42 protein-coding genes and 2 pseudogenes (1 of these 44 cut by a window edge) are annotated in these 40,908 nt (G+C 62.2%); 14 read left to right on the top strand and 30 right to left on the bottom strand.

The genetic code is table 11. The features are described 5' to 3' along the window. From AC0L16_RS14005 to AC0L16_RS14020, 4 genes are all read right to left on the bottom strand, one after another. Positions 1–457, bottom strand: partial view of a CHASE2 domain-containing protein gene (locus AC0L16_RS14005; protein ID WP_473621414.1) — the 5' end (the start) only. Its footprint begins 1,409 nt before the window's first position; the window shows 457 of its 1,866 coding nt (coding positions 1–457); its start codon is at positions 455–457; its stop codon lies off the left edge, out of view. Between the two features lie 5 nt (positions 458–462). Next, on the bottom strand, positions 463–999 hold the full coding sequence (locus tag AC0L16_RS14010; RefSeq protein ID WP_473621416.1) for a FecR domain-containing protein: 537 nt from the start codon (positions 997–999) through the stop codon (positions 463–465). Positions 1,000–1,388: 389 nt separating this feature from the next. Continuing rightward, positions 1,389–2,363 (bottom strand): DUF2332 domain-containing protein, encoded by a 975-nt coding sequence (locus tag AC0L16_RS14015; protein ID WP_473621418.1) that lies wholly within the window; start codon positions 2,361–2,363, stop codon positions 1,389–1,391. Positions 2,364–2,494: 131 nt separating this feature from the next. Further along, positions 2,495–2,710 (bottom strand): cupin domain-containing protein, encoded by a 216-nt coding sequence (locus AC0L16_RS14020; RefSeq protein ID WP_473621467.1) that lies wholly within the window; start codon positions 2,708–2,710, stop codon positions 2,495–2,497. A 640-nt stretch (positions 2,711–3,350) separates the two neighbouring features. On the opposite strand from AC0L16_RS14020, the gene AC0L16_RS14025 reads away from it, so the two are divergent. Next, positions 3,351–3,773 carry a VOC family protein gene (locus tag AC0L16_RS14025; RefSeq protein ID WP_473621419.1) on the top strand — a complete coding sequence of 141 codons (423 nt, stop codon included), beginning with the start codon at positions 3,351–3,353 and terminating at the stop codon, positions 3,771–3,773. 274 nt (positions 3,774–4,047) lie between these two features. Here the strand turns inward: AC0L16_RS14025 and AC0L16_RS14030 are convergent, their stop codons facing one another. The 13 genes and pseudogenes from AC0L16_RS14030 to AC0L16_RS14090 form a co-directional block, all read right to left on the bottom strand. Beyond that, positions 4,048–4,437 carry a hypothetical protein gene (locus AC0L16_RS14030; protein WP_473621421.1) on the bottom strand — a complete coding sequence of 130 codons (390 nt, stop codon included), beginning with the start codon at positions 4,435–4,437 and terminating at the stop codon, positions 4,048–4,050. 103 nt (positions 4,438–4,540) lie between these two features. Then, positions 4,541–5,175, bottom strand: a pseudogene (locus AC0L16_RS14035) (class I SAM-dependent methyltransferase). Positions 5,176–5,595: 420 nt separating this feature from the next. Next, positions 5,596–6,744: a response regulator gene (locus AC0L16_RS14040; RefSeq protein WP_473621423.1), complete on the bottom strand. Its 1,149-nt coding sequence runs from the start codon at positions 6,742–6,744 to the stop codon at positions 5,596–5,598. A gap of 13 nt (positions 6,745–6,757) precedes the next feature. Next, complete coding sequence (locus AC0L16_RS14045; protein WP_123148693.1) at positions 6,758–7,123, bottom strand: response regulator; 366 nt, start codon at positions 7,121–7,123, stop codon at positions 6,758–6,760. Next, positions 7,120–9,774 (bottom strand): GAF domain-containing protein, encoded by a 2,655-nt coding sequence (locus AC0L16_RS14050; protein ID WP_473621424.1) that lies wholly within the window; start codon positions 9,772–9,774, stop codon positions 7,120–7,122. Before AC0L16_RS14050 ends, AC0L16_RS14045 begins: the two co-directional genes overlap by 4 nt. Next, a complete protein-coding gene (locus AC0L16_RS14055; protein WP_473621468.1) occupies positions 9,740–10,291 on the bottom strand; it encodes an SCO family protein in 552 nt (183 codons plus the stop codon). Before AC0L16_RS14055 ends, AC0L16_RS14050 begins: the two co-directional genes overlap by 35 nt. A 29-nt stretch (positions 10,292–10,320) precedes the next feature. Beyond that, positions 10,321–11,328 (bottom strand): ABC transporter substrate-binding protein, encoded by a 1,008-nt coding sequence (locus tag AC0L16_RS14060; RefSeq protein ID WP_473621426.1) that lies wholly within the window; start codon positions 11,326–11,328, stop codon positions 10,321–10,323. Between the two features lie 30 nt (positions 11,329–11,358). Continuing rightward, the gene (locus AC0L16_RS14065) at positions 11,359–12,366 is read right to left on the bottom strand and encodes an ABC transporter substrate-binding protein (protein ID WP_473621428.1); all 1,008 of its coding nucleotides are present in this window, start codon (positions 12,364–12,366) and stop codon (positions 11,359–11,361) included. Positions 12,367–12,412: 46 nt separating this feature from the next. Further along, positions 12,413–13,426, bottom strand: a complete 1,014-nt coding sequence (locus tag AC0L16_RS14070) for an ABC transporter substrate-binding protein (RefSeq protein WP_473621430.1) — start codon at positions 13,424–13,426, stop codon at positions 12,413–12,415. A gap of 42 nt (positions 13,427–13,468) precedes the next feature. Continuing rightward, positions 13,469–14,479: an ABC transporter substrate-binding protein gene (locus AC0L16_RS14075; RefSeq protein WP_473621432.1), complete on the bottom strand. Its 1,011-nt coding sequence runs from the start codon at positions 14,477–14,479 to the stop codon at positions 13,469–13,471. 29 nt (positions 14,480–14,508) lie between these two features. Beyond that, positions 14,509–14,613 carry a twin-arginine translocation signal domain-containing protein gene (locus AC0L16_RS14080; protein ID WP_143744420.1) on the bottom strand — a complete coding sequence of 35 codons (105 nt, stop codon included), beginning with the start codon at positions 14,611–14,613 and terminating at the stop codon, positions 14,509–14,511. 343 nt (positions 14,614–14,956) lie between these two features. Next, the gene (locus tag AC0L16_RS14085; RefSeq protein ID WP_473621434.1) at positions 14,957–15,964 is read right to left on the bottom strand and encodes an ABC transporter substrate-binding protein; all 1,008 of its coding nucleotides are present in this window, start codon (positions 15,962–15,964) and stop codon (positions 14,957–14,959) included. A gap of 433 nt (positions 15,965–16,397) precedes the next feature. Further along, positions 16,398–16,616: a DUF2842 domain-containing protein gene (locus AC0L16_RS14090; protein WP_023798362.1), complete on the bottom strand. Its 219-nt coding sequence runs from the start codon at positions 16,614–16,616 to the stop codon at positions 16,398–16,400. Positions 16,617–16,768: 152 nt separating this feature from the next. Between AC0L16_RS14090 and AC0L16_RS14095 the strand changes: the two genes are divergently transcribed. Then, on the top strand, positions 16,769–17,860 hold the full coding sequence (locus AC0L16_RS14095) for a COX15/CtaA family protein (RefSeq protein ID WP_473621436.1): 1,092 nt from the start codon (positions 16,769–16,771) through the stop codon (positions 17,858–17,860). Here the strand turns inward: AC0L16_RS14095 and AC0L16_RS14100 are convergent. From AC0L16_RS14100 to speB, 3 genes are read right to left on the bottom strand one after another with little or no spacing between them, the layout of a single operon-like run. Continuing rightward, entirely contained in the window at positions 17,850–18,689 is an 840-nt protein-coding gene (locus AC0L16_RS14100) for an aminoglycoside phosphotransferase family protein (RefSeq protein WP_473621437.1), read from the bottom strand. The two genes, AC0L16_RS14095 and AC0L16_RS14100, sit on opposite strands and share 11 nt — an antisense overlap. Beyond that, on the bottom strand, positions 18,690–19,622 hold the full coding sequence (argC, locus tag AC0L16_RS14105) for an N-acetyl-gamma-glutamyl-phosphate reductase (protein ID WP_473621439.1): 933 nt from the start codon (positions 19,620–19,622) through the stop codon (positions 18,690–18,692). It abuts the gene before it with no gap. A gap of 24 nt (positions 19,623–19,646) precedes the next feature. After that, positions 19,647–20,654: an agmatinase gene (gene speB / locus AC0L16_RS14110; protein ID WP_473621441.1), complete on the bottom strand. Its 1,008-nt coding sequence runs from the start codon at positions 20,652–20,654 to the stop codon at positions 19,647–19,649. Positions 20,655–21,073: 419 nt separating this feature from the next. On the opposite strand from speB, the gene AC0L16_RS14115 reads away from it, so the two are divergent. Next, positions 21,074–22,270 (top strand): glycerophosphodiester phosphodiesterase family protein, encoded by a 1,197-nt coding sequence (locus tag AC0L16_RS14115; protein ID WP_473621442.1) that lies wholly within the window; start codon positions 21,074–21,076, stop codon positions 22,268–22,270. Here AC0L16_RS14115 and AC0L16_RS14120 read toward each other — a convergent pair. Continuing rightward, positions 22,236–23,104, bottom strand: a pseudogene (locus AC0L16_RS14120) (aldo/keto reductase family oxidoreductase). The gene AC0L16_RS14115 and the pseudogene AC0L16_RS14120 sit on opposite strands and share 35 nt — an antisense overlap. A gap of 95 nt (positions 23,105–23,199) precedes the next feature. On the opposite strand from AC0L16_RS14120, the gene AC0L16_RS14125 reads away from it, so the two are divergent. Then, positions 23,200–24,102, top strand: coding sequence for a LysR family transcriptional regulator (locus AC0L16_RS14125; RefSeq protein ID WP_473621444.1), 903 nt, complete (start codon positions 23,200–23,202; stop codon positions 24,100–24,102). A gap of 258 nt (positions 24,103–24,360) precedes the next feature. On the opposite strand, the gene rpsI is transcribed toward AC0L16_RS14125, so the two are convergent. The 5 genes from rpsI to AC0L16_RS14150 all read right to left on the bottom strand — a co-directional run bounded on the left by rpsI (position 24,361) and on the right by AC0L16_RS14150 (position 26,696). Beyond that, the gene (gene rpsI, locus AC0L16_RS14130) at positions 24,361–24,843 is read right to left on the bottom strand and encodes a 30S ribosomal protein S9 (RefSeq protein WP_027155304.1); all 483 of its coding nucleotides are present in this window, start codon (positions 24,841–24,843) and stop codon (positions 24,361–24,363) included. Position 24,844: 1 nt separating this feature from the next. Further along, on the bottom strand, positions 24,845–25,309 hold the full coding sequence (gene rplM, locus AC0L16_RS14135) for a 50S ribosomal protein L13 (RefSeq protein ID WP_473621446.1): 465 nt from the start codon (positions 25,307–25,309) through the stop codon (positions 24,845–24,847). Between the two features lie 271 nt (positions 25,310–25,580). Beyond that, complete coding sequence (locus AC0L16_RS14140; RefSeq protein ID WP_473621447.1) at positions 25,581–25,979, bottom strand: type II toxin-antitoxin system HicB family antitoxin; 399 nt, start codon at positions 25,977–25,979, stop codon at positions 25,581–25,583. Positions 25,980–25,998: 19 nt separating this feature from the next. Further along, entirely contained in the window at positions 25,999–26,190 is a 192-nt protein-coding gene (locus AC0L16_RS14145) for a type II toxin-antitoxin system HicA family toxin (RefSeq protein WP_077372441.1), read from the bottom strand. Positions 26,191–26,240: 50 nt separating this feature from the next. Beyond that, positions 26,241–26,696 (bottom strand): PaaI family thioesterase, encoded by a 456-nt coding sequence (locus AC0L16_RS14150; RefSeq protein ID WP_473621448.1) that lies wholly within the window; start codon positions 26,694–26,696, stop codon positions 26,241–26,243. A gap of 131 nt (positions 26,697–26,827) precedes the next feature. Here AC0L16_RS14150 and AC0L16_RS14155 point away from each other — a divergent pair, with 131 nt between their 5' ends. The 5 genes from AC0L16_RS14155 to AC0L16_RS14175 all read left to right on the top strand — a co-directional run bounded on the left by AC0L16_RS14155 (position 26,828) and on the right by AC0L16_RS14175 (position 30,555). Further along, on the top strand, positions 26,828–27,649 hold the full coding sequence (locus tag AC0L16_RS14155) for an enoyl-CoA hydratase (protein ID WP_473621449.1): 822 nt from the start codon (positions 26,828–26,830) through the stop codon (positions 27,647–27,649). A 14-nt stretch (positions 27,650–27,663) separates the two neighbouring features. Continuing rightward, positions 27,664–28,086: a VOC family protein gene (locus tag AC0L16_RS14160; protein WP_473621450.1), complete on the top strand. Its 423-nt coding sequence runs from the start codon at positions 27,664–27,666 to the stop codon at positions 28,084–28,086. Positions 28,087–28,192: 106 nt separating this feature from the next. Beyond that, positions 28,193–28,714 carry a CoA-binding protein gene (locus tag AC0L16_RS14165; RefSeq protein WP_473621452.1) on the top strand — a complete coding sequence of 174 codons (522 nt, stop codon included), beginning with the start codon at positions 28,193–28,195 and terminating at the stop codon, positions 28,712–28,714. A 187-nt stretch (positions 28,715–28,901) separates the two neighbouring features. Next, positions 28,902–30,182, top strand: coding sequence for an O-acetylhomoserine aminocarboxypropyltransferase (locus AC0L16_RS14170; protein WP_473621453.1), 1,281 nt, complete (start codon positions 28,902–28,904; stop codon positions 30,180–30,182). A 22-nt stretch (positions 30,183–30,204) separates the two neighbouring features. Further along, positions 30,205–30,555: a cupin domain-containing protein gene (locus tag AC0L16_RS14175; protein ID WP_473621455.1), complete on the top strand. Its 351-nt coding sequence runs from the start codon at positions 30,205–30,207 to the stop codon at positions 30,553–30,555. On the opposite strand, the gene AC0L16_RS14180 is transcribed toward AC0L16_RS14175, so the two are convergent. Continuing rightward, positions 30,545–31,813 carry a cytochrome P450 gene (locus AC0L16_RS14180; RefSeq protein WP_473621456.1) on the bottom strand — a complete coding sequence of 423 codons (1,269 nt, stop codon included), beginning with the start codon at positions 31,811–31,813 and terminating at the stop codon, positions 30,545–30,547. The genes AC0L16_RS14175 and AC0L16_RS14180 overlap by 11 nt on opposite strands. Positions 31,814–32,084: 271 nt before the next feature. Between AC0L16_RS14180 and AC0L16_RS14185 the strand changes: the two genes are divergently transcribed. Beyond that, the gene (locus AC0L16_RS14185; protein ID WP_473621470.1) at positions 32,085–33,185 is read left to right on the top strand and encodes an NAD(P)/FAD-dependent oxidoreductase; all 1,101 of its coding nucleotides are present in this window, start codon (positions 32,085–32,087) and stop codon (positions 33,183–33,185) included. On the opposite strand, the gene AC0L16_RS14190 is transcribed toward AC0L16_RS14185, so the two are convergent. Further along, positions 33,182–33,775, bottom strand: coding sequence for a hypothetical protein (locus tag AC0L16_RS14190; protein ID WP_473621457.1), 594 nt, complete (start codon positions 33,773–33,775; stop codon positions 33,182–33,184). The two genes, AC0L16_RS14185 and AC0L16_RS14190, sit on opposite strands and share 4 nt — an antisense overlap. A 328-nt stretch (positions 33,776–34,103) precedes the next feature. Between AC0L16_RS14190 and clpP the strand changes: the two genes are divergently transcribed. The 4 genes from clpP (at position 34,104) to AC0L16_RS14210 (ending at position 39,607) form a co-directional block, all read left to right on the top strand. Next, on the top strand, positions 34,104–34,733 hold the full coding sequence (gene clpP / locus AC0L16_RS14195) for an ATP-dependent Clp endopeptidase proteolytic subunit ClpP (RefSeq protein WP_473621458.1): 630 nt from the start codon (positions 34,104–34,106) through the stop codon (positions 34,731–34,733). A 293-nt stretch (positions 34,734–35,026) separates the two neighbouring features. Next, a complete protein-coding gene (gene clpX, locus AC0L16_RS14200; protein ID WP_027155315.1) occupies positions 35,027–36,301 on the top strand; it encodes an ATP-dependent Clp protease ATP-binding subunit ClpX in 1,275 nt (424 codons plus the stop codon). A gap of 323 nt (positions 36,302–36,624) precedes the next feature. Continuing rightward, positions 36,625–39,036, top strand: coding sequence for an endopeptidase La (lon, locus tag AC0L16_RS14205; protein WP_473621459.1), 2,412 nt, complete (start codon positions 36,625–36,627; stop codon positions 39,034–39,036). Between the two features lie 298 nt (positions 39,037–39,334). After that, positions 39,335–39,607 carry an HU family DNA-binding protein gene (locus tag AC0L16_RS14210; RefSeq protein ID WP_023798342.1) on the top strand — a complete coding sequence of 91 codons (273 nt, stop codon included), beginning with the start codon at positions 39,335–39,337 and terminating at the stop codon, positions 39,605–39,607. 78 nt (positions 39,608–39,685) lie between these two features. On the opposite strand, the gene AC0L16_RS14215 is transcribed toward AC0L16_RS14210, so the two are convergent. Together AC0L16_RS14215 and AC0L16_RS14220 are read right to left on the bottom strand one after the other, a co-directional pair. Continuing rightward, positions 39,686–40,708, bottom strand: a complete 1,023-nt coding sequence (locus AC0L16_RS14215) for an aldo/keto reductase (RefSeq protein WP_473621461.1) — start codon at positions 40,706–40,708, stop codon at positions 39,686–39,688. Next, positions 40,705–40,908 (bottom strand): hypothetical protein (locus AC0L16_RS14220; protein ID WP_473621462.1); only part of this gene is annotated, 204 nt, incomplete at its 5' end. The genes AC0L16_RS14215 and AC0L16_RS14220, both read right to left, overlap by 4 nt.

Consider the following 40,908-nt stretch of genomic DNA (forward strand, 5'->3'; position numbering starts at 1 on the left):
TGGCATTCGGCACTCGGGCGAGAGGGCCATCGCCCTCGACTGCAATCGATTGTTTACCTCCCGAGTAGACCGCTGCAGCAGCGATTACGCTTGAAGTCCCACGCAGCGAGCGCGCGAGCGCCTCATCATCACCTTTTTTCCCGGGATCGACCAGCAGCAGGTCGACCGCAATGGCTTTCGGCCCAAAGCGAGCTATCGTATCGACAATCCGGGCAAGCGTGGCGCGGCTGAGGGGGTAGCGGCCGTCGTTTCGGACCGCTTCGTCGTCTATTGCGACAATGGTAATCAGCTCCGGCGGCTTTGCCGTTCCCCGAACAAGCGTTCGAAGATCCGTCATCGTTGCTTCGACGCGATCGAGGGACCACATGTTGCCGCGCCAGTGCGCAAAGCCAAGGCCGGCCCCCCAAAGACCCGCCAGAACGAGCGCGATCAGCGTCTGAAGCGCTCGCCCGCTCATTTAGCTTACTGACCGAAACGGGCCATCAAAGCCGAAACACGTGCGGCGGGCCAGCGCTTGACCGTCAGTGTTCCTGTTCCGGCTTCCACATCGACGCCTTCGCCCGGCCCGAGGACTACGCCAGCATTGGACGCCGGCCTTTGCACGGCGACGCGACCTTTGACGACGAAAACAGACGTCTTGCCACGGGCAACGTCGACTGCCCATTTTGTACCTCGCACGGCGGCGATCGCCTGCGGGGTGACGACAGCGAAGCCACCCCGGACCCTGCCGGCTGGAGCATCGAGCAACAGCGCCTTGCGCCGTAATCTGACCGCATCGGCACTACCATTTCGATCACGGTCCACCAGTGCAAAACGAGCGCCATCTTCCGCAATGATGGTAAGGCCTTCCCGGCATCTCAGAATTTGTCGGGACGTACCTGCTACCAGTCGGAACGTACAGCCGGCGTTATTCGACTGCGCTGAAGCGGTATCCACCCAGAAGACACAGGCAAGCATGCATGCAATCAGGCTCCGGAGATATCGGCCACTTGCGCTCATGAACGTCTCCTTGCTTTTGCGAAAATCTGCGGCAAGAAAATCTTTGCATTGTCATTTGCGGTCAGCTTGGCAGTATATTCATGCGTACGAACCGGCACTTGCAGCCGCGTTGCCCCTGAGGTAGCACGGTGCCGACCAGCGATCTTAACACGATAGCTTGCTCCAACACCAAATAAGGCGACATCAAGCCGTTTGGAGCGGCCGCGATGCGAATGTCGCGAACGTCACGCGGCGACGCTGCTGTTCGGCTCATCCGCCAGAACGAGCAGGTCGCGCCATAAGGCGACCTTCATGGCGCTCCCTCAAAGCTGCGCTTCGCGCAACGGCTTGAGTCGGACCTGTAGCTGACCTTTGGCGAGCGGTTTGGAGACGTTGTGACTGCCAGCCGCCTACGCCTCGTCCGCGATCCATTCGAGCGAGGCGCCATGCGGGTCGGTCCAAGCGACAGGGGAGCCGTTCACAGATAGGAGGAAGCGGCCTGGCGGCCGGCTTTTTCCGGCGCCTGTGGCGATGGACGGAAATACGCGAGGGAACTCGTTCGATACCCAATACGGAGAGAGACGCATCACCTGTTCTGCGAAAGCCTCTCGGTCTGCCGGGTCGGAGACATAGTCGAGGACGGCCGTGTGAAAGACAACGAGGGTAGCGTCCTTTGGCGCTTCGCTGCAGAGCCGCACGAGGTCGCTCCCGCGCAGGTCGCCCTTCACCACCCGAGGCTTGACTGTGGCAGCGATCTTTAGGGCGGCCCGCAGATTGGCAAGCCGCGCCGTCTGCTCCGGCCAGACCAGCGTCTCAAGCCATGCGACTTGCGAGGCGTCCGAAGCATCGATCGGGTTCAGGTCCAATCCCGCTCGCCAGACGACATGCGGCGGGGCCGTCGGCAATGGCGTTGTCTCGCTGGCGGAGCATCGGAAGACAGGCGGTTCCGAGGCCATGACGGGTGCGCGGAGCACCGTGCGCCCGTAGTCGTAGCCATAGAGGTCGGGCATAAGGCAGAGCCCTGCGGAAGTCCCGACCTCCAGGAGGGCCAATGGCTGCGGCAGGCGCGCCAGGACGGGCAGCAGTGTGGCGCACCTTCCCGGCTCGTTGGTTTGCGTCGAGCGCTCGAGCATGAGCGAGCGGACAAGCTCGGGGTGCGCCAGAACCGCCTGGCGAAACTCGGTCCACCCTGTCGGTGTGCCGAACAGGTGACGCACCACGGCAAGCAGAAGATTCGGTTGCCGCTTCACCTCCGGGAGGGTCGACAGGAAGCCGAGTGTCTCACGGTCCCCTGCGACAGCACGAGCCAACTCCTCATAGAGCGGTGAGCGACTGCGAGCTTCCGTATCAGCGAAGCGAATATACCGGGTTGAGATCTCTGCCAAGCCTTCCTCGCCCATATCCGCTGATCCCCGATCCCGACGTTCGTCGCAGTACACGATCCACGGATCACATTGGAGCCAGGCGCGGCATTTTTACACAAGTTCGACCCATTCCGTCGTCAAGATGGCGGGTCTTACGCCTTTGCGGTAGCCCAATGCCTCGTCACTTCCGGCTGCCCCTCGAAAGAGGCCTCGAAGGTTCGCGCGGCCAGTATGGCCTGCATGTGCAATGTCGCGCTTCCGGTATTACGAAAGCCATGCCAGCTGCCAGCCGGCACGATGACTGATTGTCCCGTCGATACTGTTTCTCGTACATCATCCAACCACAGCTCGGCTTGGCCTTCCAGCACGGTCAAGACTTCCTCGACGGGATGGGTGTGAGGTACGTGTGCCACTTCCGCCTGCGACCCACTGTTCGAATATGCAGAGCGTGGCTGCCTCGGTGACCGCAGAAACGCGCATTCTGGTCAACACGCCGGGACGCCACTCTTCTGTCGGCTGAAGGTTATGATCGATAATCTGCATGATCCCTCTGTTGGCAGAGTAGCACGCCGCGTCAGCATGAAGCCGGCAACCGTGGTTCATCAAGTTAGTAGAGCCGGTCGCGATTACCCGTGTCGATGATCGTTTGCATCTCCTCAACCGTCTCCGCGAGTTTGCCGCCGTCGCCCAAGCGTCAGGCCGATGCCGGCCAGCAATCCCGCCTGTCGTAACTGTCGCGCCGCAACTTGGCTCACAAGCACCAGATTTGGGCCGAAGCCAGGATTGCCAATAACATGAACCGCCGCAATGGCGACGAGCGTTGCGGTGTAGGACATGTCCTTCGAAACCTTTGGCCACGTCGGAAGTTCCGCACTACCCGGAAGCTATTTAGGTCCGCATTCCACACCGATCGCGAGCTGGAGCCGACGCTGAGCCGTTGCGGAACTCGTCGCGGAACCATAATCTTGGGCACTGATGTGAGCCCGTGATACTGCGCGAGGTCCCGCAATGGCTTACGAGGCCGCCAAAAGACCGTTGTTCCGAAAACTCGACAACTATCTACTGCATGTGAGCGATCTTGACGAAGCCATATCCTTTTATCGGGATCGGCTCGGCCATGCCCTCATCTGGCGGGACGCGGAAGCTGCCGGCTTCGCGTTGCCTGAAGCAGATGCAGAACTAGTAGTTCATCTTCGTATTGGTCCCGAGATCGATATTCTGGTTGATGATGTGGACGCGGCATTTCGAGAATTTTTGGCAGCGGGCGGAACGGCAGTGGAACCGCCGTTCGACATCGCGATCGGACGATGCGCCCGTGTATGTGACCCTTTCGGCAACGTGCTTGTAATATTGGATCAATCGAAGGGAACGTTCACGACGGACGCGGAGCAGAATGTTATCGGCGTAGAGCCCGCGGGTAATCCAACCTGAACGTCGACATTCCACCGATATGTTGAAAAAGTCCGCGACCGAGGCCGTGAGCCCGCTCGGATAGAATTCTGTTCCACAAATTGGCCAACTGTGAATCCTGATTCCTGAGAAGCGCGCGGCAAGAAACGCCGTTCTACTTCAGGTGCGTGCTCCACGGGCGACAGACTTTTTCAACACAATCCACCCAATCCTGACCTTCCGCGTCCCACTGATGCCTCTGCCGTTCGGAAAGGACGCGCCGTTCCCTTATCGACCAGGGCGTATTGCATGGCGGCTATTTCCCGAGGACTTCCAGCGTGTCAGCGACGAAGCTCCAGCCGTCCTGCGTGACCACGAATTCCTGCGCGCTCTCGTCGACGGTCAGGTAGCCCTTCTTGACGAGCGCACCCGCGACCCAGACGTCCGGCCGGAAATAGGTCCCGTGCATCTCGATGCCGCGCAGTGGGATGCGTCCGCCGGAGAAGACGACGTAGGCCATGAACAGCGCCCGCGTGCGCGGCGTGTCCCTCTTCGAGTCATTGTTGTCTTGACCCCAGTTGCCGTAGTCGGCGAGGTCCTCGTAGGGGAATTGGTTGAAACTCTTGGCCGAAGAGGGCTTGCCGTCGATGGCGACCGCCAGCGCGTCGATGATCCTCTTCGCAGTGTCCTTCTCGATGTCCAGCATGTCTTGCCACCCGTGTCGCTGTCGCCGCCGCCGGCGAGTCTCGATGTAGCACAACATGGAGGCAGATCCCGAATGCTGACCTTCTGCGCAAGGTGTTTGTCCGTCACGCCCGACTCGCCCGAACGCTCAGCCACCGATCATCGGGCTTTCCGATGCACCGACGTACCTCGCTGACGATCCATCCGGCGTCTGTGAGTGCGGACCGCAGGGCAGACTCGCGCCAATACGTCTCGACGTAGCGCCGAGGCGCTGCAGCGCTGCCGTGTGTGGACACATCCTCGCCATCGCCCTCTCTAACCGAGGCGTGCAGTCGGCCACCGGGCCGGGTCGCCTCGGCAAGCCGTCCAAGCACCGTGCCGAAATCCTCGCGCGCGACGTGAATCAGGCAGGCACAGGCCCAGATCCCGTCGTACGGCGTGCCGGAACGCTGCGGGTCGGCCAGGTCTTCGGTCAGCGGGTCCAACAGGTCGGCCTCGAAGCCCCTCTCGCGAAGCAGTTCGACGAAACCCTTCGAAATGTCGGTGCGCCGGACGCTAATCCCCCGCTTCTCAAGCTCAAGTGCATCTCGCCCGCCACCGCTTCCGATCTCCAGCACCCTGCCCGAGCCACCCAGCTCGGTCACGAACGCATCGATCTCGGTCGCGACCCATTCGGGCATCGCCGCGGCCTCGGCAGCGTACTCCGCCGCGACCGCATCATAGGATCATAGGACCGCACGGTGTCCCGGTCGGTACTCATCCTGGCGCTCCTCCTTCAAGACAAGAGGCCCGATGAGCGAGAGGCCCATCAGCCCGTTGCGCCCCTTACACTTTCGGCAGTTGGTGACATCGCGGGCGATTTGCTACCCAGCTTTAGCAGGAATAGCAGCTTTGCGCCTAATGACAGTCATTCCCACAGCCCCGTCCATTCACCAAAAGCGACATTTCTATTGCAGAGGGCGCGGGCAGCCTATGTGATGGGTTTCGGTCGCCGGCCCCGGCGCCAAGCCAACACGTGGATGGCCGGCATCCGAACCCAGCTGCCATCGGGTTGCTACTGGCAGAACGCACACTTTCCTCCCCCGTTGCGGGCGGTTTCGAGATCGGTCGTGGCTGGAATGCTTTGTGCCGACGATTCGACGGGTCGTATCGCCCGGAAGAGACCGGAGTGCGTCTAAAGCTAGCCTGGCCGACCGAACCACCGCACGATTTCATAGGCAGGCATTGGGCGGCGAAAACCCTTCAGCGTCAGATCGCCAACAAGAACGGATTCGACCAGCGACTCGACAGCGCCGAGGACCCGTTGGCTAACGAGAATCTGGCGGGACTTGGCGGCCTCGCACAATCGGGCGGCATGGTTCGACACGGTGCCAATGACGGCATAGTCCGAGCGCCGATCAAAACCGATGCGCCCGATGGTTGCGTGGCCCCTGGCAATGCCGATCCCAAAGCCAAGCAAATAGTCCCGCTTGCGCCATCGCTCTGAGTGCCCGTCAATCGCGTCGCGCATCGCAGCAGCCATTGAGACAGCTCTCTCGCTGTGGTCGGCGCATGGCAGTGGATCGTTGAAAACCACGACGATACCGTCGCCCACGAACCTCTCGAGAGTCCCCTCGTGGCGGACAATTTGTTCACCAAGACAGGAATGATACTCGGCAAGAACTGTCATGACTTCTTCGGGTTCGGCGGTCTCCGCGAAGGCTGTAAAGCCGCGCAAATCGCAAAAGACAACGGTCACCTCGCGACGGTGGCTCTGCAAGAGCGCATCTCCATTGCCCGCCGCAACGATGAGGTCGGCGACCTGTTCGGGCAGGAACCGCCTGAGCCGCGCCATTCGCTCGAGCTCCGTCACCTGCTCAGCCACGGTTTGCTCGAGCGACCGATTCCAGTCGGAAAGTTGCGCGGCTTGGTCCTCAAGGCGTTTGGCTTGGCTCGCGACAGTGTCGTGAAGCGCCTTCTGGCGCAGCATCGAGCGCACCCGCGCTAACAGCGCCCTGTGCTCGAAGGGCTTAGTCAGGTAGTCGTCGCCACCGGCGTCCAGCCCCTCGACCACGTCGCTCGTGTCGGCTTTCGCGGTGACCAGAATAACGGGGATCGATCGCAGCGATTGATCGTGCTTGAGCATGCGTACCACACCGATGCCGTCGAGCTTCGGCATCATGATGTCGAGCAGGATCAGGTCCGGCGTGAGTTCGCGGGCTTTCGCAAGCCCTTCTTCACCATCGGCGGCGGTTGCAACTTCGTAGCCATTCGCCTCGAGGCGCATGCGCAAGATCTCGAGGTTTTCCGGAGTATCGTCGACCGCGAGAATGCGAGGCGGATCGTGCACGGCGCTGCCTCCCTCAAGAAAGGAACCCGCGAATCTCGGAAAGCAGCTGGCGCGGACTGAATGGCTTGGCAATGTAACCATCGCACCCGGCAGCAAGGGCTTTCGCCTCGTCGCCCGACAACGCATAGGAGGTGACGGCGATAATCGGAATGTGCCGGAGCGCCGGGTCGGCCTTGATGCGGCGAGCCGCTTCGTACCCGTCAATCACAGGGAGCTGAATGTCCATAAGGATCAGATCTGGCTTGTGCGCTCCGGCTGCAGCGATGCCGGCGGCGCCGTCCGCCGCCTCGATCAGTTCGTATTCGGTGGTGGCAATGAGATCGCGGATGATCTGGCGGTTGTCCTCGGTGTCTTCCACCATCAGGATTCGTTTGCTCATGCGGCCCTCACGTCCTCATTCACCCGGATTGGTACCTTCAGACGGAATGTCGACCCTGACCCGATCACGGACTCGACGTCTATGGTTCCGCCATGCATTTCGACGATGCGCTTCGAGATCGCCAGGCCAAGACCCGTACCGCCCTTCTGCCTGGTACTGCTGTTGTCGACCTGCTGGAATTCTTCGAAGATGAGAGCCTGGTCCTTGGACGCGATGCCGGGACCGGTGTCTCGGACGGTCATCTCGAAGTGCCCGTCGACCGCATCGGCAAGAATGTCGACCGCACCCGTTTCGGTGAACTTGACGGCATTGCCTACAAGATTGAGCAGGACCTGCGTCAAACGGCGTTCGTCCCCGCGGCCGAATGGAAGGTTCTCGGCAACAGTCGTTGAAAGCTCAAGACCCTTCGCTCGTGCCAGCGGCTCTACAGCCGTAACGGTCGATCGAACAATCTGCGCGACGGAGTAGTCCTCGATCGCCAGCGTGAGCTGGCCGGCTTCGATCTTGGAAAGGTCGAGTACGTCGTTGATGAGCCCGAGGAGGTGACGGCCGTTTGCCTGCACGCGCGCGACGGTCGTCTTTGCCTTGTCCGGGAGTTCGCCGTAGATGCCGTCGACCAGCAGTTCTGTGAAGCCCAAGACCGAATTGAGCGGTGTCCTGAGCTCGTGGCTCATATTCGCGAGGAACTGGGACTTGTGGCGGCTAGCTGCCTCCAGCTCCCGGCCTTTCTCCTCGATCTCGCGGAACAGCTTGGCATTCTGGATTGCGAGCACCGATTGGGCTGCGAAGGTCTCCAGCAGGTGGACAACTTGCTCATCGAAGGCACCTGGCTTGTGGCGCCTGACGACCAGTGCACCGACGATCTTGTTGGGCCTCAGCAGCGGAACGATCAGGATACCACGATATCCGGCGTCGACGATCGTCTTTCTTACAAGGAAGGATGAGGTCTCCTCGCTGAGGTCGGGAAACTGCACCGGCATGCAGTGCCCGGGCGCGTCGCCGATCCCCATGTCGGCCAGCCCGATCGTCTGGTATGAGACTGCGGCGATAAGCTCATCGCTCATACCGAAGTTTGCGCGCGGACGGAATTGCTGCCGCGTGCTGCTGAACACGTAGATGGTGCCAGCATCCGTCTCCGACAACTGGACCGCTTTGGCGACGATCGTTTTCAGCACGGTGTCGAGATCCAGCGTCGAATTGACCGCCTTGCTCACCTCACCAAGCGCCTCGAGCTCACCAACAGACGCGGCAAGCTCGCGCGTCCGTGACTGCACCGCCTCGAAGAGCCGCGCATTCTCGATGGCGATCACCGCCTGGTCGGCGAATGTCTCGACGAGCGCGATCTCCTTGGGATTGAAAGGTTGCGGCTCAACCCTCGTCATGACGAATACGCCAACGAGATCACCTTCCCGCAACAACGGGGCAGCGAGGACGGTGCGGAATCCGCCTGCCTCAGCGATCAAGGCAACGCGGTAGTCCGGATCAGCGGTCACGTCTTCGATTTGCACGATCCGCCGTTCTTCGATTACGCGCCCTACGGCGGAGCCTCGGCCTGCGGCAAGCGCTGGAAGTGGATTGGCGTCGACATAAGCACGGAAACCCGGCGGATAGCCATGCGTCGACACATAGCGGAATACGCCATCCAGCAACTGCACGATACCACCCTTGTCGGCACGGCAGAGCCTGACAGCCGATTCCACCAACGTATCGAGCACGACCTGCAGATCGAAAGTAGAGCGGCTGATGACCTTCAGAACGTCTGCGGTGGCTGTCTGCTGCTGAAGGGCTTCGTCGAGCTGCTGGGTGCGCGTCTCGATCTCCTGATACAGGCGCCCCAGCTGGTCGGAGGTCTGGTTGACGTTAGCGGCAAGTACTCCAAGTTCGTCGCGATTGGCGACGGCAACCTGTTGGGCGAAGTCGCCGGCCGCTATCTGGCTGAGACGCGTCTCGATCTTCTTGACCGGTTCGATCAACGACCAGGAGATGATGTAGCCGAGCCCCAACGCCAGCAGGATACTGCCCAACGCAAACGAGACCACGATCAGTCTGGACGTGCCGTACGCACCCTCGGTCGTTTCGATGGCCGCCACCATGTCGGCTTCGGCCATGTTGACCAGCTGGTTTGTCAGCCGCTCGAGGCTATCAGCCGACGGTATGATTTCATCAAGCTGAACCTTGCGCGCCTCCTCAGTGCGGCCGGCGCGGACGAGCTCTGCCACGTGCGTCACCCCCGCCGTCAGCCGTTCGTACTCTTGCCTGACCTGGCCAAGCACTTCCACCTCGGCTTTGGCGACGAATTCCATGCGGTCGAGGTCGTAGCCGAACTGATTGAGCTGGCGCTGCGCCGTATCCAGCATCCGGTCGTCCTGAAGCAACAGGGCGGTGGAGATGCCGTAGAGCTGGGTGGTCGTATCGTGCTGTACCTGGCGGTAGGCCGCGATCCTGCGCTGCAGCTTGATCAGCTCGTTGGTCTGATCGTTCACCCCACTCAGCACCTGCAACCCGACGGCCCCGAGCACGATCAGCAGGCCGACGATCGACAGGAACGCGATCAAGAGCTTGGTCTGGACGCGCGCCGGCAGCCGGGCAACCCAGCCAACGAGCCGGTTCGTTATGCTATTTGGATTCGTCCAAGAGGCTGAGAAGGTCATCCCGGAACTCCTCCAGGTCGAACCGGACACCAAGATACTGTACTCGCAAGATGCCACCGGGGTCCACGAGCGACGTCAACAAGGTATGGTCGACATCTCCGTTCGCCGCCTTCTTCGCGATGACCCCGTATTTCCGTCCCACCTCACGGACGACCGCCGGATCACCGGTGAGAAACGACCAGCCCTTCAGGTCGGCGCCAAAACTCTGCGCATATTCCTTCAAGACATCGGGCGTATCGCGCTCCGGGTCGACGGTGATCGAAACGAAGGCGATTTTGGGTCCGAATGCAGTACCCAACTTTTCCTGCACGCTGGCCATATGGGCGGTCAGCATGGGGCAGACGTCGGTACAGTACGTATAGATGAATGAGACGGCGAGCACCTTGCCGCGAAAGTCGTGCAGCGACACCCGCACATTGTCCTGCGATACCAAGGTAAAGTCCGGCGCCTGTCCGATCGTCGGCAGGCGCTCGTCGTCCGGTGCGTCGTGCGCGTGTGCCGGCCCGGCCATCAACACCAGTGCCAATGCGCATGCCGGCCAGCAACTCATGTCTTCAACTCGCGTTTGAGTTCGTTGAGGAAGCGCCAGTCCGTGCCGTTGGCGATGATCGTCTGCGGCGTTGACCTGATCATGCCTGCCTCTTGAAGCCGCAGCGAATAGAAACGAACGGTGTCCTCTGAATCGTACTCGCGCCACTTCCGGTATGGCACCTCGGTAAGCGCCCCCAAGGCATAGTCGTAGTTGGCGGTGAAGTTCCGTTCGACCAGCCGCTTCGCCGCAACGTCGGGCTGCCCCGCGCACAAGTCCGCCGCCTTGAGGATGGCGCGCAGAACGCGCTTGGAGGCAACCGGATGCTCACGCACGAAATCCGCGTTGCCGGCAAGCAGGCAGCAGAAGTATGCGGCCCACGGTTGATCCAGCGTGCTGTTTATCAGCACGCGGCCGATGCCCCTGGCTCGAAGCTCTTGCGGCTCCGGCGGGAAGCCGAGGAAGGCGTCGACTTCGCCGCTTGCGTACAGCTCCTTCGCCCGCACTTGGGGGTCGCTTACCCAGTTGATATCGCGCAGCGGGTCGATCCCGACGTAAGCTGCCATGCTGGCAAGGAACAAATACGGGCTCGACCCCAGCGCCTGTACGCCGATTCTCTTGCCCCTCAGGTCACGGAGGCTATCGATCCCCGGCCGGACGAAAAGCTCGAAGCAGCCGGGGTGGACGCCACTCAACAGGGTCAGTGCCTTGCCCTGGTCGATCGCCACGATCGACGACGTGATAAAGTTCAAGCTGAAGTCGACATTCCCGCTAGCCGTGTTTACCGTAGTCGCGGTCCCCGGCTCGGACTCTACATATTCGATCTCGTCGAAGCCTTCCGCGTGAAGCAGTTCCTCGGCTACGTATTGCGGCGCGATGCAAACGCCAGGGATCTTGGCCAAGCGAATGCGCGTGGTCTCCGGCGGTGGCTCGGCAAGAACTCGAGTTGGAGCGCCGACGAGGCTTGTGGCGCCGGCAGCCGTCAGGCCGGCCAGGAAACGGCGTCGGTTCTGAATGATCCGCATGTCACGCTTCCTCCCCAGGACAAAGCAGGTTCAGATTTTCATCTCGCGCTTGATCTCGTTGAAATAGCGCCAATCCGTGCCGTTCGCGATGATGTCGTTTGGGTTCGACTTGACAATCCCGGCCTCATGCAGCCGCAGCGAGAAGAACCTCATCGTGTCCTCGGGATCGAAGTCGCGCCAATTGGAGTATGGGAGCTCGCGGAGCGACTGCACGGCGTAGTCGTATTGTTCGGTGCGTCCGCCATCCACCAGGAGGCGTGCCACTCGTTCCGGTTCGGCCGCGCAGATGTCCGCCGATTTGATGATGGCCCGGATGACGCGCTTGGTGGCAGCTGGATTTTTCTCGGCGTAGGCGGCGTTGACCGCGAGCATGCAGCAGTAATATTGCGACCACGGCCGGTCCTTGGAACTGTCGAGGATGACGTGACCGACTTTGCGGGCGCGGAGGTCTTGAGCCTCAGGCGGAAAAGCCAGGAAGGCGTCGACCTTGCCCTCGGCGAAGAGCTCCGCCGGCCTTGCTTCGCCGACGATCCATTCGATGTCGCGTTGCGGATCGAGGCCGACATAGGTCGCCATGGCACTGACGAAGATATGCGGATCCGACGACAGATTGCCGCCGACGCCGACTTTGCGGCCCTTCAGATCCGCGATGCTCTTGATGTCCTCGCGTCCGAACAACTCGTAGCAGCCGACATGTACTCCGGAGATCACCTTGATCGGGGCGCCAGTGTCGACCGGAATGATTAGGGCCGTGGCAAAGTCAATGCCGAAGTCGATCTCGCCGCGCGCCAGCATCTCGGTCTGGGCGATACCGGCGTCGGCGGCCACGAAGCCGAAATCCGAGAACCCCTCTGCGCGGATCAGATCCTCGGCGACGTACTGCGGAGCGATGCAGATACCCGGCGCCGCCGCAAAGCGGGCGACCGTGGTTTCAGGTGCCGCTTCGGCGGCGGCCGCGTTGCGGCCCCTTGCAAGACCCGCACCTGCGAGCGCGGACAGGCCTGTGAGGAAACGGCGACGGTTCTGGGCAATCTGCACGAGTCTCTCCTTCCCTTGAAAAAGGCGCCACGTGTCGGCGATAGGTCTACGTCTTCAGCTCACGCTTGAGCTCGTCGAGAAAGCGCCAGTAAGTGCCTTCGGTGATGATCGTTTGCGGGCCCGGCTTGACGATGCCCGTCTCCTGCATGCGAAGCGCGTAGAAGCGGATCGTATCCTCCGCATCGTATTCCCGCCATTTGTCAAAGCGCGCATCGGTCATCGCCTGCAGCGCGTAGTTGTAGCTGCTAGCGAAGCGCTTTTCGACCACGGCTCTGGCCACTTGCTCTGGATCAGACACACAGAGGTCGACGGCCTTCAGCATGGCGCGCAGCACGCGCTTCGTCGCCACTGGATACCTTTGAACAAAATCCGAAGTTCCGGAGAGCATGCAGCAGAAGTATTGCGACCACGGGCGGTCGAGGCTCGTGTTTAGAATCACATGGCCCAGCTTCTTGACACGCATTTCCTGCGGTTGGGGCGGTCCAGCGAGAAATGCATCAATCTTGCCGGCGGCAAACATTTCCACTGGGTTGAAGTTCGGGGTGGCAATCCAGTCGATGTCGTTGTTGGGATCTAGCCCGACGCTTGCCGTCATGATCGCCAGGAGCATGTGCGGAATCCCCAGAATTGCATCGACGCCGACGCGCTTGCTCTTAAGGTCCTTAACGCTGCGGATGCTGTCATTCGCGAACAGTTCGAGGCAGCCTGCATGCATGCCAGCCAGTACCGTGATAGGCACGCCGTTGGCGATCGAGCGGATATGTGCGGGCGGGAAGTTCCAATCGAAATCCAGTTCGTTATTGGCTATCCAGTCCGCGGAATCAGGGCCCGTGCCCGATGTGACGAACTGTACGTCCATGATGCCTTCGGCGCGCAGCAGCTCCTCCGAAACGTACATGGCCGCCTGGCAATCTGAGACATTGGGGAAAGCGGGCAAACGGACGCTGGTGACTTCGGGCGGCGCCTCGGCCTGCGCTCGTGTCGTCGTGCCGATAAGGCCCGCGGCGCCTATGGCCGCCGCGCCGGCCAGAAAATGACGGCGGTTCCGGATGATCTGCATTAGCCTCTCCTTCCCTGATGGGCACGGCGTGTCGGCGATTGCCTACGTCTTCAACTCCCGCTTTAGTTGATTGAGGAAGCGCCAGTCCGTCCCGGTGGAGATTATCTCTTGCGGACTCGACTTGATCATGCCCGTTTCGTACATGCGCAGCGCGTAGAAGCGCATCGAGGCCTCGGCGTCGAAATCCCGCCATCTGTCGTACCGGATGTCGCCAAGCGTTTGCAGCGCGAGTTCGTAGCTGGGGACGAAACCTCGATCGACCAGCTGCCCTGCAGTCCATGACGGATCCGAGACACAGAGGTCGGCGCCCTTGAGTATGGACCGCAGGACGCGCTTTGTCGCCGCCGGATATCTGTCTACATAATCCGCAGTCGCGGAAATCATGCAGCAGAAGTGCTGCGACCACGGCGGGTCGGTGGTCGAGTTGAGGATCGTGTGGCCTACTTTCCTGGAGCGAAGTTCCTGCGTGCGGGGCGGTTGGCCGAGCACTGCATCGTACTTTCCTTCGACGAAGCCTTCCGCAAAATTGTGCTCTTCGATGACCCATTCGATGTCGTTGACGGGATCAAGCCCAACATAGGCGGCCATTAGAGAAACCAACACGTATTGCGGCGAATCAAGCGTAAAGACCCCAACCCGCTTTCCCCGCAGATCCGAGATGCCCCTGACGCTGTCGTTGGCGATCAGTTCGAGGCACCCGGAGTGCAGTCCGCTTAGTACCCTGATCGGCACTCCTGCATCGATCGATGCCAGATGAATCGGCACGTAGTTCACACTGAAATCCGTCTCGCCGTTTGCGATCCACGCCGAATGATCAACCTTCTTGTCACCTTGCACATAGCGGACATCGGAGAACCCCTCGGCGCGCAGCATCTCTCCGGCGAGGTACAGGCCCGCCCAGCAATAGGCGCCGCCGATGTACCGCGGCAGGCGGACCGAGGTGGTCTCCGGCAGCGGCTCAGCCCAGGCTTGTGTCGAGGTGCCGATAAGGCCCGCGGCGCCGGCTGACGCAGCGCCGGCCAGGAAACGGCGGCGGTTCTGGATGAACTGCATGTCCACGTCTCCCCTTGAGACAAATGGGATCAGGTTTTCAGCTCACGCTTCAACTCGTCGAGGAAGCGCCAGTCCGTTCCGTCGGCAGCGCCTGTCATTGCAGCGCCGGCGAGGAATCGGCGGCGGGTTTGCATGATCTGAATCGGAACGCTCCTCTCTTCCGAATTGCAAAAAGGCAATTCTGGCCGGAACCGAGCAAAAGAGGTTTCGGCAGAGGCAGGTAGTCTCGTGGGCGCGACGAGTAGTTGTGTATCTAGCGCGCCCAGTCCGATGCGGGAGTCTTGCGCTCTCAGTCGTCGCTCATCTATTAGCAATCGACGATATGCCACGATACGCCCAATTTGCGTTGGTTGCGAGCGCAAAACTTACTCCGCCAAACGTCCTGCCCCCGCCTCGCGGCCAAGAGACCGTTTGCGCGGTGAATGCGCCGGCAAGCAACGAGCAGCGCCAATAACAAGACGCGTGCCGGCCACATACTCATGTCTTCAACTCGCGCTTGAGCTCATTGAGGAAGCGCCAATCCGTAGCCTTGGCGATGATCTCCTGGGGACTCGCGGCGATAGCGCCGGCCTCGCGCAGGCGCAGTGCATAGAATCGCACCGTGTCTTCCGCGTCATAGTCCCGCCACCGCTTGTAGGGGACCTCGCCAAGGGCTTGGAACGCATAGTCATAATTAGCGGTGAATTTTCCCTCGACGAGACGGCGCGCGACCATGGCAGGGTCGGCCACGCACAGATCGGCTGCCTTGAGAATGGCACGCATCACCCGCTTCGACGCGACGGGATTGGCGGCGACGAAGCCGGGATTGCCGGCCAGCAGGCAGCAGAAATACTGCGACCACGGCCGATCGAGCGCACTGTTGAGGAGGACGCGGCCAGCCCCCTTGGCGCGCAGCTCCTGCGGCTCCGGCGGGAAGCCGAGGAAGGCATCGACATCGCCACGCAGGAATAATTCCTTCGGCTTCACGTCGGGATCGCTCACCCAAACGATGTCGCGCACCGGGTCCAGCCCGACATGGGCCGCTATGCTGACAATGAATAGATGCGGACTGGATCCGAGTGCCTGGACACCGACTTTCCTGCCCCTGAGTTGGAGGATGCTGTCGATGCCTGGCTGGACGAACAGCTCGAAACAGCCCGGATGAACGCCGCCCATCAATGTCAGCCTGTGCCCCTGATCGACGGCGACAATCGTGGGCGCGATGAAATTCAGGCCAAAATCGATCTTGCCACTCGCCGTGTCTGTCGCCATCACAGTGCCGGGCTGGGTCTCGACATAATCCACATGCGTGAAACCCTCGGCATACAGCAGATCCTCCGCGACAAATAGCGGTGCGAGGCAGATGCCGAAGGTCTTGCTCAGACGAATCCGGCTGGTCTCGGGCGGCGGCTCGGCGCTGGCCGGGGTCGCGGCGCCGACGAGGCCGACAGCACCAGCTGCCGAGAGGCCGGCCAGAAAGCGGCGGCGGCTTTGGATGATCTGCATCAGAACGCTCTCCGAACCGCGAAAATGAGCCTGGACCGGAATCGAGCAAAGAAATCCGGCAGAGGTGACATCTTGTCGGCGCGCCCGAAGGCTTGTGAGCTAGAGCGCGCTAGCCAGCGATAAACATTCATACGCCTTATTTCGGCGACTGTCAGTGGCGGCTTCGAGCTGCTTCTGGACGGCCGAGCTTACCCATCCCGGACGACCGGATCGGATCACGTCACGACAATATTCCCGCCGAGCTGAGGGTCCGCGATTTAAGAGCCCGGACCCAAGGCTGTCGGTCCGCAATCGGCCCCAAACGCGACGTCTGAGCAGTGGTTCGGCAATGACTACTCTTGGCGCCGCGTTCCGATCGGCGACACGGAAGGAAGAAAACCACGCTGAGCCGCCTCGGCGTCAGCCTTCACCATCCGGCGGCGGCGAGCAAACCTCAGTTCTTCGGCCGCGGCGGCTCCAGGATCAGCCATTTGATGATGCCCATGGCCGGCAGCACCCAGAGCATGCCGCTGAGCAGGAAGAACAGGAAATGCGCCCATGGTCCCGATTCCGCCAGTTGGGCAACCGCCACGATCGATGCGACCAGCGCATAGACGATGACCAGCGCCACCAGCAGGATTGTTCCGATCAGCTTTTTCAGGCGAATGGGCATTTCGCGATCCGGTTGATCCCTATCGCTTAGGCCCAACGGAAGAGGCACGCAACAGCCAAGAAGCGGCGCGACGGCGTGCCGCGCTGTCCGGTCTTGCCAGTTGGATTGCGATGGTTCACCAATCCGCGACTGCAACCTGCCGGGACAAGTCTATGGCTGCCATATCAGCTGCCGCGCCATTCATGGCCCGCGACCGCGACCTGCGTAACCGGGCGCTGGTGCGCGGCTGGCTCTACGTCGTGCTCCTGGTGCTATTTGTGCTGGTGCTGGTCGGCGGCGCCACCAGGCTCACCGAGTCCGGCATGTCGATCACCGAATGGAAGCCGATCCACGGCATCATCCCGCCGCTCAACGACGCCGAATGGCAGGAGGAATTCCAGCGCTACCAGCAGATCCCGCAATATGCCGAGCTCAACAAGGGCATGAGCATCGAAGCGTTCAAGTCGATCTTCTGGTGGGAATGGTTGCACCGGATCCTGGCGCGCGGTGTCGGCGTGGTTTTTGCCGTGCCGCTGGTGTTTTTCTGGGCGACGCGCCGCATCGAGCGCGGTCTTGGGCCGAAACTGTTGGGCATTCTTCTTCTCGGCGGCCTGCAAGGCGCGATCGGCTGGTGGATGGTGGCGTCCGGGCTGGTCGACCGGGTCTCCGTCAGCCAGTACCGGCTGGCGACGCATCTGACGCTTGCGGCGCTGATCTTCACCGCGACCATGGTGGTCGCGCGTGGATTGGCCCCGCATTCCGAGCCCGCCGCCGACCGTTCGACCCAGCGTCTGGCCGGCTTTCTGGTGTTGCTGGCGCTGATCCAGATCTATCTCGGCGGGCTGGTCGCCGGGCTCGATGCCGGCCTGAGCTACAACACCTGGCCGCTGATGGACGGCAAGCTCATTCCCGGCGATCTGTTGATCCTCGAGCCGGCATGGCGCAATTTCTTCGAGAGCCCGAAGACGGTCCAGTTCATCCACCGGCTCGGCGCCTACGCGATGTCAGTCGCAGCACTTTGGCACATGATCGCCACCCACCGCCGCCAGCCCGGCACCACCCATGCGCGCCGCGCGACGCTGCTGTTTCTGCTGGTGCTGGTGCAGGCCCTGATCGGCATCGGCACGCTGCTGATGCAGGTGCCGCTGCACACGGCGCTGACGCATCAGGCATTCGCGCTTGTCCTGCTGGGGTTTGCCGCAGCGCATTGGCGCGGCACCCAGGGCGCTTATCCCATGCCCAACCAGATCGCCATCAGAGGCTGAGCCGCACCGTCCTGATCGCCGAGGCAATGGACAATTCGCGGTTCTCATCGACCGCATTGCCGTCTTCATGATGCCATGACGCCGACAGGCAGCCATATGCAATGGCGTGATCCAGGATGGCTGGTGGCGTTTGGCCGAGCGTCCTGGCGAAGATTTCTGCCATGTCGGCAATCCGCCGGGGATCACGGCAAAGGTCGTCGCGGTCGAGCGGATTGTAGAACATGTTCGCCGCGTCGAAGCCGGGATCGCCGAGAACGCCCTTCGGGTCGATCGCCAGCCAGCCGCGCGCTCCGTGCAGGATGTTGTCGTGATGCAGGTCGCCATGCAGCGGCAGCACGCCGACAGGATCGGCCAACAGCCGTTCCGCGGTCGCAGCCGCTTCGACATAGAGGGTCTTTTCGACGGCGTCGCGATCGATCCTCGCCTTGTTGAACAGACTGGAAAACCGTACCCGCGGCGGCTGAAGATCTGGTGGGGCAGGGTGGTCGGATGGCGAGAACAGTCGTGCCATCACTTCGGCCGCGATAGCCGTAGCGGCATTGTCGCCCTGCTCGGCGAGGACCTGCGACAGCAAGGTTTCACCGGCATATTCGAGCAGCATGCAGTGGCCGTCGCGGCCGAGCAGCCGTACCGCGCCTTCGCCGCGCCGCCAGGCGAGGAAATGCTCGCCACGCAACTCGTCTTCGACGTCGTCGAAAGCTTTGAGGGCCTTGACGATCGCCGGCGAGCCGTCTGCGCGAAAAACCTTCCAGATGAGGCTGCTGAACGTCTCGGCGATCAGTTCTAGCGCGCCGACCTTCCAGCGGCTCGGAAATGCCGGAGCGTCCATTCAGTGCCTGAGGCCGAGCATCAGATCCATGTTCTGCACGGCAGCACCCGAGGCGCCCTTGCCGAGATTGTCGTAGACGGCGAGCAGCAGCGCCTGGGCCCTGTCGTCGTTGGCCAAGACATGGAGCATCATCCGGTTGGTGCCGTTGTAGATTTCCGGATCGATCTCTGGCACGCGCTCCAGATGCGCATAGGGCGCAACCTCGACCACGCCGCCATCGATGGCGGCGAAATGATCGGCGATCGCCGCATGAAGCTCGGCGCCGGTCGGCACATAGTCGAGGCCGCCGAGCTGCAGCGGCACCACGGTGATCATGCCTTGCGCGAAATTGCCGATCGCCGGCTGCATGATCGGATCATGCGACAGCTTCGCATAGGTCCTGAGCTCCGGCACATGCTTGTGCTGCAGGGTCAGCGCATAGGGCAGGAATTCCGAGGCATCCTCGCCCTTGGCGACATAGTCCTCGATCATCGGTCGGCCGCCGCCCGAATAGCCGGTGATGCCGTTGACGGTGACAGGAAAATCCGGCGGCAACAGCCCGGCCGCCACCAGCGGCCTGAGCGTCGCGATCGGGCCTTGCGGCCAGCAGCCTGGATTGGTGACGCGCTTCGCCGAAGCGATTTTTCGGGCCTGATCCTTGTCCATTTCGGCAAAACCATATTCCCAGCCTTCTGCCACGCGATGCGCGGTCGAGGCGTCGATAACCCTCGTCGTGTCGTTGCTGATCAGCGAGACGCTTTCTTTCGCGGCTGCGTCCGGCAGGCACAGGATCGCGACATCGGCGGCGTTGAGGAACTCGGCCCTGGCCGCCGGTTCCTTGCGGCGCTCGGTCGGAATCGAGATGATCTCCAGGTCGCCGCGCTCGGCAAGCAGCGCCCTGATCTGGAGACCGGTGGTGCCGTGCTCGCCGTCGATGAAGATTTTCGGTTTCATTTGCCTGCCTGAGTTCCTGTTATGTTAGATGCCGCTTGCCTGATTCAATCCGGCGACGGCGTGATTGCCGTTGTTCAGCTCTTCGAGCCGTGCCTTTCGTTCCGCCAGCAGCCCGAGATAGTGCATGGCCACCGTCGACCCGGCAATTGCCGTTATATCGGCGTGATCATAGGCCGGCGCAACCTCCACGACATCGGCGCCGACGATGTCGAGCTGATTGATCTGGCGCAGCACCGACAGGATCTTTGCCGAGGACGGCCCGCCGGCGACCGGTGTGCCGGTACCGGGCGCGAATGCCGGGTCGAGGCAATCGATGTCAAAGGTGACGTAGGCCTTCTTGCCGCCGGTGCGGTCGACGATGGCATAGGCGATATCGGACGCGCGCATGTCCTCGATTTCGTGGCCGTACAGGATCTTGATCCCGAAGCTAGCTGGCGCATGGGTGCGGATGCCGATCTGGATCGAGCGGTCGGGATCGATAATCCCCTCCTTGACCGCACGGCCGACGAAGGAGCCGTGATCGATGCGCTTGCCGTCGTCCGGCCAGGTGTCCTGATGGGCGTCGAACTGCACCATGGCGAGCGGACCGTGGATGGCGGCATGCGCCTTGAGCAGCGGCCAGGTGACGAAATGGTCGCCGCCGAGCGACAGCAGGAAGGCGCCGGATTTCAGGATCTTTGCCGCCTCGCGCTCGATCGTCCCCGGCGTCTTCTGGTGGTTGCCGCTGTCGAGCAGGCAATCGCCATAGTCGACCACGGCGAGATGTTCGAACAGATCGCGCGAAAACGGATATTGCGGGTCGTTGTCGAGGATGGTCGATGCGCGGCGAATCGCCTGCGGTCCGAAACGCGCGCCCGGCCGGTTGGTGACGGCGGCGTCGAAGGGGATGCCCCACACCACCGCGTCCGCGCCCTTCACGTCCTTCGTGTATTTGCGTCGCATGAACGACAGCGCGCCGGCATAGGTCGGCTCGAAGGACGCACCCGTCCTGGCCCGGGCGGTGAAGGCGTGGTCGATGTTGGTGTTCGGCATGAAGCGATCTCCTGTGCGTCGAGGCGCAACCTTATTGGATATAATTCCAACAAATGCGACCCCTTCCGAGGGCCATGGCCGTTCGAGCCCGGTCACAACTTCTTGCTTGCCAGGTGAGCCCGCATGGCCAACCCGGAAATTGGGGTACATATGCATGAATACAACCGAAAGTAGCCAGCCGTCCTTTCGCGGAGGGTTGTCAGCGGGGGAACGCAGCAGACTTCAGCACGCCAAGCCGGCCACCGCCCGCAGGACGGCGGCATCGATCTCGGCAAGTTGATCGCCGTCGGTTCGCGATTGAAGAACGGCCGCTTCAGCCGGCATTGACCTGACTTTCCGGCATTTGCGAAGCCGGCTTCGTTCACTGAGCTGTCACGCGCGTCGCTTATCCGGGTTTGCATCCGGTAGGAGCGATTCTCATGCGAACGACCTGGCTGAACCTTCTGCTTGCCGCCGCTTCGGTGCTGTTCACTGGCTCGGCATTGGCTGGCGAAACACGCGCCAGACAGATTCTCCACCGTTTCGAACACGCCAACCAGTGGCGCGACCATGTCATGGTGGCGGCACACCGCGCCGGCAGCCTGCAGGCCCGCAAGACGCTGTTTGCGGAGAACTCGATCGCCGCCCTCGAGGCATCGATCGCGCTTGGCGCCGAAATCGTCGAGGTCGACGTCAGGCGCTCGAAGGACGGCCAGTTCGTCGTCATGCATGACAGCTGGCTCGACCGCACGACGAACTGCAAGGGCGAGGTGGTCAAGCGCACGCTGGCCGAACTAAAAACCTGCAGGCTGGTGATAGAGGGCACCGGTGCCGTCACCGACGAGCCGGTTTCGACGCTGCGCGAGATGCTGATTGCGACCAGGGACAGGATCCTCGTCAACATCGACAACAAGCTCGACGTCGACAGCCTGGCCGGCATGATCGCGGTGGCGCGTGACCTTGGCATGGCCGAACAGGTGATCGTCAAGGAGAACCTGTGGAACCCGGCCAGGATCACCACTGTCAAGGCAGCCATGGGCGCGATCGGCAGCGGTTTCCAGTTCATGCCGATCATGGCCGACGACGCGGTTCGCGACGCCGGTTTCGCCGAGAAAGTCAGCGGCGCCTTTGCGCCGCGCGCGGTCGAGATGATCAACTGGCGGGACGGCGCGGAGACGCTGACCGAAACCGGCGGGCCGCTGTTCAGCGCGCGCATGCGCGCGGCGGCGATAAGGGGCGACTGGCACATCTGGGCCAATACCTACGCCATCGTCAACAAGCCGGGCGGCTTCCTTGCCGGCGGTCGCGGCGATGAACTGGCGGTGTTCGCCAGCCTGCCGCGCGAGACCTACGGCTTCTGGGCCGAGCGCGGCGCCACCATCATCCAGACCGACGAGCCGAAAGCGGCGATCGACTGGCTGGCGGCGAACGGCTACCGCGTGCCTTATTCTGATGCGGCGCGGCCGGCGGAGCCGGCGAACACGGCGAGCATCAATTGGACGTGGTGGCTGAAGCTGCCGATCTCCCCCTTGCGGGGGAGATGCCCGGCAGGGCAGAGGGGGGCGCTGTCCTGGGCGCTGTCCCGCCAGCCTTCGCCAATCCTCAGGCAGCCATCGCCACGCCGTCCAGTTCCCTGACGGCGTCCTCCGGCAGATCGAGTTCGGCTGCGGCAAGATTCTCCCGCAAATGCGCGACGGACGACGTGCCGGGGATGAGCAGAATATTGGGGGCGCGACGGAGCAGCCAGGCGAGCGCGACCTGCATGGGCGTGGCGCCCAGGCGCTGAGCGACGCCCGATAGGGTAGACGACTGTAGCGGGTTGAAGCCGCCGAGCGGAAAGAACGGCACATAGGCGATGCCGTCATGGGCAAGTTCGTCGATCAGCGCGTCGTCGCTCCTGTGCGCCAGATTGTACTGGTTCTGCACGCAGACGATCTCGGCGATGCGCCGTGCTTCTTTTATCTGCGCCGAGGTGGCATTACTCAACCCGATGTGACCAGACCCTTTTGCTGCAGCCCGGCCAGCACAGCGAATTGTTCTTCTATCGACCCTTCAGCGGGCCCATGCACATCGAATGTGATCCTGAGGTTGACCACGTCCAGCACGTCGAGCCCGAGATTGCGCAGATTGTCGTCCACCGCCTGGGTCAGCTCCTCGGGAGAGAAGGCGGGGAGCCATGAACCATCGGCGCCGCGGCGGGCGCCGATCTTGGTGACGATGGTGAGGTCGTCGGAATAGGGCGCGAGCGCTTCGCGGATGAGCCGGTTGGTGACGTGTGGGCCGTAGAAGTCACTGGTGTCGATATGGTCGACGCCACGCGCGACGGCTTCGCGCAGCACGGCCAGGGCTGAGTCATGATCCTTAGGCGGGCCGAAAACGCCGGGTCCGGCGAGTTGCATGGCGCCATAGCCGAGCCGCTTCACGGAGCGGTCGCCGAGAGTGAATGTACCTGACCTGTCGATGCTGGGCATGATCTGTCTCCTTCGGATGGTGAAGCAGAAATAGCTGCTGTGCGCTGTCCTGATAATCCGGTACAATCCGCACGGGTTGTGCGGGATTTCGAACAGTGAATGTCCAACTCGGTGATCTGAATGCCTTCCTGGCGGTGGCACGCGCCGGCGGTTTTCGCGAGGGCGCTCGTGCAAGCGGCGGCAGCGCGTCGGGTCTGAGCGAGGCGGTGCGCCGGCTGGAGACTCAACTCGGCGTCCGGCTGCTCAATCGCACGACACGCAGCGTCGCGCTGACCGACGCGGGTGTCGGCTTGCTGGCGCGGCTCGGCCCGGCCCTGAACGAGGTCGAGGCAGCACTTGACGTGGTGAACGGTTTTCGTGACCGGCCAGCAGGTACGCTGCGCCTCAACGTGCCAGTCAGCGCGGCGCGGCTGGTGCTGCCCAGCATTGTTCCGCGTTTCCTCGCTGCCTATCCCGGCATCCGGCTGGAGGTGATCGCCGAGGAGAGCTTTGTCGACGTCCTGGCGGCCGGCTGCGACGCCGGCATCCGTTACGACGAGCGGCTGGAGCAGGACATGATCGCGGTGCCGATCGGACCGCGCCTGCAGCGCTTTGCCACCGCCGCCAGCCCTGCCTACCTTGATCGCCATGGCCGGCCGCAACACCCGCGCGACCTGCTCGGCCAAGCCTGCCTGCGCGGCCGCTTCGCCAGCGGGGCGATGCCGCCATGGGAATTCGAGCGTGCCGGCGAGGTGGTGCGGGTCGATCCGACGGGGCCGCTTCTCGTGAGCTTGGGCGGTGCGGCTGATCTCGCCGTCGATGCCGCCATCGCCGGTACCGGCATCGTCAGCCTGTTCGAGGACTGGCTTCGCCCTCACTTTGAGAGTGGTGTGCTCGAACCCGTCCTCGAACCTTGGTGGCAGAGCTTCCCCGGGCCGTTCCTCTATTATCCCGGCCGGCGTCTTGTGCCGGCGCCGTTACGGGCGTTTGTCGATTTTATCAGGGACAGCCGAACCTGAGGTCTGCGCCAGGCATGAACTGCGCCCGGCGCCGTCACCCCATCGAGGGGAGGTAGGGGCGTCGCGCTTTACATTCGGACCATCGTTCCGTCACCCAGCCGGCTTTTGCAGACCGTTCGGCGAGCGGGAAACTGCCGCGACCTTCTACCTCCCCTTGATGGGGAGGTCGCGCCGCAGGCGCGGGTGGGTGATGGCTCGGCACACAAAGAAAAGGCCGCCCGGAGGCGGCCTTTTCGACTGTCTGAAGCTGCGCAGCGCTTAGCGCTTCGAGAACTGGAACGAGCGGCGGGCCTTCGCCTTGCCGTACTTCTTGCGCTCGACGACGCGGCTGTCGCGGGTCAGGAAGCCGCCCTTCTTGAGCACGCCGCGCAGCGCCGGCTCGTAATAGGTCAGCGCCTTGGAGATGCCGTGGCGCACCGCACCGGCCTGGCCGGAAAGGCCGCCGCCGATGACGGTGGCGACGATGTCGTACTGGCCGGCGCGGTTGGCGGCGATGATCGGCTGGTTGAGGATCATCTGCAGGACCGGGCGCGCGAAATATTCGGCGAACACCTTGTCGTTGACGACGATCTTGCCGGAGCCGGGCTTCACCCAGACACGAGCGATGGCGTTTTTGCGCTTGCCGGTGGCATAGGCGCGGCCCGACTTGTCGAGCTTCTGGACATGGACGGGTGCAGCCGGCTGCGTATTGGTGTTGCCGGTGGCAGTTCCGAGTTCTGCGAGCGAGGAAAGCTCAGCCATTTTACGAAACCTTCTTGTTCTTGGCGTTCAGCTTGGCCACGTCGAGCGTGACGGGCTGCTGGCCGACATGCGGATGTTCCGTGCCTGCATAGACGCGGAGATTCTTCATCTGGCGACGGCCGAGCGGACCACGCGGGATCATGCGTTCGACGGCCTTCTCGACGACACGCTCGGGGAAACGGCCCTCGAGCAGCTGGCGCGCGGTGCGCTCCTTGATGCCGCCAGGGTGGCCGGTGTGCCAGTAATAGACCTTGTCGGTGAATTTCTTGCCGGTAAACACCACCTTGTCGGCATTGATGACGATGACGTTGTCGCCGTCGTCGACATGCGGGGTGAAGGTGGGCTTGTGTTTGCCGCGAAGATGATTGGCGATGACAGTGGCGAGACGGCCGACGACGAGACCCTCGGCGTCGATCAGCACCCACTTCTTCACCACATCCGCAGGCTTCTGCGAAAAGGTTGCCATGGATTGTTGCTTTCGGTTCGGACCTTCCCCGTCGTCAAACGACAAGGAAAGGCGTTTCTTGTTGCTTGGATCGACGCCAAGCGCTCGCCCGCCGCCAATAACAAAACGGCGGCCTTTGCGGGCCGCTGTTCCGTGAAGGCTTATAGGCGAGGGGGGGCGTCACGTCAAGGCGAACTAAAAGACGAGTAGCGCAGAAAGACATGCAAAAACAAAGGCTTGAATGGAAGGTATTATTTTACCACATCGATGTTGTCATTACCTGCGGCCAGCCTTAGTGCTTTGCCTCGATTTCCTTGCGGGCCGCGCTGGAGAGGAACGCAGATCGGGTTATGCCGCGTTCGCGCGCTGCCATGTCGATCGCCCGCAAAACGCCGCGCTCGAACGTCACATTTGCCCTGACGACTGCGCTGTCATTATCGATGAGCGGCACCGAGACCAGATAGGCTCCTTTAGCGAGCGCGTTGCGTATGTCCGCAAGCGCGACAATCGCTTCGTGGTTGGACGGCTCTGGAACGGGCATATCCTCTGACCACAATTGCAGGGCTTCAACGGCATTGGGCACGATGTCTTCCGCCGCGTCCGCAGCCGAAAAGCAGCCGGGAATGTCCGGAAAGCGGATGCCGAACGCGCTATCGGGATCTTTGTCGACCAACGCGAAATAGTTCTTCATTTGCAATCTCCAGGACGCTTCAGCTCGTCCTTATCCAGCCTGCCTGCTTGGCGATCGCGCGAGCGGTACCGGTTGGCAGATCCTTCTCGGGATGCGGAACGATCAACACAATCTCGCCCCTTCGGAATTTGTGATGCGAGCCGCGTACGGAAATCAGTTCGAAACCATCGTCTTTGAGACGCTTCACGATCTTGCGGCTGTCACGTTCCAGCAAAGGTCACCTATGCGCACATATATACACATCAACCGGAAATGCAATTGTCAAGATGGCGACCGCTTCGGCGGGATCGAATAGGTTCCCGTCGCGTGCGCCACCGTATGTCCGTCCGGTCCGGCGACGATATCGATTTCGAACACCATCAGGCTCTTGCCCAGTTTCAGGATGCGGCAATGACCGTCGATCGGTCCGGCCTCGGCCTTGCGGACGAAATTAATGGTGAGGTTGGTGGTCACCGAAAGCGCATCCGGCCCGGCATGTGAAAGCACGCAGACATAGCCGCCTATGTCGGCCAGAGTGAACAGCGACGGGCCCGACACGGTTCCGCCGGGGCGCAAATGCCGCTCGTCGGCATTCAGGCGCACCGTGCAGCCGCCCGCAAACACGTCGGTCGCCTCGTAGAAGGTGAACTGGTCGTTGAGCTGCGGGTAGACGGTCTCCATCAGCGTATTGACTTGCGCCGCAGTCAGCACCGGCTTGAGATTGTTTTGGGCAGGCATTGGCGGTTTCCTGTATGTGCCGTGGCCTGAGAAAACACGCCTTAAGCCTGTTCTTCAATCGGCGGCGTGCTAGTTCTTTTGTTCCATGGCCCGCGAATCCGATGCCGCTGGCCAATGAAGAGGTTTGGAAAATGGCTGAAATCGTCGCCATCAAGCCGGCTGTTGCCGAAGGTCCTGTTGTCACGAGGCTGGACAAGGGCGTGCTCCGCCTCACGCTCGACAATCCGCCGGCCAATGCCCTGTCGCTGGCGGTCATGGCGGCGCTGACGGCGGAACTCGACCGCGCCAAATCAGACAGATCCGTCCGTGTCATCGTCCTGGCGGCAGCCGGCAAAGTGTTCTGCGCCGGACACGACCTCAAGGAAATGACCGCGCGCCGCGGCGATGCCGATCGCGGCAAGGCGTTCTTCGAGGAGACGTTTTCCGCTTGCGCGGCACTGATGCAGGCGATCGTGCGCCATCCCAGGCCGGTGATCGCCGAGGTCGATGGCCTGGCGACGGCGGCCGGGGCGCAACTGGTCGCGAGCTGCGATCTGGCGATCGCCTCGCACGAGGCGACCTTCTGCACCCCCGGCGTCAATATCGGCCTGTTCTGCTCGACGCCGATGGTGGCGCTGTCGCGCAACGTTTCGCGCAAGCATGCGATGGAGATGCTTTTGACCGGCGAGACCATCGATGCGGCGACGGCAAAGGAATTCGGCCTCGTCAACCGCGTCGTGCCGCGTGAATATCTCAATCAGATTGTCGCCAAATACGCGCAAACCATTGCCGCCAAATCGTCTTTGGTCGTCAAGACCGGCAAGGAAGCCTTTTACGCGCAGGCCGAAATGGGGTTGGCCGACGCCTATGCCTATACCGGCCGCGTCATGGTCGACAACATGCTGGCACGCGATGCGGAAGAGGGCATCGGCGCCTTCATCGGCAAGCGCAAGCCGGAATGGACGCAGGAATAGGACGGAGAATAGACATGGAGCCTCGCATCTCCATCATCACCATTGCCGTCGACGATCTTGAGCGCGCCACGCGCTTCTACGAGGCGATGGGCCTCACCCGCCATGCCGGCATCACCGAGGGCGTCGCCTTCTTCCAGATGGGCGGCGTCATTCTCGGGCTGTTCCCGCGCGAAAGCGCCGAAGCGGATGCAGGCATTACTTTCGGTAAGGCGCCGTCGACGATTTACCTCGCCTACAACACCCGCTCCGAAGCGGAGGTCGATGACGTGCTGACGATGGCCGAGAAGGCCGGCGGCCGCATCGTCAAGCCGGCCGGCCGCGCCTTCTGGGGCGGCTGGTATGGCTATTTCGCCGACACCGAAGGGCATGTCTGGGAAGTGGCGCACAATCCGGCTTTTCCGATCGCGGAAGACGGCAGCATCTCGCTGCCGGGTTGAGCGCGTTTCCCACCGCTTTCGACGATACCGATCATTTCCGCATGATGCGCAGTTTCTGCAACGGTCCGGATGGTTTTCTCGCCGAAGCTCTGTATGAGGACGAGGCATGAACCATGACGCCTACGACAATGCCTATATCGCCGACATCCTCAATTCGGTGAAGACCATCGCCATGGTCGGTGCGTCCGCCAACGATGTGCGGCCGAGCTACTTCGTTCTGAAATACCTGCTGGGCAAGGGGTTTTCGGTGTTCCCGATCAACCCCGGCCAGGTCGGCAAGGAAATCCTTGGCCGGATGACCTATGCCAGGCTCGCCGATATTCCCGAGCCGATCGACATGGTCGACGTGTTTCGCGGCTCGGCGGCGGTGCCGGGCGTCGTCGACGAGGTCTTGCGGCTCGATCCGTTGCCGAACGTCATCTGGATGCAGCTTGGCGTGCGCCATGACGAGGCAGCCGCACGCGCCGAGGCCGCCGGCATCAAGGTGGTGATGAACCGCTGCCCCAAGATCGAATATGGCAAGCTGTCGGGCGAGATCGGCTGGACCGGCGTCAACTCAGGCGTGCTGTCGTCCAAGAAGCCGCTGATGCGGCCGGGATTCCAGAGTTTTGGCGTCCGCCGGAAGTAGGTGGTGAATGGTGAATAGAAGGATTTTTCTGGAAGGCGGATAAAGCGACATATGAGCCGCTTGCAATCAGGATGGGGCTGGCCGACCTTGCCTTCACCATTCACCATTCACCATTCACCATTCACCATTCACCATTCACCATTCACCCTTCACCCTTCACCCACTCAGCACTCAGGGGAGATCTTCGATGACCCGCACGCCCGGTTTCAATACGCTCGCCGTCCATGCCGGCGCCAAGCCCGATGCGGCGACCGGCGCGCGTGCCACGCCGATCTACCAGACGACCTCCTTTGTCTTCGATGATGCCGACCATGCCGCCTCGCTATTTGGGCTGAAGGCGTTCGGCAACATCTACACCCGGATCATGAACCCGACGCAGGCGGTGCTGGAAGAGCGTATCGCGGCACTCGAAGGCGGCACGGCGGGGCTGGCGGTGGCGTCGGGCCATGCAGCGCAGGTGCTCGTGTTCCACAACCTGATGCAGCCCGGCGACAATTTCGTCGCCGCGACAAGGCTTTACGGCGGCTCGATCAACCAATTCGGCCACGCCTTCAAGAATTTCGGCTGGCAGGTGCGCTGGGCCGACACCAACGACATCTCGACCTTCGAAAGCCAGATCGACGAAAAGACCAAGGCGATCTTCATCGAGAGCCTGGCCAATCCGGGCGGCGTCTTCGTCGACATCGAGAAGATCGGCGACATCGCCCGCAAACACGGTCTGCCGCTGATCGTCGACAACACGCTGGCCTCGCCCTATCTGGTGCGGCCGATCGAGCATGGCGCCGACATTGTCGTGCATTCGCTGACCAAGTTCATCGGCGGTCATGGTAATTCGATTGGCGGCGCCATTGTCGACGGCGGTACCTTCGACTGGTCGAAATCCGGCAAATATCCGATGCTGTCGGAGCCGCGCCCCGAATATGGCGGCCTCGTCCTGCACGAAACTTTTGGCAATTTCGCCTTCGCCATTGCCGCGCGCGTGCTCGGCCTGCGCGACATGGGCCCGGCGATCTCGCCCTTCAACGCGTTCCTGATCCTGACCGGGCTGGAAACCCTGCCGCTCAGGATGCAGCGCCATTGCGACAATGCGGTCACCGTCGCCGCGCGGCTGTCCAACCACCCCAAGATCGCCTGGGTGTCCTATCCCGGCCTGCCCAGCGACAACAACAACGCGCTGCAGAAGAAGTACTCGCCGCTTGGCGCCGGTGCGGTGTTCACCTTCGGCCTGAAGGGCGGCTATGCGGCGGGCATCAAATTCGTCGAGGCACTCGAACTGTTCTCGCACCTTGCCAATGTCGGCGACACCAAGTCGCTGGTCATCCATCCTGCATCGACCACGCACCGGCAACTGTCCGACGAACAGAAGGTCGCCGCAGGCGCTGGGCCGGATACGGTCAGGCTCTCGGTCGGCATCGAGGATGTCAACGACATCGTCGCCGATCTGGAACAGGCTCTCGCCAAGGTCTGACCCCCGCTGGAAAGGAGTCCCCGTGACCGAGCCAAAATTCCTCTCCCTCGGTGTCGACAGCGTCGAACCGGAACCTGGCGCGCCGGCGCCGGATCGGCTGATCTCGGGCGATCCAAAATTCCGCACCTGGAATGTCGAGGAATGCGACGGCGGCCTCTATGCCGGCATCTGGGAGGCGACGCCGGGCAAATGGCGCATCGAATACGACGAGTGGGAGTTCTGCCACATTCTTTCGGGCGTCTCGGTGATTTCAGAGGAGGGCGGCGAGGCGCGCACCGTCAGGGCCGGCGACAGTTTCGTGCTCAGGCCGGGCTTTAAGGGAAGCTGGGAAGTGCTTGAAACAACACGCAAGGAGTATGTGATCAAGCTTTGATCATTGTTCCAGTGTGCACGGCGAGCCTTTCCAGCCCGTGGAAATGATAGGTGTCGCGAAAACGCGACTGTTCGGCCAGATGCAGCCGCGGCAGCCGGTCGAACAAGGTTTTCAGCGACACCTGCAATTCGAGCCGGGCGAGCGGCGCGCCGATGCAGAAGTGGATGCCGGCGCCGAACGAGACGTTCTTCTGGTCGGCGCGATCCGGCCTGAAGGCGAGGGGCTCGGCAAACGCCGCCGGGTCGTGGTTGGCCATGCCGAGCAGCAGGCCGATCGTCTCGCCCGGCCGCACCAGAATGCCTGGAACGACCTCGATCTCTTCATAGGCACAACGCGTGAACATGTGCAGCGGCGCGTCGAAGCGCAGGCATTCCTCGACCGTGGCGGCGGTCGTTTGCTGCGAGGTGAAGAAGCGGCGCGGGTCGCCGCCTTGCGCGAGGACCGCGCGCACCGCATTGCCGGTCTGGTGGACGGTCGCCTCGTGGCCGGCATTGAGCAGCAGGATGGCCGAGGACACCAGCTCGTCCTCCGAGAGTCTTTGGCCATCGTCTTGCGCCGAGATCAGCAGCGACAACAGATCGTCGCCGGGTTTCTTCCGTCGTTCAGCGACATAGCCGCGCAAAAAATCCGAAAAATCATGTGCTGCGCGATTGGCCGTCTCTTCCGTTTCGCGGGTGCGGCCGTGCATGTACATGGCGACCATCTGATGCGACCAGTCGAGGAGTTGCGGCCCCATCTCGACCGGCACGCCGAGCATTTCGGCAATGATGGTGATCGGCAAAGGCGATGCGAAGGCTGGCAGCAGGTCGACCGGGCCCGGCTCGAAACGGTCGATCAGCGCGTTGGCCAGCGCCTCGACGCGCGGCCTCAGCCGCTCGACCTGACGCGAGACGAAGGCGCGGTTGACCAGCGTTCTGAGCCTGGTGTGAACTGGCGGTTCCAGCTCCAGCATCGAATTGGCCTCGATGCCGTCGAAGGCGCTGAGATGGGTGCGGTCCCGGCCGAGGCCGCTTCTGTCAGGGATGCCGGCCGGGTTGTGGCGGCCGAAGCGGCGGTCGCGCAGCAGCCGGCCGACGTCGTCGAAGCCGCCAAAGCACCAGAAGCCGAACTCTTCCCAGAAGAAGATATTCGATGCGCCATGCATGAAGGCATAGGCCGCATAGGGGTTCTGGAAGAAATCCGACTCGTGCGGGTCCAGTCGCACATGGCGGGTGGCCGGATCGAAGGCCAGGTAAGTTGGTGGCACCAAATCGGTCATTGTGGATCATTAGCGCATGACCCCGAAAACCGGAATCGGTTTTCGCTGGGGATCATGCGCAGATTCAAGCGTCCTTTGCGCGTCCACCGACGCGCGGCGCTCCAAGGCTTGCCAGCTTGGCGCCAGGCCGTATGTTGGCGCCCGGTGAGCCGATGCATGTCGCCCAAAAGCATGCCCTCGGGCCTGACCCGAGGGTGTGAAGCGGTTTTGGGACAACGACATGCACAAAAAGTGTTGAGCCAGCCGGCGCGGCTGCGGAAAGACTGACTTGATGAATGTGATCGTGGTTGGCGCAGGCATTGCAGGGCTGTCGACGGCCTGGTCACTGGTCAAGGCCGGGCACCGAGTCTCGATCGTCGAGCAGGGACCGATCCCCAATCCGCTTGCCGCCTCGGGCGACCATCACCGCATCATCCGCCGCGCCTATGGCGCAGCCTCGGGTTATGGCCGGCTGATCACCGAAGCCTATGCGGCCTGGGACGAGATGTGGGCCGATCTCAGCGAGAACCATCTCGACCCGCGCGGCTTCATCTGCATTTCGCGCGAGCCGGGAGACGAAGCCGAGGAATACCGCGAGGGCATGGAAGCCGGGAACTACCCGATCGAACTGTTCGAGCCGGACGCCGCGGCCGAACGCTGGCGGTTCCTGCAGCCCGGCTCGTTCCGCTACGCGTATTTCTCGCCGGAGGGTGGCGCGCTGCATTGTCGCAAGATTGCCTCCCGCCTCGCCGAATGGCTGCGGGCAAACGGCGCCAATGTCTACGAAAACAGCAAGGTGACGGAGGTCGACGCTGAGGCTGGCCGCCTTGTGCTTGAAAGCGGCGAGACGATGCAGGCCGACCGCATCGTCGTCGCCGCCGGCGCCTGGGTGCTGAAACTGTTTCCGGAGCTGGGCGGCGACCTGAAGACCTGGCGCACCGCGCTCGCCTATGTCGAACCGCCGGCGGATCTGAAAGCGGCATGGCATTCGGCCCCGGTCATCCTCGATGTCGGCGGCGCGATCGATGGCTACGTGATCCCGCCGTCCGGCGGCGCCGGCATGAAATTCGGCTCAGGGCTGCACAGGGTGCCGACCAGCGATGCCGACTGGAACCGGCAGCCGGTGGCGGGCGAGGGCGAGGCGATCCGCGACCTGTTTTCGCCGCCGATCGCCCGTGTCGAAGAATACAAGGTCACCGAGGTCGTCACCTGCGCCTACACCTTCACCGCCGACGAAAAGTTCCTGGCGCATGAGAAGGGCAAATGCCTTGTCATCTCGGCCTGCTCCGGCCACGGCTACAAGTTCGGCGCAGCGGTCGGCAGGCGTGTCGCAGAGACCGTCGGCAATGGCGACGTCAGCGGCTTGAAGGCGTGGCTGCGGGCGGAAGCCTAAAACCGGCAGCGGCGTGCAATGCGCACCTGCCGCCAGCGCGACGAGCCCTCGCGGACCAGAACCCGGCGCGCCATCGTCTGGTAGGTGGCGGGAAAATTGACGATCCGCCACTGCTCCGGCTGCACCAGAACCTCTTCGGCGACGCTCTCATACTCGGCGGGACCGACGACGCGTCGTTGGCGCTCCGGCTGCACCACCACGGTCTCGGCCACCCGTTGATAGCGCGCCTTGTGCCTGATCTTGCACAGCACCTTGCGGCCGTTGATGACGCGCCATTCCCAGGAGTAGCCGCCGTCATCGACCTTCACCGAGCGGTAGATGGTGCGGGTGATGGCAGGTACGATCTCGTAGCTGACACGCGCCGGTGCGATCTGCACCACGCGCTCGCGCGTCCCGTAGATCGCGGGAACATACTCCACCTGCTGGCCGGCCGGGCTGACGAGCACGTTTTCGTAGACTGTTTCGTAGACGGCCGGCTTGTTGACCTGCTCGTAGCATTCGACGGGGCGCCCGCCGGCGGCAGCCATTTCGGACACCATGCCGAGAACGGCGAGGCTGGCGATGGCCGAGGAAGCGGTTTTCCTGATCATGGCACTCCCCCTGTTGAACCTTCAGTTCAAGCTCAACGTTGAATTGTAGGGGAAGCCGTATCGCGGGAAAGCAGTTTCGAGATATTTCGACGCGGTTAAGAAATTGCTACCCCGCCGCGCCACCTTAAGAGCAGCAGAAGGCTGCCGGCGCAGCTTCGGGCGAATTCTGTGCAGAAAGCTTGATTCGACTTAACCGGATGGCTAGGAGGGGCAGCCTTGCGCTAGGGTGAGCCGACACCCTATTTACAGGGATAACGATCCAGAACCGATTCTGCCCGACTTGCTAATCTCCCGGCGCCGGAATCCCATCTTCAATAAGGGATAGTCCATGAAGAACCCCATCGAAACCTACATGAACCTCGTTCCGATGGTGGTCGAGCAGACCAATCGCGGCGAGCGGGCCTACGACATTTTCTCGCGGCTCCTGAAAGAGCGCATCATTTTCATCACCGGTCCGGTCGAAGACGGCATGGCGACGCTGGTGTGCGCGCAGCTCCTGTTCCTCGAAGCGGAGAATCCGAAGAAGGAAATCAACCTCTACATCAATTCGCCCGGCGGCGTCGTCACCTCGGGCATGGCGATCTACGACACCATGCAGTTCATCAAGCCGGCGGTGGCGACGCTGTGCATCGGCCAGGCCGCCTCGATGGGCTCGCTGCTTCTCACCGCCGGCGAGAAGGGCATGCGCTTCGCCACGCCGAACGCCCGCATCATGGTCCACCAGCCTTCCGGTGGTTTTCAGGGCCAGGCTTCTGACATCGAGCGCCACGCCCAGGACATCATCAAGCTGAAGCGGCGTCTCAACGAGGTCTATGTCAAGCACACCGGCAAGAGCTACGACGAGATTGAAAGGACGCTCGACCGCGACCACTTCATGACCTCCGACGAGGCCAGGGATTTCGGCCTCATCGACAAGGTCATTTCGTCGCGCGAGCCGATCGAGGGTCTTGCCACATAGCCCGGTGGCAGTTGGATGGTGGGAAAACACGCTTTTGATGCCGCTTGCGGCATTTCGGCCACAATTGGCTGTTCCCTCGACGGGAGCGATTGCCTACGTTAAGCCTATCTTGATTTTCGACGGCTTAGCTTTGTGCGGGGTTGATGCGAATCATTGCGACGTTTTCTGATATGTGTTTCGTATGGAATGCGTTGCGGGAGCCGGACTACTGGCGGCGGCGATTTCCCGCGATAGATTGAGTTATGCGCCCTTTCAACCAGACCATCGGCGGGCGGCTATGAAAGGACATGAAAATGAGCAAGGTCGGCAACAGCGGCGGTGATTCCAAGAACACGCTTTATTGCTCGTTTTGCGGCAAAAGCCAGCACGAAGTGCGCAAGCTGATCGCCGGCCCGACGGTGTTCATCTGCGACGAATGTGTCGAGCTCTGCATGGACATCATCCGCGAGGAGAACAAGACCTCGATGGTGAAGTCACGCGAGGGCGTGCCGACCCCGCAGGAGATCCTCAAGGTTCTCGACGACTACGTCATCGGCCAGCCCTACGCCAAGCGCGTGCTGTCGGTGGCCGTCCACAACCACTACAAGCGCCTCGCGCATGCCGGCAAGAACAACGACGTCGAGCTGGCGAAGTCCAACATTTTGCTGATCGGCCCGACCGGTTGCGGCAAGACACTGCTGGCGCAGACGCTGGCCCGCATCATCGACGTGCCGTTCACCATGGCCGATGCGACGACGCTGACCGAGGCCGGCTATGTCGGCGAGGATGTCGAGAACATCATCCTGAAGCTGTTGCAGTCGGCCGACTACAATGTCGAGCGTGCCCAGCGCGGCATCGTCTACATCGACGAGATCGACAAGATTTCGCGCAAATCGGACAATCCCTCGATCACCCGTGATGTGTCGGGCGAGGGTGTGCAGCAGGCGCTGTTGAAGATCATGGAAGGCACGGTCGCGTCCGTGCCGCCGCAGGGCGGCAGGAAGCATCCGCAGCAGGAATTCCTGCAGGTCGACACCGCCAACATTCTGTTCATCTGCGGCGGCGCCTTCGCCGGGCTGGACAAGATCATCTCGGATCGCGGCCGCAAGACTTCGATTGGCTTCGGCGCCACCGTCGCGTCGCCCGAGGATCGCCGCACCGGCGACGTTTTCCGTCTGGTCGAGCCCGAGGATCTGTTGAAGTTCGGCCTCATTCCCGAGTTCGTCGGCCGTCTGCCGGTCCTAGCAACGCTGGAGGACCTCGACGAGCCGGCGCTGATCCAGATCCTGACCGAGCCGAAGAACGCGCTGGTCAAGCAGTACCAGCGGCTGTTCGAGATGGAGAATGTCGACCTGACCTTCCACGAGAATGCGCTGTCGGCGATCGCCAAGCGCGCCATCGAGCGCAAGACCGGCGCGCGCGGCCTGCGCTCGATCATGGAGGCGATCCTGCTCGACACGATGTTCGAGCTGCCGGCGCTGGAAGGCGTGCGCGAAGTGGTTATTTCGGAAGAGGTGGTGTCCGGCAACGCCAGGCCGCTCTACATCTATTCCGAGCAGAAGGAAAAGAAGGGCAACGTCAGCGCCTGACGTCAGCCCTTTGGTGGAGTTCTTCAACGGCGCCGCAAGGCGCCGTTTTGTCGTTTGCGGATGGGCAGGCTATGATGGACGGCCCGACTTGTGATGAACGGATTGTGACTTGTGATGAACGGATTGTGACGGATTGGATGAACGGTTTCTTGTCGACCCTTGATCTTTGCCTCGCGTGCCTCCAACTAACGGTGGAAGGCCGTGGCGCCGAATTCTGTGCTGTAAAACTCCCGTCACAAACGGTGGTAGGCGGAACCATCCCCGGTCGTTAATATGAGATTCGCGGTTGGCCGATTGGCGGTCGCGACATGAAAGGTTGGACAATGGCCAAAATATCCAAGGCTCCCAGCGACGGCGTCTTCGCAGTCCTCCCACTGCGCGACATCGTGGTGTTCCCGCACATGATCGTTCCGCTCTTCGTTGGGCGCGAAAAGTCGATCAAGGCGCTGGAAGAGGTGATGGGTCAGGAAAAGCAGATCCTGCTTGCGACCCAGATGAATGCCGCCGATGACGATCCCGAGTCCGATGCGATCTTCGACATCGGCACGCTCGCCAATGTGCTGCAGTTGCTGAAGCTGCCGGACGGCACCGTCAAGGTGCTGGTCGAAGGCGCCTCGCGCGCGAAAATCGTTTCGTTCACCGACCGCCCCGATTTTCACGAGGCCCGCGCCGCGGCACTGGTCGAACCGGATGAGGAAGAGGTCGAGGTCGAGGCGCTGGCCCGTTCCGTCGTCACCGACTTCGAGAACTACGTCAAGCTGAACAAGAAGATCTCGCCCGAAGTGGTGGGTGCCGCCAGCCAGATCGACGACTATTCCAAGCTCGCCGATACGGTCGCCTCGCATCTTGCCATCAAGATCCCCGAGAAGCAGGAGATGCTGGCCACGCTTTCGGTCAAGGAGCGGCTGGAAAAGGCGATGGGCTTCATGGAAGCCGAAATCTCCGTCCTGCAGGTCGAGAAGCGCATCCGTTCGCGCGTCAAGCGCCAGATGGAGAAGACGCAGCGCGAATACTACCTCAACGAGCAGATGAAGGCGATCCAGAAGGAGCTCGGCGAGGGCGAGGACGGCCGCGACGAGGCCGCCGAGATCGAGGCGCGCATCAAGAAGACCAAACTCTCCAAGGAGGCCCGCGAAAAGGCGGAAGCCGAACTGAAGAAGCTGCGGACGATGTCGCCGATGTCGGCTGAATCGACCGTCGTGCGCAACTATCTCGACTGGATCCTGTCGATACCGTGGGGCAAGAACTCCAAGGTCAAGCAGGATCTGGCCTTCGCGCAGAACGTGCTCGACACCGACCATTTCGGCCTCGACAAGGTCAAGGACCGCATCGTCGAATATCTCGCCGTGCAGAGCCGCCAGAAGAAGCTGAAGGGGCCGATCCTGTGCCTCGTCGGACCTCCCGGCGTCGGCAAGACCTCGCTCGGCAAGTCGATCGCCAAGGCGACCGGCCGCGAGTTCATCCGCATGGCGCTTGGCGGCGTGCGCGACGAGGCCGAGATCCGCGGTCACCGGCGCACCTATATCGGCTCGATGCCCGGCAAGGTCATCCAGTCGATGAAGAAGGCGAAGAAGTCCAACCCACTCTTCCTGCTCGACGAGATCGACAAGATGGGCCAGGATTTCCGCGGCGATCCGTCGTCGGCGTTGCTCGAGGTGCTCGATCCCGAGCAGAACTCGACGTTCATGGACCACTATCTCGAGGTCGAATACGACCTGTCGAGCGTGATGTTCGTGACGACGGCGAACACGCTGAACATCCCGGCACCGTTGATGGACCGCATGGAGATCATCCGTATCGCCGGCTACACCGAGGACGAGAAGATCGAGATCGCCAAGCGCCACCTGATGCCCAAGGTGATCCGCGATCACGCGCTGCAGCCGCAGGAGTTCTCCGTCGGCGAGGACGCGATCCGCGGCATCATCCAGACCTACACCCGTGAAGCGGGCGTCAGGAGCCTGGAGCGCGAACTGATGAAGCTCGGCCGCAAGGCGGTGACCGAGATCCTGAAGACGAAAAAGAAGACGGTCGACATCACGGCGGACAATCTCGCCGATTACCTTGGTGTTCCGCGCTTCCGCTTCGGTCAGGTCGAGGCCGACGATCAGGTCGGCGTTGTCACCGGGCTCGCCTGGACGGAAGTCGGCGGCGAGTTGCTGACGATCGAAGGCGTCATGATGCCCGGCAAGGGCCGCATGACGGTGACCGGCAATCTGCGCGACGTGATGAAGGAATCGATCTCGGCGGCGGCCTCCTACGTCCGCTCGCGGGCCCTCGATTTCGGCGTCGAGCCGCCGCTGTTCGACAAGCGCGACATCCACGTCCACGTGCCCGAGGGCGCAACGCCCAAGGACGGACCGTCGGCGGGTGTGGCGATGGCGACGGCGATCGTCTCGGTGCTGACCGGCATCCCGGTCAGGGCCGACGTGGCGATGACCGGCGAGATCACGCTGCGCGGCAGGGTGCTGCCGATCGGCGGGCTCAAGGAGAAGCTGCTTGCAGCGCTGCGCGGCGGCATCAAGAAGGTGCTGATCCCGGAAGACAACGCCAAGGATTTGGCGGAGATTCCGGACAACGTGAAGAGCGGTATGGAGATCGTTCCGGTCGCGCGGGTCGGCGAAGTCTTGCGCCACGCGCTGGTGCGTATGCCGGAGCCGATCGAGTGGATCGAACCGGTCAATGCGCCGACTGCGGTGGATGCCGGAGACGACGCCGGCAAGTCACTTGCCCATTAGAGCGCCGCGCGTCCAATTGGACGCGCAAAGGACGCTCTAACGCTATTGAGTCTATGCGTGATCCTTTCCGAAAACCGAAACCGGTTTTCGGGGTCACGCATTAGCACGTGCTAAAGTTGCAATGCACAACGGAGAGCCGGGCCTGGCGCCCGGCTTTTTGATGTGAAAAACCCCGGAATTCCGGGGTTTTTTCGACTCTTTTGACGCTTTTCGACTTGGTTGCGGAAGCGCTTCTTTCTAAAGTCCGTTTCCTGCCGGATGAGTCGTACGTTCCGGTTTCTCATGGAAGGGAATTTTTATGAACAAGAACGAACTGGTGTCCGCTGTCGCCGATGCCGCGAGTATTTCGAAGGGTGACGCGCAGTCGGCTGTCGATGCGGTGTTCTCCGTCATCACCGGCGAACTGAAGAAGGGCGGCGATGTCCGGCTTGTCGGCTTCGGAAATTTCACGGTGTCAAAACGCGCTGCCTCGACCGGCCGCAATCCGCAGACCGGCGCGGAAGTGCAGATTCCGGCGCGCACCGTGCCGAAGTTTTCGGCCGGCAAGGGCCTCAAGGACGCAGTCAACTAAGCGGCCTTCTCACCCTTCTCAGCGACCAGAAAAGCCGGGCATGCCCGGCTTTTCTTTTGCGCCTACTCGGCCAGCGGTCTATGCCGTCGGTGCATCGGCGCGCATCAGCCCTTCCTTTTTGAGATCGGCCCACAGTGCCGATGGCAGCTTCGCGTCGAGCAGCGACCGGTTGCTTTCGACCTCGCTCGGCCGCTGGCCGCCGGGGATCACCGACACGACCGAAGGGTGCAGCAGCGGAAATTGCAGCGCCGCCTCGATCAGCCGCGCACCGTGGCGTTTGCAGACAGCCTCGATACGCGTGACGCGGTCGATGATGTCCTGCGGCGCCTCGGTATAATTGTAATAGGCGCCGGGCTTCGGACCGGTTGCCAGGATGCCGGAATTGTACGGCCCGCCGAGAACGATGCCGATGCCGCGCTTCTGGCATAGCGGCAGGAAGGATTGCAGCGCCTCCTGTTCCAGCAGCGTATAGCGCCCGGCAAGCAGGAACAGGTCGAAGTCGCCGCGCTCGGCAAGCGTCTGGGCAACCTGCCATTCGTTGATGCCGCCGCCGAACGCCTTGATGACGCCCTGGTCACGCAGGGACAGCAGCCCGTAATAGCCCGAGCGCATGAACTCCTCGATGCGCTGGTCCGAGGCCTCCTTGCTGCCATGGGTGAAGACGTCGACGTCATGCACGAAAAGAATGTCGATGCGGTCGACGCCGAGGCGTTCCAGCGAGGCTTCGAAGGAGCGCATGACGCCGTCATAGCTGTAGTCAAAAACCTCGCGGCGCGACGGCGTGTCGAAGAACTTGCCGATGCCGGTGCGCTGGTCCGGCGGGCAGGGGCGCATGATGCGGCCGACCTTGCTCGACAGCACATAGTCGTCGCGCTTTTTCGAGCGCAGGAACGGATTGAGCCGCGTTTCCGACAGGCCAAGCCCGTAGAGCGGCGCGGTGTCATAGTAGCGGCAGCCGACCCGCCACGCGGCCTCCAGAGTGGCGTTGGCATCCTCATCGGAGACGGCGCGATAGAGATTGCCAAGCGGCGCCGTGCCGAAGCCAAGTTCCGTGAACGCAATGCCGCCATTGCCGATGCGGTCGAAATGCCGTGTCTTCATATGCTGCCGTTTTCCTCATTTAACCTGGCGCGGTTCTTCCTTCTCGCCTTGTGGGAGAAGGTGGCCGAGCGGAGCTCGGTCGGATGAGGGGTGTTCCAGCTTGGCACGGACGGCGATCCTTCCAACACCCCTTGTATCTGCACGGAAGGTTTTTTGTGCGATGTAAGCGACTGAGCCTCGAACCAGATGGCCATCCGGTT

Source organism: Mesorhizobium sp. WSM4848, assembly GCF_055811375.1.

Coding starts and splice junctions, on each gene's coding strand:
- AC0L16_RS14090 (WP_023798362.1), bottom strand. CDS start 16,616: ATGCCCATTCGCCTGAAAAAGCTGATCGGAACAATCCTGCTGGTGGCG.
- AC0L16_RS14115 (WP_473621442.1), top strand. CDS start 21,074: ATGCGAACGACCTGGCTGAACCTTCTGCTTGCCGCCGCTTCGGTGCTG.
- clpP (WP_473621458.1), top strand. CDS start 34,104: ATGAAGAACCCCATCGAAACCTACATGAACCTCGTTCCGATGGTGGTC.
- AC0L16_RS14060 (WP_473621426.1), bottom strand. CDS start 11,328: ATGCGGATCATTCAGAACCGACGCCGTTTCCTGGCCGGCCTGACGGCT.
- speB (WP_473621441.1), bottom strand. CDS start 20,654: ATGCCGAACACCAACATCGACCACGCCTTCACCGCCCGGGCCAGGACG.
- AC0L16_RS14180 (WP_473621456.1), bottom strand. CDS start 31,813: ATGACCGATTTGGTGCCACCAACTTACCTGGCCTTCGATCCGGCCACC.
- AC0L16_RS14080 (WP_143744420.1), bottom strand. CDS start 14,613: ATGCAAACCCGCCGCCGATTCCTCGCCGGCGCTGCAATGACAGGCGCT.
- AC0L16_RS14085 (WP_473621434.1), bottom strand. CDS start 15,964: ATGCAGATCATCCAAAGCCGCCGCCGCTTTCTGGCCGGCCTCTCGGCA.
- argC (WP_473621439.1), bottom strand. CDS start 19,622: ATGAAACCGAAAATCTTCATCGACGGCGAGCACGGCACCACCGGTCTC.
- AC0L16_RS14030 (WP_473621421.1), bottom strand. CDS start 4,437: ATGCTGGACATCGAGAAGGACACTGCGAAGAGGATCATCGACGCGCTG.
- lon (WP_473621459.1), top strand. CDS start 36,625: ATGGCCAAAATATCCAAGGCTCCCAGCGACGGCGTCTTCGCAGTCCTC.
- AC0L16_RS14215 (WP_473621461.1), bottom strand. CDS start 40,708: ATGAAGACACGGCATTTCGACCGCATCGGCAATGGCGGCATTGCGTTC.
- AC0L16_RS14025 (WP_473621419.1), top strand. CDS start 3,351: ATGGCTTACGAGGCCGCCAAAAGACCGTTGTTCCGAAAACTCGACAAC.
- AC0L16_RS14010 (WP_473621416.1), bottom strand. CDS start 999: ATGAGCGCAAGTGGCCGATATCTCCGGAGCCTGATTGCATGCATGCTT.
- AC0L16_RS14155 (WP_473621449.1), top strand. CDS start 26,828: ATGGCTGAAATCGTCGCCATCAAGCCGGCTGTTGCCGAAGGTCCTGTT.
- AC0L16_RS14185 (WP_473621470.1), top strand. CDS start 32,085: ATGAATGTGATCGTGGTTGGCGCAGGCATTGCAGGGCTGTCGACGGCC.
- clpX (WP_027155315.1), top strand. CDS start 35,027: ATGAGCAAGGTCGGCAACAGCGGCGGTGATTCCAAGAACACGCTTTAT.
- rpsI (WP_027155304.1), bottom strand. CDS start 24,843: ATGGCTGAGCTTTCCTCGCTCGCAGAACTCGGAACTGCCACCGGCAAC.
- AC0L16_RS14140 (WP_473621447.1), bottom strand. CDS start 25,979: ATGAAGAACTATTTCGCGTTGGTCGACAAAGATCCCGATAGCGCGTTC.
- AC0L16_RS14045 (WP_123148693.1), bottom strand. CDS start 7,123: ATGAGCAAACGAATCCTGATGGTGGAAGACACCGAGGACAACCGCCAG.
- AC0L16_RS14210 (WP_023798342.1), top strand. CDS start 39,335: ATGAACAAGAACGAACTGGTGTCCGCTGTCGCCGATGCCGCGAGTATT.
- rplM (WP_473621446.1), bottom strand. CDS start 25,309: ATGGCAACCTTTTCGCAGAAGCCTGCGGATGTGGTGAAGAAGTGGGTG.
- AC0L16_RS14100 (WP_473621437.1), bottom strand. CDS start 18,689: ATGGACGCTCCGGCATTTCCGAGCCGCTGGAAGGTCGGCGCGCTAGAA.
- AC0L16_RS14165 (WP_473621452.1), top strand. CDS start 28,193: ATGAACCATGACGCCTACGACAATGCCTATATCGCCGACATCCTCAAT.
- AC0L16_RS14190 (WP_473621457.1), bottom strand. CDS start 33,775: ATGATCAGGAAAACCGCTTCCTCGGCCATCGCCAGCCTCGCCGTTCTC.
- AC0L16_RS14070 (WP_473621430.1), bottom strand. CDS start 13,426: ATGCAGATCATCCGGAACCGCCGTCATTTTCTGGCCGGCGCGGCGGCC.
- AC0L16_RS14050 (WP_473621424.1), bottom strand. CDS start 9,774: ATGACCTTCTCAGCCTCTTGGACGAATCCAAATAGCATAACGAACCGG.
- AC0L16_RS14095 (WP_473621436.1), top strand. CDS start 16,769: ATGGCTGCCATATCAGCTGCCGCGCCATTCATGGCCCGCGACCGCGAC.
- AC0L16_RS14160 (WP_473621450.1), top strand. CDS start 27,664: ATGGAGCCTCGCATCTCCATCATCACCATTGCCGTCGACGATCTTGAG.
- AC0L16_RS14075 (WP_473621432.1), bottom strand. CDS start 14,479: ATGCAGTTCATCCAGAACCGCCGCCGTTTCCTGGCCGGCGCTGCGTCA.
- AC0L16_RS14150 (WP_473621448.1), bottom strand. CDS start 26,696: ATGCCTGCCCAAAACAATCTCAAGCCGGTGCTGACTGCGGCGCAAGTC.
- AC0L16_RS14170 (WP_473621453.1), top strand. CDS start 28,902: ATGACCCGCACGCCCGGTTTCAATACGCTCGCCGTCCATGCCGGCGCC.